35 protein-coding genes are annotated in these 47,350 nt (G+C 57.8%); 14 read left to right on the plus strand and 21 right to left on the minus strand.

Translation table 11 applies throughout. The annotated features are described in order from the left end of the window. Nucleotides 1-979: 979 nt before the first annotated feature. On the minus strand, nucleotides 980-1,654 hold the full coding sequence (locus RDK48_RS14035; protein WP_298992287.1) for a hypothetical protein: 675 nt from the start codon (nucleotides 1,652-1,654) through the stop codon (nucleotides 980-982). A 198-nt stretch (nucleotides 1,655-1,852) separates the two neighbouring features. Here RDK48_RS14035 and rfbF point away from each other — a divergent pair, with 198 nt between their 5' ends. The 4 genes from rfbF (at nucleotide 1,853) to RDK48_RS14055 (ending at nucleotide 5,333) form a co-directional block, all read left to right on the plus strand. After that, the gene (rfbF, locus tag RDK48_RS14040; RefSeq protein ID WP_298992284.1) at nucleotides 1,853-2,617 is read left to right on the plus strand and encodes a glucose-1-phosphate cytidylyltransferase; all 765 of its coding nucleotides are present in this window, start codon (nucleotides 1,853-1,855) and stop codon (nucleotides 2,615-2,617) included. Between the two features lie 124 nt (nucleotides 2,618-2,741). Further along, nucleotides 2,742-3,857, plus strand: coding sequence for a CDP-glucose 4,6-dehydratase (gene rfbG, locus RDK48_RS14045; RefSeq protein WP_298992281.1), 1,116 nt, complete (start codon nucleotides 2,742-2,744; stop codon nucleotides 3,855-3,857). Then, on the plus strand, nucleotides 3,857-4,354 hold the full coding sequence (locus tag RDK48_RS14050; RefSeq protein ID WP_227118589.1) for a dTDP-4-dehydrorhamnose 3,5-epimerase family protein: 498 nt from the start codon (nucleotides 3,857-3,859) through the stop codon (nucleotides 4,352-4,354). The genes rfbG and RDK48_RS14050 overlap by 1 nt, the downstream gene beginning before the upstream one ends. Before the next feature lies 1 nt (nucleotide 4,355). Beyond that, nucleotides 4,356-5,333 (plus strand): prenyltransferase, encoded by a 978-nt coding sequence (locus RDK48_RS14055; protein ID WP_298992279.1) that lies wholly within the window; start codon nucleotides 4,356-4,358, stop codon nucleotides 5,331-5,333. Between the two features lie 152 nt (nucleotides 5,334-5,485). On the opposite strand, the gene RDK48_RS14060 is transcribed toward RDK48_RS14055, so the two are convergent. The 11 genes from RDK48_RS14060 to RDK48_RS14110 form a co-directional block, all read right to left on the minus strand. Then, on the minus strand, nucleotides 5,486-6,835 hold the full coding sequence (locus RDK48_RS14060; RefSeq protein ID WP_298992274.1) for a sodium:alanine symporter family protein: 1,350 nt from the start codon (nucleotides 6,833-6,835) through the stop codon (nucleotides 5,486-5,488). A gap of 441 nt (nucleotides 6,836-7,276) precedes the next feature. After that, a complete protein-coding gene (locus RDK48_RS14065; RefSeq protein WP_298992271.1) occupies nucleotides 7,277-8,191 on the minus strand; it encodes a DMT family transporter in 915 nt (304 codons plus the stop codon). Nucleotides 8,192-8,339: 148 nt separating this feature from the next. Then, nucleotides 8,340-9,254, minus strand: a complete 915-nt coding sequence (locus RDK48_RS14070; protein WP_298992267.1) for a D-alanine--D-alanine ligase — start codon at nucleotides 9,252-9,254, stop codon at nucleotides 8,340-8,342. After that, complete coding sequence (locus tag RDK48_RS14075; RefSeq protein ID WP_298992264.1) at nucleotides 9,217-9,879, minus strand: HDIG domain-containing metalloprotein; 663 nt, start codon at nucleotides 9,877-9,879, stop codon at nucleotides 9,217-9,219. The genes RDK48_RS14070 and RDK48_RS14075 overlap by 38 nt, the downstream gene beginning before the upstream one ends. Nucleotides 9,880-10,085: 206 nt before the next feature. Beyond that, nucleotides 10,086-11,492 carry a lytic murein transglycosylase gene (locus RDK48_RS14080; RefSeq protein ID WP_298992261.1) on the minus strand — a complete coding sequence of 469 codons (1,407 nt, stop codon included), beginning with the start codon at nucleotides 11,490-11,492 and terminating at the stop codon, nucleotides 10,086-10,088. Nucleotides 11,493-11,496: 4 nt separating this feature from the next. Then, entirely contained in the window at nucleotides 11,497-12,189 is a 693-nt protein-coding gene (locus RDK48_RS14085; protein ID WP_192112498.1) for a helix-turn-helix domain-containing protein, read from the minus strand. A 33-nt stretch (nucleotides 12,190-12,222) separates the two neighbouring features. After that, nucleotides 12,223-13,071 (minus strand): protease modulator HflC, encoded by an 849-nt coding sequence (gene hflC, locus RDK48_RS14090; protein ID WP_298992257.1) that lies wholly within the window; start codon nucleotides 13,069-13,071, stop codon nucleotides 12,223-12,225. Next, the gene (hflK, locus tag RDK48_RS14095) at nucleotides 13,071-14,231 is read right to left on the minus strand and encodes an FtsH protease activity modulator HflK (RefSeq protein ID WP_298992254.1); all 1,161 of its coding nucleotides are present in this window, start codon (nucleotides 14,229-14,231) and stop codon (nucleotides 13,071-13,073) included. The genes hflC and hflK overlap by 1 nt, the downstream gene beginning before the upstream one ends. Nucleotides 14,232-14,711: 480 nt before the next feature. Next, complete coding sequence (locus RDK48_RS14100; RefSeq protein WP_298992251.1) at nucleotides 14,712-14,969, minus strand: hypothetical protein; 258 nt, start codon at nucleotides 14,967-14,969, stop codon at nucleotides 14,712-14,714. A gap of 72 nt (nucleotides 14,970-15,041) precedes the next feature. Next, nucleotides 15,042-15,620, minus strand: a complete 579-nt coding sequence (locus RDK48_RS14105) for a tetratricopeptide repeat protein (protein ID WP_298992247.1) — start codon at nucleotides 15,618-15,620, stop codon at nucleotides 15,042-15,044. Continuing rightward, nucleotides 15,620-16,642 carry a glycosyltransferase gene (locus RDK48_RS14110; protein WP_298992244.1) on the minus strand — a complete coding sequence of 341 codons (1,023 nt, stop codon included), beginning with the start codon at nucleotides 16,640-16,642 and terminating at the stop codon, nucleotides 15,620-15,622. Before RDK48_RS14110 ends, RDK48_RS14105 begins: the two co-directional genes overlap by 1 nt. A gap of 178 nt (nucleotides 16,643-16,820) precedes the next feature. Here RDK48_RS14110 and RDK48_RS14115 point away from each other — a divergent pair, with 178 nt between their 5' ends. The 5 genes from RDK48_RS14115 (at nucleotide 16,821) to RDK48_RS14135 (ending at nucleotide 25,905) form a co-directional block, all read left to right on the plus strand. Further along, nucleotides 16,821-17,903: a glycosyltransferase family protein gene (locus RDK48_RS14115; protein WP_298992242.1), complete on the plus strand. Its 1,083-nt coding sequence runs from the start codon at nucleotides 16,821-16,823 to the stop codon at nucleotides 17,901-17,903. A gap of 262 nt (nucleotides 17,904-18,165) precedes the next feature. After that, on the plus strand, nucleotides 18,166-19,449 hold the full coding sequence (locus tag RDK48_RS14120) for a DNA repair exonuclease (protein WP_298992239.1): 1,284 nt from the start codon (nucleotides 18,166-18,168) through the stop codon (nucleotides 19,447-19,449). After that, a complete protein-coding gene (locus RDK48_RS14125) occupies nucleotides 19,449-23,426 on the plus strand; it encodes an AAA family ATPase (protein ID WP_298992237.1) in 3,978 nt (1,325 codons plus the stop codon). Before RDK48_RS14120 ends, RDK48_RS14125 begins: the two co-directional genes overlap by 1 nt. Before the next feature lie 298 nt (nucleotides 23,427-23,724). Then, the gene (locus RDK48_RS14130) at nucleotides 23,725-24,117 is read left to right on the plus strand and encodes a hypothetical protein (RefSeq protein WP_022658030.1); all 393 of its coding nucleotides are present in this window, start codon (nucleotides 23,725-23,727) and stop codon (nucleotides 24,115-24,117) included. Between the two features lie 165 nt (nucleotides 24,118-24,282). Further along, on the plus strand, nucleotides 24,283-25,905 hold the full coding sequence (locus RDK48_RS14135; RefSeq protein ID WP_298992229.1) for an outer membrane homotrimeric porin: 1,623 nt from the start codon (nucleotides 24,283-24,285) through the stop codon (nucleotides 25,903-25,905). Between the two features lie 145 nt (nucleotides 25,906-26,050). On the opposite strand, the gene RDK48_RS14140 is transcribed toward RDK48_RS14135, so the two are convergent. The 8 genes from RDK48_RS14140 to RDK48_RS14175 form a co-directional block, all read right to left on the minus strand. Beyond that, nucleotides 26,051-26,356: a thiosulfate sulfurtransferase GlpE gene (locus RDK48_RS14140; RefSeq protein WP_298992226.1), complete on the minus strand. Its 306-nt coding sequence runs from the start codon at nucleotides 26,354-26,356 to the stop codon at nucleotides 26,051-26,053. A 107-nt stretch (nucleotides 26,357-26,463) separates the two neighbouring features. Then, complete coding sequence (gene chrA / locus RDK48_RS14145) at nucleotides 26,464-27,753, minus strand: chromate efflux transporter (protein ID WP_298992223.1); 1,290 nt, start codon at nucleotides 27,751-27,753, stop codon at nucleotides 26,464-26,466. Nucleotides 27,754-27,861: 108 nt separating this feature from the next. After that, complete coding sequence (locus tag RDK48_RS14150; protein ID WP_298992220.1) at nucleotides 27,862-29,049, minus strand: MFS transporter; 1,188 nt, start codon at nucleotides 29,047-29,049, stop codon at nucleotides 27,862-27,864. 46 nt (nucleotides 29,050-29,095) lie between these two features. Next, complete coding sequence (locus tag RDK48_RS14155) at nucleotides 29,096-29,647, minus strand: DUF2148 domain-containing protein (protein WP_298992217.1); 552 nt, start codon at nucleotides 29,645-29,647, stop codon at nucleotides 29,096-29,098. Nucleotide 29,648: 1 nt separating this feature from the next. Then, entirely contained in the window at nucleotides 29,649-30,590 is a 942-nt protein-coding gene (locus RDK48_RS14160; RefSeq protein WP_308588034.1) for a chromate resistance protein ChrB domain-containing protein, read from the minus strand. Between the two features lie 161 nt (nucleotides 30,591-30,751). Next, complete coding sequence (locus tag RDK48_RS14165) at nucleotides 30,752-32,521, minus strand: methyl-accepting chemotaxis protein (protein ID WP_298992210.1); 1,770 nt, start codon at nucleotides 32,519-32,521, stop codon at nucleotides 30,752-30,754. 522 nt (nucleotides 32,522-33,043) lie between these two features. Continuing rightward, nucleotides 33,044-35,209, minus strand: a complete 2,166-nt coding sequence (locus RDK48_RS14170) for a bifunctional (p)ppGpp synthetase/guanosine-3',5'-bis(diphosphate) 3'-pyrophosphohydrolase (RefSeq protein ID WP_298992205.1) — start codon at nucleotides 35,207-35,209, stop codon at nucleotides 33,044-33,046. Between the two features lie 235 nt (nucleotides 35,210-35,444). Then, nucleotides 35,445-37,160: a peptide-binding protein gene (locus RDK48_RS14175; protein WP_298992202.1), complete on the minus strand. Its 1,716-nt coding sequence runs from the start codon at nucleotides 37,158-37,160 to the stop codon at nucleotides 35,445-35,447. A gap of 152 nt (nucleotides 37,161-37,312) precedes the next feature. Here RDK48_RS14175 and RDK48_RS14180 point away from each other — a divergent pair, with 152 nt between their 5' ends. After that, nucleotides 37,313-40,576, plus strand: a complete 3,264-nt coding sequence (locus RDK48_RS14180) for a DEAD/DEAH box helicase (protein WP_298992199.1) — start codon at nucleotides 37,313-37,315, stop codon at nucleotides 40,574-40,576. 242 nt (nucleotides 40,577-40,818) lie between these two features. Here RDK48_RS14180 and RDK48_RS14185 read toward each other — a convergent pair whose 3' ends face one another. After that, complete coding sequence (locus RDK48_RS14185; RefSeq protein WP_298992196.1) at nucleotides 40,819-43,359, minus strand: tetratricopeptide repeat protein; 2,541 nt, start codon at nucleotides 43,357-43,359, stop codon at nucleotides 40,819-40,821. A 335-nt stretch (nucleotides 43,360-43,694) separates the two neighbouring features. Between RDK48_RS14185 and RDK48_RS14190 the strand changes: the two genes are divergently transcribed. The 4 genes from RDK48_RS14190 (at nucleotide 43,695) to RDK48_RS14205 (ending at nucleotide 47,124) form a co-directional block, all read left to right on the plus strand. Further along, nucleotides 43,695-44,321, plus strand: coding sequence for an MBL fold metallo-hydrolase (locus RDK48_RS14190; protein WP_298992193.1), 627 nt, complete (start codon nucleotides 43,695-43,697; stop codon nucleotides 44,319-44,321). Then, entirely contained in the window at nucleotides 44,318-45,004 is a 687-nt protein-coding gene (locus RDK48_RS14195) for a flavodoxin family protein (RefSeq protein ID WP_298992190.1), read from the plus strand. The genes RDK48_RS14190 and RDK48_RS14195 overlap by 4 nt, the downstream gene beginning before the upstream one ends. Nucleotides 45,005-45,104: 100 nt before the next feature. Next, nucleotides 45,105-45,872 (plus strand): ComF family protein, encoded by a 768-nt coding sequence (locus RDK48_RS14200; protein ID WP_298992187.1) that lies wholly within the window; start codon nucleotides 45,105-45,107, stop codon nucleotides 45,870-45,872. A gap of 133 nt (nucleotides 45,873-46,005) precedes the next feature. Next, nucleotides 46,006-47,124: a DUF4198 domain-containing protein gene (locus RDK48_RS14205; protein WP_298992184.1), complete on the plus strand. Its 1,119-nt coding sequence runs from the start codon at nucleotides 46,006-46,008 to the stop codon at nucleotides 47,122-47,124. Nucleotides 47,125-47,350: the final 226 nt, after the last annotated feature.

A 47,350-nucleotide genomic window follows, 5' to 3' on the forward strand; every position in this document is an offset into this window, starting at 1 on the left:
GGGGCCGGTTATGGGGCTACGCCCCCTTCTCGGCCCCCCTTGCATCCCCCCCGAAGCACCCCCTTGAGTTTTCAGCTTCCACAAACCGGCGAGGGCAACGCGGCCATAGCTGCGGGAGCTTCCCTCGCTCGCTGCGCTCGCTCAGGTGATCTCCCTCCGCGCCGCGTTAATGCCAGAGTACACTTTTGCTTTGAATGCTATTCCGCTTCAGCCAACATCCCTCAATTCTTGGACTAACTACAAAATACTTCGCTCTTTGCCCCGTGGTACTCTGCCTGCATAAAGCTTAGACAAATCCAAATAGCAAACAAAGAGACCTGCAAAATCTTCGTGTTACTTGCGGTGATGCCCGTTACCATTCAACCATGGTCAGACGGAAAATTTACTAGTCAGAAAAAAAGCCCTCCATCAGAAGCTGGTCGTGGAGTCGCCTTCCTTAATCTCGCCGGAGCGGATGCGGAGGCGATGGCTGGTGTTGGGCGAATTTGCAAAATACGCGTTTTGCGGCCTGAAAAGAAAGCGCCGGGATTTTGAGCGCAGCGTACTCAAGTACGTGAGCATCAAAATCCCGGCGCTGACGCATTCAGGGTGCAAAAGTCGGGTTTGCGTAAATCAGCCTGACAGGCTCACCCACACCACCAAGCTCTTCCGACTCTTTTGCCTTTTCTGACTTTCTTGCCTTTAACTGCCTTTCACCCACTAGCCGTCATCAGAAGCTGGTCGTGACGTCGCCTTCATTAAACTCGCCGGAGCAGCGCGGAGGCGATGGCTGGTGTTGGGCGAATTTGCAAAATACGCGTTTTGCGGTCTGAAAAGGAAGCGCCGGGATTTTGAGCGCAACGTACTCAAGTACGTGAGCATCAAAATCCCGGCGCTGACGCATTCAGGGTGCAAAAGTCGGGTTTGCGTAAATCAGCCTGACAGGCTCACCCCGCCGCCAAAACCCTCCTACTTCTCCCAATGCGCTCGCAAAATCACCCTAAATCTTCGTCACGCCATCCTTGTCAGCGCGATTCCCCGGCACAGGGGCCTTCTCTGGCGCTTCCTTGGGCGTGGGCGCTACCGGCGCAGGCTTTTCAGGAGCCACCGGAGTCTTCTGCAGCGCATACTCTCTGGCAGTGCTTTCCATCACGGCCTGCCCAACCACCAGCCACTTCTCGCCCACCTTGCGCAGGGCAAGCCAACTGGTCATGCGGGCGGGCGTAGTTGCCTGCGCCACCGCCGCATCGGCCCCAAGCTCGGTAACCTTGGCGGCCTTCAGACTCTCAGGCACCCACGGGCAGTCAGGAGTGTCAGCCTTGCCGCACTGGGCTACCAGCTCGCCCGTGCTCACGCCGCGCATATACTGCTTTTGCAAGCGCGCCTGCATATCCACAACGCTGCCCAAAAGGTCTTCCATACCGCCCAGCCCAAGCAAACGCCCCATGGAATCCAGGGCGTTGAGCGCCTGATCTTCGCGCGTCATATTTTTAATCTGGTTGGTTGCAAAGGGCTTCATGTCAATTTGCGCCAGAAAAGCCGCGCCGTCATTTTTGTTCAGGGCGTCGGCCACATCATTCAGCGCCTTCTGCGGGCCGGAAGTAACGCAGGCCGCAACCAGTGCGCCCATCAGCAGCACCAGCGGCAACAGCAAACCACGGCGAAACAACATCATAACTACCTCTCTTGCGCACAAAAAAGTTTGGGTTTGAATGCGCTTTGCTTATTCTACGCCGTGCGGGCGCAAATGCAAAGTGCATCCCGGCGGCCCAAGCCCCCTTGCGGGGCTTTTTTTCCTTGCGCCCTTCTGCTACACATGGGCCACACGCCGCGAACGGAACAAGCCATGAAACGCGGCGGCAGGAGGCTTAGAATGAAAGTCATCATCATGTGCGGCGGCAAGGGTACGCGTCTGCGCGAAGAAACCTCGGTCAAACCCAAGCCCATGGTCGAGATCGGCGGACGGCCCGTGCTCTGGCACATCATGTCCATCTATGCGCGCTTTGGCTTCAAGGATTTCATCCTGCCCCTTGGTTACAAGGGCGAGGTCATCAAGCAGTATTTCCATGATTACAACATCCGCAATACGGATTTTACGGTTGACCTCAAGAGCGGCAACATCACCACCTATCCCAATCCCATTGAGGACTGGCGCGTGACCCTGTGCGACACCGGGCAGGAAACGCAAAAGGGTGGACGCCTCAAGCGCGTTGCCAAGCACATTGACACCGACCGCTTTATGGTTACTTACGGCGACGGCGTTGCCGATATCGACCTGAACAAGCTCATCGAATTTCACAAGCAGTCGGGCAGCATCGGCACCTTTACCGGTGTGCGCATGCCCTCGCGCTTTGGCACGGTGCGCACCGATGCCAACGGCAAGATCCTTTCGTGGGAAGAAAAGCCCGTGCTGGACGAATTTATCAACTGCGGATTTTTCGTCTTCAAACGCGAATTTCTTGACTACCTCACCGAGGACGAAGCCTGCGATCTGGAAAAAGAACCCTTGCAGCGGCTGGCGGCGGAAGGGCAGCTTTCCATGTATCCGCACCCCGGCCAGTGGCAGTGCATGGACACGCTGCGCGACTCCATCAAGCTCAACGAGATGTGGGACGCGGGCAAGGCTTTCTGGATCTAAACGCCGCTTCGCAACACTTAGTTAAAGCTTCGGCTGCGGCCTGCCCGTAGCCGAAGCGTACTTCACAGGCTGCACATCCCCTTTCCGCGTCAGCCAACGCGCGAAAACCCAACGAGGAACCAACATGTTTGCCAACGCATATAAAGGACGCCGGGTCTTTGTAACCGGACACACGGGATTCAAAGGTTCATGGCTTGCGGCATGGCTGACCCAGATGGGCGCAGTGGTCGGCGGTTTTTCTGACTGCGTGCCCACCACTCCCTCGCACTACACCGCCATGGATCTTTGCGCGCACCTCGAGGCCGATGTACGCGGCGACATCCGCGACCGCGAGAGCATGATCAAGGCCATGCGCCAGTTCCGCCCCGATGTGGTCTTCCACCTTGCGGCGCAGGCACTGGTGCGCAAGTCGTATGACGACCCGGCCCTGACCTTTGAAGCCAACATGATGGGCACTCTCAACGTGCTTGAGGCTGTGCGCGCCTGCCCCGATGTGCAGGCCGTCATCATGATTACTTCCGATAAATGCTACCGCAACGATGAATGGGTCTGGGGCTACCGCGAAACCGACCACCTCGGCGGGCACGACCCCTACTCCGCCTCCAAGGGCTGCGCGGAGATCATCGCCCACTCCTATTTTGAAAGCTTTTTCAAGGAGGGCCCAGCCTGCGCCACCGTGCGCGCTGGCAACGTGATTGGCGGCGGCGACTGGGCACAGGATCGCATTGTGCCCGACTGCGCCCGCGCATGGGCCGCCGGGCAGCCTGTGCAGATCCGCAGCCCGTGGGCCACGCGCCCCTGGCAGCTGGTACTGGAGCCTCTTTCCGGCTACCTGTGGCTTGGCGCGCGTTTGCTGCTGGGCCTCAACGAGCCTTTCAACCTGCGCGGTCAGGCCTACAACTTCGGCCCTGCGGCAGACGTCAACAACACCGTCGCCGAAGTGGTGGATGCCCTTGCCCTGCACTGGCCCGGCTTTGCCAGCGAAATGGACAAGAATGGTCAGGCTGGCATGAAAGAATGCACCCTGCTCAAGCTCTGCTGCGATAAAGCGCTGGCACATCTGGGCTGGAAGGCCACCCTCACCTTTGAGGAAACCATCCGCTACACCGCCGAATGGTACCACTGCTTCTATCGGGGCCAGAACGGCAAACAGCCCCAGAACATGCTCGACTTCACCCTTGGGCAGATCGCGGCCTACGTCAACGCGGCCGAACAGCGCAATCAGGTGTGGGTAAAGTAATGAATACGGAAGAAATGACTGCGCAGGATGTGGGCATTGCAGGCGCACTGCTGCACCCCCTGAAGGTCATTCCGACAGAAGGTGGGCCGGTGCTGCACATGCTGCGCCCCGGTTCGCCCCTGTTGCCAGACTTCAGCAAGGGCTTTGGCGAAATCTATTTTTCAGAGGTGCTGCCCGGGCACGTCAAGGCCTGGAAGCGCCACACCCGCCAAACCCAGCACTTTGCCGTGCCTTCCGGCCTGCTGAAAATCGTGATGTATGACGACAGACCAGATTCCGAGACGCGCGGCGTTTTGTGCGAACTGGCCCTTGGCAGACCGGAACACTACGGCCTGCTGCGCATCCCCGTGAATGTGTGGTACGGCTTTACGGCTATGGGTGACGCTCCGGCGCTCATCTGCAACTGCGCCGACATCCCCCACGACCCCACCGAAGGGCAGCGACTGCCCGCCGATGACCCTTCCATTCCCTACACATGGAGTGAAGGAGGCGTATAACATGCGCTGCGGCGATCTTTTGCGCGAGGCATGGATTCCCCGCCCTGCCCTCGCGCCAAAGCTTACTTTCCGCCAACAGGCAAGGGCGTGGTGGCAGGCCTGCCGCCCGCCTTTTTTCATTACGGCGGCTATTCCGGTTACTCTGGCTCTGGCACTGACCTTTCGCCTGCAAGGGAGCATCCGGCCAGGGCAGTGGGCATCCTACGCCCTGCTGCTGGCTGGCTGCTTTATGGGCCTGACCATTGCCAATCTGGCCAATGACCTCTTTGATCATATTCTTGGCGTGGACGGCGGCGACAACATCGGTGGCTCGCGCGTCATCCAGTCCGGCCTTATCAGCCCGCGCCAACTGTCCATTGTTCTGCTCCTGCTTACCCCGGCAACGCTTGCCGTGGGCGGCCTGCTGATTCTGGGGCTGGCCCCGGCCCTGCGCCCCGCACTCTGGGCATTGAGCGTGTTCGCGGTGGGTTCCGCCGTTTTTTACGTGGCGCCGCCCATCCGCTACGGGCATCGCGCCCTGGGCGAAGTTTTTGTATGCCTGAACATGGGCTTTATCATGGTGAGCGCCAGCGCCACTCTGCTGCTGGGCCGTTTTGAACCGTGCAGCCTTGCGCTGGCATTGCCCGTGGGCCTGATGGTGGCGGGGGTGCTGTACTACCAGAGCCTGCCGGAAATCGAAACTGATCTGGCGGCAGGCAAGCATACTCTTGCCAATACTCTGGGCAAGGCCGGAGCATTTTTGCTGTTCCACCTGTGGTGGCCGCTGGTGTGGCTGTTGCTGTGCAACCTGTGGGCAGCGGGGCTGGCGGGCTGGCCGGTGGTGCTGTGTCTGGCAGGCCTGCCCTTTTATCTGGCCGCCTGCCGCCGTATCCGCCTTGCCGGGGATGGCGACTGGCTGCCGCTGGACGCTCACGGGCATCTGGTGCGCAAATGCTACCTCATCAGCGGCGCGGCCCTGATACTGGGCGTGCTGCTGTAAACGCGCACGGCTGCAATCAACTGAAAAAAGGGCATTCCTGGTTGCCGGTTTATACCAGCAATCGGGAATGCCCTTAAAAATGCATACACACCTGTTCAAGCCGGAGATTCTCCGGCTTTTTTTGCGCCTTTAGTTACGATGCGGACAGTCAATCATTGAAAATATTTCTTTGTTTCCGCTATGACTATAGGGCTGAGCACCAACAGTGCCACAAGGTTGGGAAAGGCCATACAGGCATTAGTGATATCGGCCATATACCAGATAGGCCTAATGGACAGATACGGGGCAACAGCTACGCACAAAATATACAGTATTTTGTAGCTCATTACGTATTTTACCCCGTCCGTCAGATACACAACGCACCGTTCTCCGTAGTAATTCCAGCCAATGATTGTTGTAAAAGAAAAGAATACCAGTCCGATGGAGACTACGTACATCCCCATGTCGCCGGACATGCCAGCATTGAATGCGGCGTTGGAGAGGATACCGCCGTCAAGCGTAGAACTTTCCAGCAAACCAGAGGTGATAATAACCAGCCCCGTCATGGTGCAGATGACAATGGTCGTGAAAAACACGCCGGTCATGGCAATCAGGCCTTGCCGCACGCCGGAATCAGACTTGGCTGCGGCCACCACAATGGGGGCGCTGCCAAGCCCGGCTTCGTTGGTATACACACCTCGGGCAATGCCGGTGCGCATGGCGGTCATTACAGAAACAATGACAGCGCCGGTAGCGCCGCCAGCCACGGCAGTCGGCTCAAAAGCAGACTTCACAACCAGAACAAAAGCTCCAGGAAGCGCCGCCGACTGGTTGAACAGCACATAGGCCGAAGCTGCAACGTAAAAGGCCGCCATCAGCGGCACAACGAATTCAGCCACGCTGGAAATGGACTTGATGCCGCCAAGAACAACGGCTGCGGTGGCAATTGTCACAACAGCGCCCACCAGTGAGATCGGCATATTGAAGGCATTGCTGACAGATTCCGTGATCGCATTGACCTGCGGGAATGTGCCGCAGCCCATCAGTGCTGTAACCGCGCCAAAAAATGCAAACAGCTTGGCAAGCCATTTCCACTTAATACCCATGCCCTGCTCAATGTAATACATGGGGCCGCCAGCTACTTCACCATTCTCGTCTATGGAGCGGTATTTGATGGCCAACACGCCTTCAGCGTACTTTGTGGCCATGCCAAGAACAGCCGAGACCCACATCCAGAAGAGCGCGCCCGGCCCGCCCACACGCAGGGCGGTTGCCACGCCAACAATGCTGCCTGTGCCAATGGTTGCGGCCAGCGCCGTGCAGAGGGAAGCAAATGCGGAAACATCGCCCACACTGCCTTCCTCTTTTTCAAAAATATAACGAATGGCTTTGGGGAGATGGATAAACTGAAGAAATCCCAACCGGAGAGTATAATAAAGCCCGGTAATCAGGAGAAGGATCATGGTTGGGGGGCCCCAGACAATTTCCTGAATTTGTTGCAGCACGCCAATAAGACTTTCCATACACACTCTAATTTTCTTAAAATATTTGTTGAGTTGAAGAAAATTTGCTACAAGATGCCACATCCCGCGCACATGCCACCGCAAGGCATGTCCCGGCCATTACGAGCAGCATCTCACCACCATAGCAATGTGTATCACCGCTATAGAATAGGCCGGGCTGTTGTGATATGCGACTTTTTGTCATTCCGCAACTCCCGTTTTAATCTACTGCGATATCCAAACTCAAACAGCCTGGCTTTACCCTGCCAGGATATTCACGCTTGACGAGCTTTCATTCCGCAACTTTTGGGTAAAATGCATATAGCGTCCACAATTCACCAGCAAGTTGCATACGTCATCTAGCGCATGCTGCAACAAAAAGTGGGAATACGGCGACCGCATCCCCACGCATAAAAAAGCTACCAAGCCTGTCAGTCAACGAGGCGCGATAACGCCCTCCTGTCACTTGCTCAGTTGCTCCGCCTTTTTCATCAGGCTGAAATTGCGCATTTCAGAAATGCCCAATCCAAGCAGCGTCAGGGCTGTTCCGAGCGCAGCCATCCAGGTAATCTGCTCATGCAGCACCAGAACAGCAGTAATCACCGTGACAACGGGAATAAGGTAGATGTACACGCAGCTTTTGACAGCCCCAAGCCTTTGAATGGCAAACGTCCAGGCCACAAAACACAGGGCGGATGCCCCCAGCCCCAGAAACAGCAGGTTGAGGCTGTTAACCGGATTTTCCAGCCGTTCCAATCCCAGATGAAATTCCATAAATGGCAGGCAAGGCAGCATGAACAGCAGGCCGTAGAAAAAGCAGCGCCTCGTGACCAGCAGGCTGTTATAGCCAAAGACCAAGAGCTTGCGCGTCAAAATGGAATACCCTGCCCAGGAAAGCCCGGCCAGCACGGCAAGTATATCCCCCAGGGGGTTGAGACGCAGTTGCGTGCTCCCGCTAAAGCTGATGAGGCCAATGCCCAGCATGGCAGCTACAAAGCCCAAAAAAAAGTTCAGCCCCGGACGCTCGGCCCGTAGCAGCCAGAAGGCCAGCAAGCCTGCAAAAAATGGCGATATGGCAACAATCACGCCCACATTTGAGGCAAACGTATAAGTAAGAGCGATATTTTCAAGCAGAAAATACAGGGTCACGCCGCACAGCCCAGCTAAGGCGAACAGCACTTCCTGCCGTTTGTCCGTAATACGCAGCAAGCGCGGACAGGCAAGCCACAAGGCCACATAGCCCAGCAAAAAACGGAAAAAAAGAATCTCCACAGGCGTAAAAGCCCGCAACAGAACCTTTGTGGAAATAAATGTAATGCCCCACACGACAATGCAGAACAGTGCCGCCATGTGACCTGCGACAGATTTACTGAGCATTGGAATCACCAATTCAGAGCTTGTCCCGAAACAGGCAGGCAGCGCGAAACGGGGAGGGAATAAACAGAAAGGATACCGCGCCGCAGCTAAAGGCCGCTATCCGGCGCGAGGCCGGGGCCGCCCGACAGTCAGGCGGCCCCGGCAAAGATCAGTTGCGACGCTGGTCGTCCATGCCCAACTCAATGAGCCTCTCAAGCAACTGGCCAAAGTCGAGCCCCACGGTGCGAGCCTCGCGCGGCACAAGGCTGGTGGCCGTCATGCCCGGCAGGGTGTTTACCTCAAGTATGGTCAGGCTGTCGTCCGGGCCAAGAATAAAATCAGCCCGACTGTAGCCGCTCAGGCCAAGAGCCTTGTGCGCCGCAAGGGCAAGCTCCTGCACACGGGCGGTCAGCGCTTCGCTAATTGGCGCAGGGCATATCTCGCGCGCTCCGTCCTTGGCGTACTTGCTTTCATAGTCAAAAAAATCGCCAGCCACAGGCTCAATAAGAATGGGCGGCAGTGCTTCCTCGCCCAGAATGCCGCAGGTCACTTCCCGCCCTGCGAGCACAGGTTCCATGATGACCTCGTCGCCAGCGGCAAAAATGGATGCCAGCACTGCGTCAAGCTCGGCCCGGTTGCTGGCGCGGCCCATGCGCAGCGAAGACCCGCCCGTATTGCTTTTGACAAAGAGCGGATAGAGCAAGCGCGGCTGCCAGCTTGACTCAGGGGCGCAAGGCAAAAATTCCCAGTCTGCCGTGGGCAGGCCCGCCTGCCGAAATATCTGCTTGGCAGCACTTTTGTTGAGCGCCAGGAAAGACCCCGCAGGGCCGGAACCTTGATAGGGGCAGCCCACCCGCTCAAGCATGGCCTGCACAAGGCCGTCTTCGCCGGGTGCGCCGTGCAGGTTGATGAGGGCAAAATCGTGCGCGGCTGCTGTCTCAAGCAGGCAGTCAAAGCCCGAAAGCAGGTCAAAAAACGTTACCGAATGGCCGCGTTGCGCAAGCGCCTCCTGCATGGCGCGCGCCCCGTTGAGCGAAACTTCGCGCTCAGTGGACCACCCGCCCGCAATCAAAAGAATTTTCATGTAAGGCCCATCCCAGCTGCGCCTCAAGGGCGCTTTCAATATTTTTTCCCTGTCTGTAGGCAACGCCAATGCCCTCGCGCGCAGCCTCGGTACGGCCATAGCGCTCAAGCAGATCTTCGTAGCGTTCTTCAAGCGTTACGCAGGCATCGTGCCTGATGCGCTTGTCGGCATAGATCACAAAAAAAGGCAGTGAACAGATTTCCGGCCCATGGGGCAAGGCCCACGGCCACCACACGTGCATCATCACGCCCTGCGCAATGGCATAGTTACCCGTTTCAGCCACGGTCCAGGCTGCGCCCACCTGTGCATGGCTGCCGCCGTGCTTGACGCAGTAGGTCTTGGCAATGTCGTGCAAAAGGCCGCCAGCGCGGACCTCGGGGACACATACGGCAAAGCCCCTGTCTGCCGCCCGCTGAGCCAGCGTGGCTGCCACATGCGCCACCAGCAGAGAATGCCGCCGAATATTCGGCAGCATGCCGTATTTGTCCCACAGGGCCAAGCATGCGGCTTCACTGGGTACGGGCCGCAGAGCGCCCACGCTGCAAAGCGATGGCAAGGGAGGCAGATCGGCCAGAGGCCGGTTGCTTTCTTTCAGAGGGGGCTGCGCGCCGGAATTAGTGTTCATCCTCAAAGTATGCCACCGCAATAAAGGGATGGCAAGATTGTCATTGGTGGCCTTCAGTTGGCGGCAGATACACCCCGGATTCCATCCATGCTTTTCCGGCGCGGAGCGCTGCCGATCATTGATGCCTGCCTGGACGGGTTTTGCGCGCAAAAAATCCCGCTGCCCAGAGGACAACGGGATGGTGGTACATGGATAAATTAAAACCGTCAGTTTGCAGGCTTAACTGGCTTTGGAGCCTTGTTTACCGGTTTGGCTGCCTTGACCGGAGTGGCTTTACCAGCTTTTGCCGGGGCAGGCTTGCCCGCAGCGGCCGGGGCTGCCTTGGCCGAGGCCTCGGGCGAGGGCGCGCCGTTGATCATGTCTGACAGGGCCAGAATGGTGTTCGCATAGATGGCGGCATGATTGTAAGCCATGAGTAGCTGATGCTGCCGTGTGCGCGGCAGGCCCGACTTCCAGCCATGCTTGGCCAGATAGTTGGAAAGACTTGCCACAGCATCGGGGATGGTGAACAGATCAACCTTGCCATCGCCATCGCCGTCCGCGCCGTACATGGCGATATTGGAGGGCATGAACTGGCACAGGCCCACAGCACCGTAGATGGAACTCGGCAGATGGTGCGGATCGATATTATCACGCAGCATATGCTCCACCAGGGCCTTAACTTCCTTGTAGGCCCAATCCGCCCGTTTGGGCATGATTTCGGCAAACCAGTCGAGATGCTCCTGATAGCCGGGCATGCGCGGCAGCCAGTCAGGGATATCAGAAGGCTGACGCGTTACCGACATGCTGGCAAGCGTGTAAAAGGCGTTTTCCGGCACATCGGCCAGCACCTTGCCAAGGCGGGTTTCCACAAACAGCAGGGATACCGCTATGGATGAAGGCACGCCAAAACGGGCCTCTGCCTGATCAAAGGCGCGCTTGTTCTGCGCCACAAACTGGCGGCACAACTGCACGTTGGCATCGGTCAGCACGCCCTTGTAATACAGGGCCGCAGGCGCGGTGGAAGGCGGTTTGGGGAAAAATTTGCGGTTATACAGCTCGCGCATTTTTCTGCCCATGGGCGACTGCGTGGGCGTGGCGCTGAGCGTAGCCAGCAGGGCGTCCACCCGTGGGCCGGAAAGCCCGTCAGCCGCAAGCCGATCAGCCAAAGGCCGCCATGCCGGAGCTATGGCAGCGGGGCCTGCCGCTGGCTGCGGCTGGCTTTGCTGATACGACGGGGTATACGTTGGCGCAGGCGAGGGCGCATATGTTGGAGCTGGCGCGGCATAGGCTGGAGCCTGACTTTGCGGCTCTCCATAGCTTGGGGCTGCCGTAGTACCCGCACCGTTGCTGCCCCCCGCATACCCACCGGAATAACCGCCGGAATAATTGGGGGTCGCGTAACCCTGCCCCGTGTTTGGCGAAGCGGCAGGGGGTGCCCCAGCCGTGCTGTAGGAAGGCTGGCTTGCAGCAGGAGAGGACGGCAAATCATACGATGTAATACCGTCCCCACCGCGTGAGGCCGCTGTCTGCGCGCCGCTACAGGCGCACAGCAGCAGACAGCCCGCAAGACCGCACACCGACCAGGCTCTTCGGCAAAACGAATGAACGGCAAAAGCCGGTTGCAGCATCATTTTTCTACACTTCCTGCAACACCCACGCCACGCGGCCAAGCATGCGCTTGGCGAGCAGGCCCGCAGCCAACTGGGTTTCGGGGAAGCTTGCCGCCTCGGAGCGCAGCACATAGCCATCCTGGGTGCTGTTCAAAAACACCCTGCGCAGCACTACGCCCTCGTTGGGGGCAAAAATGGCATAGATGCGGCCAGACACCACATCCGTATCCATTGTATCCACACCTACGTGCGCCCCTTCCGAGATAAGTGGGGCCATGTTGGCGCCGCGCACCCGCAGCACCTGAAGGCCGTCACGGGTGAGCGAAAGCGGCAGCGATATCTTGCCCGCCAGGGCCAGGGCAGGACGTGGGGCATCATCATTGTAGACGCACTTGGCGTCGTACACGGAATGGATGCCGCCACGGGCCATGGCATCGCCATAGTGGGCAGCTGTCTCTGCAAGGGAGGCCGGTGCGTCTTCAGGCACATAACCCTGCTCGGTGCGCAAGTACATGGGGCCTACACCCTGCTTGAGCCAGTCAGGATTCAGCCCAAACTTCTCGAAGAGCTTCATGAACCAGTCACCGGGCACGGAATTGCGCCGTTTCGCATCGGAAATACTGGACTGACGAATGTCCAGAACCTCGGCCAGCTCAACCTGTGTACGGCTGTTGGTGGCCAGCTTGATGCGTTCATATATTTCTGCAAAACCGGGCATAACTCTTTGACTCCTGGCGTGGAAAACCACGCATCAATGTTGCTGATTGAGCAGTGGCGTTTCGTTGGAAAGCACCATCTTGCTGTTCTCTTTTAGTGATTTACGCATGGCGTCAAGCCAGCGTTGGTACGCATAGAACTGAGGGGCCTTGTTATAGGCCTGGGCGTAAACTGCCGCAGCCTTGGCATCGCCCAATCCTCGTTCAATCTGCGCTGCGCGCACCGCGTCTGCCAGAATAACCGCGCGCTGGCGGTCGGCATCGGAACGAATACGCGTCGACTCCTCTTCACCTTCCGAACGGTACTGCTTTGCCTGCCGTTCACGTTCGGCCCGCATGCGTCCAAAAATCGCACGCTGGTTTTCAGGTGGCAGGTCTGTACGCTTGATGCGTACATCCAGCACCTCGACTCCGTAGCCATGCATGAGGTCGGAAACCTTGTTGGTCACTTCCTTCATGATGGCCGCCCTGTGGGAGGACACGACCTCTGTAAGGGTATACGCACCCACAAGCGCCCGCAGTTGTGAATAAACAACGTCGTCCAACCGCGCCTGCGCTCCGGGAATGGAACGCATGGTACGGTAAAACTGCAGGGGATCAATGATCTTCCAGCGCGCATAGTTATCAAGAACTATGGCCTTTTTATCTACGGTAAAGGCCTCTCTTGAGCGCGCTTCATAGTCCAGAACGCGGGCATCGAAATAGACCACGTTCTGGATGAAAGGAATTTTAAAATGCAGACCAGGCCCGTACACGCGTGAAAGCGGTTCGCCCAGCTGCAGAACCAGAGCCTTCTGGGTCTGGTGAACAGTAAAGAATCCCTGGGTAACAACAATAAGCAGTACCAGAGCAACAAGAATCAGCACCAGAGGATTTTTACTCATTATTTCTTCTCCAGCATCTTGGGCGAAGCAGGAGCGCCGAGACCAGGCAAGGTGAGATAAGGCAGCGCGCGGCCAGCAGCCGGATTGTCCATAAGTATCTTTTCGCTCGAGTTGGAAAGGATCTCTTCCACGGCTTCATAATAAAGGCGCTGTTCCGTGACCTTGGGGGCCTTGTCGTGCTCGATGCGCAGGGCCTCAAAACGGGAGGCATCGCCCTCTGCGGTACGCATGCGCGTTGCGCTGTAGGAAGCGGCCTCGTTGCCCATGGCGGCAGCCTGGCCCCTGGCCTTGGGCAACAGCTCGTTGCGGTAGGCTTCGGCCTCGTTGATGATGCGGCTCTTGTCCTCGCGGGCGCTTGCCACATCCTTGAACGCGTCAATAACTTCCTGCGGGGGGTGCACATCCTGCAACTGCACGGCCAGCACCTGTATACCCGCGCCGTAGCGGTCAAGCACGGTTTGCAGCAGCTGGGTGGCCTCGCTCTGAATTTTCAGCTTGCCATCGGTAATGGCAGAGTCGATCTGGCTGTTGCCGATGACCTCGCGCATGGCCGCCTCTGCGGCATTGCGCACCAGTGCGCCGGGTGCGGTGACATTAAAAAGGTATTCCACGGGGTCGCTGATCTTGTACTGCACACTGAACTGCACGTTGACGATGTTTTCATCACCCGTGAGCATGGAGGCTTCCTCCGGAATAGTGCGCAACTGCCCCTGCTGGAACGTGACCGCCTGCCCAACGGAGCGAAAGCCCACCTCGCTACGCAAAACCTGGGTCACCTGCGGTTTATATACTGATTCAATGGGAATAGGCCACGCGTAGTGCGGGCCGGGCCCTTCGGTGCGGTCATACTTGCCAAAGCGCAGCACAATGCCCTGCTCATCGGGATTAACAATATAAATACCCGAAAGAAGCCACAGAACCACAATGGCAAAACCCACCAGACCAGCCGCCCTCCCGTTGGGAAAGCGCATGCGGGCTATTTTGGAAAAAGGGTTTTCACCACCAGGGCCACGACCATTGTTAAAAGGAGTGCGCTTGGCGCGCGGGGTTTCTTCTTCCTGCCCCATATCGTCAGAATCCATATCCTGAGGAGGTCGGGGCGGAGGGTTAGACCCCTGCTTCTGCCTTTTTTCCTGAAGTTTGTCCCAGTCCCAATTCATAACGCAAACATGTCCTTTAAAGAATGCGTGATGTTATTGCCGAACAAAAAGTATCGGTCAGTAACTCACTAATATTATGGAGAAATGAGGAAGTTAAACATGGCACTACAGTGACGAGAACAATAAGGCTTTTCATCCCTTCTAATCGGGCATCTTGTACAATGTAGGCACATTCTGAAACAAAGTCAATATAACATGGCAAATTACTATGTTTTACAAGCAATACGGTAAAAATTACAGCTAATTGCAATTTAAAACAAAGGGAAGAACCGTTCCCGATTAGTGATCTTCAGATACGACGGGGTGCAACAAGCAAAAAAGACACTTCTGCATCTCCTTTTTAGACTACGCGCGACACGTCAGCCCTCCAACAGAATGACCGCTGAAAGGACAAGATCAAAAAAGGTGAGAGATTGTACACAAAAAATGGGCCGCCCGCTACTGGTGCGTGGCAATCCAACTTTTCAAAATAAAAACAGCCTAATAGGCCAAGGAAACAGCAGCAGATTTATCCGCGTTCACGCTGGGGCTGCGCAGGTTGGCTCCCGCCAGCGGCACAACCCGCACAGAATTGACCACATCCGCCCGCACATCAAAACCTGGGGTATAGGCAAACTGGCCGCTTTCTCCCATGCTTTCGCCGCGCCAAAGGGTAACGGCAAAGAACAGCGCGCAGCCAAAGAGCGCCGCGCTCAATGCCATATAGGGAACTGACCTTACACGATTGTGACCGTTCATGACGACTCCCTGCGGCAGCTTTTGCCGCCGCCAAGTTTTCGTCAGAACGATGCAAAAAATACGCCGAAAGCCTTACTGACGCAGGCGGGTACACTCCTCCACAAGGCGCGTCAGTTCCTCATCGTCCGGCAGTTCCTTGAGGCCGGCCCGCGCATGCCCGATGGCGCGCACATATTCGCCCGCATCCATCATGGCCCGGGCCATCATGCCAAAGATCGCCTTTTCGTCCTTGTAGTGTTTGAGGGCCTCGGCAAAACATGCATCAGCCTCTGACGGCTTACCCTCTGCCAAAAACTTTTTGCCGTCGCTGAAACCGTGGTCAAGGTTCAGCTTGCGCTGCAAGGCCGCCTGATATTCCTCTTCCTTTTCCTGTCCCTTCATGGAGCGGTAAAGCTGCGAAAGAAGCTGGAGCAGATCTTTTTCCGCACCGGGAGTATAGACAAAGGCGGGCGCTCCAGCGGCTTTCAGCTCCGGATCAACAGCCAGATCCGCTACTGCGGCCCGAAAATCCCCCCGCAGATCAAGCGGGGCGCTCTGGCCGCCCAGTTCCTTGAGGGCCGAAATGGTTAGAAAGAGCGCGCGCTCCGTATCACGGCGCGCGCAACAGGCCTTGGCGCGGCCCAGGTCTTCTCTGACTTTACGTGCGTTCATCACAGCCCCTTATCAATTTTTGTTGCCTGCGCGTGCTTTTCAAGCACCTGCCGCATGGCGTCCGCCGTAGGCGCATCCAGTTTGTAGGACATGACATAATCCCGAAAACGGGCGTTCAGCCCTGCAGCCACCTGCGCAAGATCGCGCTGAAAATCCTTGTATTCCTTACGCTCTGCCAGCCGCACCCGGCCCTGCCCGTCCACATCGTCTACAACATAGCGCTGTAGTGGTGCAAGAGAGCGCAGGCCGGAAAGGTAGAGGATTTTATTCATGAACAGCTTGCCCATGCACAGGTTATCCCTGACGACCAGCTCGCGGTGCAGCCTGCGCTTGTCTATGCCGCGTGCGGCATAGGTTTCGCGCGCGTCATCGTCTTCCCTGATATTTTCAAAATACTCGGGCCCGAGGTAATAGTACTGCGGCAGGCCCGCCGCCTGCATGCGCAGGCCGTAATCACCGTCTTCGCCGCCGTAGAGGCCGTATTCCTCATTCCAGAAACCCAGCTTTTCAGAAACAGCCTGCGGCACAAGCACGGCCTGACCGGGCAGATTGCCCACGCACAGCCCAAGCTCACCGTGCGGAGTTTGCAGGCTGCCGGGAGTTTTGCGCAGCATTTCGCGGTTAAACGCGCCGCCAAGATTGGAGAGCGGCTGCCCGTGGCTCCACAGGGCCAGCAGGTCGCGCAGCCAGTGTTTGCGCACAATGGCTGTGTCGTTATCCAGCTTCATGTACAACGGCGCGGACACAAGCTGCCAGCCCACGTTGGCTGCGCAGGCCACGCCCATATTGCGCGGCAGCAAAAAAAGATTGTCGATCAGGCGCTCTGCCCGCAAGGCCAGCAGCTTTTTTACAAGCTCCGGCTCGCTGCCGTTGTCCACCACCGTGATATGGAACGGCACCTCGCGCGAGGTGGCTGCCAGGGCGCGGATGGCGCGCTCCGTGGCCGCAGGCCTGTTAAAAACCGGGATGGTCACGTTGCAGAGCGGCCCCTGCGGGCTCGCCCCGGTGCTGGGCTCGTGCATGTATGCTCCGCTGGCGCTGCTGCGCCCCGCAATCAGATGTGACAAACAGCAATGAATGCGTGATGGTAGATAACAGGCCTCTGTGCGTCAAGACGAGCAATTGACGCTGCTGCCCTGCATTGGTAGGCTTGCCGCCGCAAACCCGCCGCCTATTCTGCGGCAGGGATAAAGGAGAACCATGGCGCGCGTACTTTACGGCATTCACGGCACAGGTCACGGGCACGCCATGCGCGGCCTGACCATAGCCCGCCGCCTTTCACGGCACGAATTTCTTTTTGTGGCGGACGACGACGCCCCAAAAATTCTTGAGCCGGAATTTCCCGTGCGCCGACTGCCCAACCTGGGCACGGTGTTCAAGGACTACAAGGTGGACATGGCCGCCACCATCAGCCGGGCCCTGCCCCTGCTGTGGCACAGGCAGCGCTACATTGATCAGGTGTCGCGCCTCATTGATGAATTCCAGCCCGATGTCTGCATGACAGATCTGGAATATTTTGTGCCGCGCGCCGCCGAAAAAGCCGGGCTGCCCTGCCTGACCCTCGACCATCAACACATCATCACCTGCTGCCAGCACAACCTGCCGCCCAACATGTGGTGGGATACCTTTGTGCAGGGCCTCACCCCGCGCTATCTCTTCCGTCCCACGGCGGAAAACCTCATCATATCTTTCTACTCGCCCCCAGTACTGCCGCAGTACAAGGCGCGCGTGGCCCCGCCCATCCTGCGCGACAGCGTGCTTGCGCTCAACCCGCGTGATGACGGCCACGTGCTTGTGTACCAGAGCAACTCCACCCACCGTAAACTGGTGGACTTTCTGCGCGCCGCCACGCGCAAAACCTGCTACGTCTTCGGCTATGACCGCACCGAAGGGCAGGAGGACAACGTTATCTTCATGCGCAAGAGCGAAGAAGGCTTTCTGCGGCTGCTGGAAGGCTGCTCCTACGTTATCCAGGGCGGCGGGCATACCCTCATGGGCGAGGCCCTGCACCTGGGCAAACCCATACTCACCCTGCCCCTCAAGGCCATGGTGGAGCAACGCTTCAACGCGCTCTATATTGAACGCCTGAACTACGGCATGCAGGCCGACATGCACACGCTGGAACCGGAACTGCTCCAGCGCTTTGAGGCAAACCTGCCTGCCTACAAGGCGGCCATAGCCGCAGGAAACTTCTGCGGCAATGAAATGGTTTTCGGCCTTGTGGATCACTTTATCCGCAACGGCTCCCTGCCTGTGCACGGCAACCCCGCCGTGCAGGAATAACTCCGGCAAGCCGCTTTTTCAGCGCAACTCCAGGGCCAGACCTCCGGCACATCGGCGGTCTGGCTTTTTTCTGCCCTCCTCCGCCCTGCTCCATCGGTTTTTCCATCTATCTGTACTTGCAGCATAATATTTCTGGCATACTGTTGTACCAGCGCCGTCACACCTGAAGCAATGGCGTAATTGGCCGTTGCGCTTGTCATTTATTTTGAAAAAGTCTAGATTTCAGCAATATTTCCCACAAATCCACAAAAGAGGCTTTTACATGGACGGCATCCGCTATATTCACGCCGCCGATCTGCATCTGGACACGCCGTTTCAGGGACTTTCCCGCACGGCTGCGCAGGGTGGGCATCTGGCGCGTCTGCTGCAAGAGGCCACTTTCAAGGCCATGGACCGCCTCTTCCGGCTTTGCGAATCAGACAAGCCGGATTTTCTCATATTGGCTGGCGACGTGTATAATGAGGAAAACCATAGCGTTAAAGCTCAGCTTAAACTGTGCGACGGCTGCCGCCGCCTGCGTGATGCCGGAGTGCGCGTTTTTCTGGCGCACGGCAACCACGATCCCCTTTCCTCAAGGCTGGCGGCTGTGCAGTGGCCGGACAACGTCACTGTTTTCGGGCCGGATGCCGAAAGCCACACAGTTGAAAAAGACGGCAAGGTCGTGGCCGTTGTGCACGGCATCAGCCACGCCAAGATCAAGGAAGGCCGCAACCTGGCCCGCCTGTTTCGGCGCGACCAGCACCACGACTGCTTTCAGCTTGGCGTTCTGCACTGCACGGTCGAAGGCCAGAACAAGGCCGACCGCTACGCCCCCTGCTCGCTGGACGACCTCAAAAATACCGGGCTTGACGCCTGGGCGCTGGGCCATGTGCACGAGCGGGCCACACTTTGCACCACCCCTTTTATCGCATACAGCGGCAACGCTCAGGGCCTGCACGTCAATGAGCCGGGGCCACGCGGCTGCCTGCGGGTGACGGCAAGCCCGCAACCGGGCGGCGGCTATGCCTGCAACGAGGATTTTGTGCGTCTGGGCCCTGTGCAGTGGGCCAGGGTGCAGGTTGAGCTTGACGATGTGGCCCACCTCAACGAGGTGGAAAACAGAATGACCCGCGCGCTGGAACAGGCCGCCGAAGCCACTGACCCCGGCTGCGAGGCCCTGATGGCCCGCATCGTTTTGCACGGGCGCACCCAGCTTGACGCCGCCCTGCGCGATGCCCCCAATCAGGAAGACCTTGCCGAACGGCTGGCGCACCTGCAAACAGGCACTCCCAGCGTGTGGATCAAGGACATTGTGGCCGAAACAAGCCCCGCCATTGACCGTGCCCAGTATCTGCAACGGGAAGACCTGCTTGGCGAAACCCTGCGGCTGGCCGAGCGCATGGCGCAAAGCAGCGACACCCTGCACGATGTGGCAACTCCGGCGCTGAAACAGGTCTATGACCACGGGCAGCTCCGCCATATTCTCACCCAACCCGACGATGCGCGTATGCGAGCCCTTTTGGAAGAGGCCGAACGCCTGTGCACGGATCTTCTGGAGGCACGCTGATGTATATCCAGTCCTTCCACATGGACGGTTTCGGTATTTTTTCTGACGTGAGTGTTGAAAATCTCTCGCCGGGGCTTTCCATTTTTCTGGGTGAAAACGAAGCGGGCAAGTCCACTTGCCTGGAATTTCTGCGCACCATGCTCATCGGCTATCCTGACCCGCGCAACAAGGAATACAAGCGTATCCCCGGCCCCCTGCGCGGCGGGCAGCCCGGCGGCAGCATGGAACTGCGCTCGGACGAACGCGGCATTCTGCGCCTTACCCGGCGGCCCGGCAGCAACGGCGGCGTACTCACCCTCACCGATCCGGAAGGCAAACCGCTGGAACCAGACATGCTGCGCCAGATGCTCTCCGGCGTGAGCCGCGATGTGTACCGCAACGTGTTCGGTTTCAGCCTCACAGAGCTTGAAGACCTCAACAGCCTTACTGACGAAGGCGTGCGCAACGCCCTGTACGGCGCAAGTTTCGGGCCGGGGCTGCGTTCGCCCGGCGAGGCGCTCAAGCTGCTGGACAAACAGGCCGATGAAATTTTCAAGAGCGGCGGCAGCAAGCCCGCCCTCAACGCCGCCCTGCGCCAGCTTGCCGAACTGCGGCAACGCAAGATCGAACTGGAACAGGAATGCGCCGGGTACGACAGCATGGCAATGGACCTTGCCGAAAAGCGCGATGATCTGGCAAACCTGCGCCACCGCAAACTCCAGCTTGAAGAAGAACGCCGCATCCTTGAACGCCGCCTTGGCGTGTGGTTGCAGTGGAACGAATGGCGCATGGCGGGCGCGCGCCTTGAACGGCTTGACCCCATAAGCGCCACCTTTCCCGAAAACGGCAGGGAGCGCCTTGCCCGCGCTCAGGAGGCCCGCGAGGGCTGCGAGCGCCAATGGGCCGCGCAGATGGAAAAGCTCACCCGGCTGCGCCAGAGGCGTGACGAACTTGAGATCAACTATCCCCTGCTGGAGGCCCTGCCCGCCCTGCGCCGCATGGCAGAGCGCAAAAGCGGCTTCAGGCAGGCATTGAGCGCCCTGCCCGCACAGGAAGAAGCCCTCCTGCGCGCGCAGGAAGACCTCACCCGCGAACTTTCGCGCCTGGGGCCGGACTGGTCGTGCGACCGCATCCGGGCCACTGACCGCTCCCTCTTTGCCCGCGAGGACATTGAACGCCAGGGGCGGGAAATGCGCGCCGCAGCCTCGGCCCATCAGGCCGCCGTGGACAGCCTCACCCAGAGCAACCGCGAAGTGGAAAGCGCAGAGCGCGAGGTGGCCTCCAACACTGCCGCCCTTGATCTGCTGCCCGCGCCGCCCGCAGCGCTGGATGACGATGCCCGCGACAACCTGCGTCAGGCCCTTGCCCGGCAGGAAGAAGCCCGCCGCCAGCGTCCCCTGCGCCAACGCGCGGTGAACGAAGCAAAAACAACATTTTCCAGAGCTTTCAATCCCCTGCGGCTGGTGGTCAACGGCGCAAGTGACGGCGCTCAGGCAGAAGCCCTGCTTGATTCGCTCCTTTCGCGGCAGGAAGAAGCCCTCGCCCTTGCTGCCGATGTGCAGGAAAAAATGCATCAGGCTGACGATGCAGCGCAGGACGTGCGCCAGGCGGAGGAACAGGTTGCCGCAGTCAAGGGTCGCGTGGAAGCCCTGCGCGAAGAACAGCGCCATATAAACGGCCCCACCCGCGAGGATCTTGACGGGCAAAGCCTTGCCCTGCGCAAACTGCGCGCCCTTTCCGCCACCTTGGGCACGGAGCGTGAGCGGCTTGAAGAACTCAGCGCCCGCATCGGCAATGAGCCGCCTGTCACAAGAGTGAAAAATTTGCCCCTGCTGGTTCTGGGCCTTGCTTTCTTTCTTGGCGGCGCGGGCATGCTGCTGGCTTACTGGCGCATGGGCATCACGAGCATTGGCCTCACGGCCGACATTGAGCTGCCCGTGAGCCTGTGGTCCGGCTATCTGCTGCTGCTCTGCGGCGTTGGCTTTATGGCTGGCGGCGTACCACACACTGGCGCGGAGGCAAAACGCCGCCAGATGGAACATCTGCAACTTCAGGGCAGACGCGATTCGTGCGCGGCCCACGTGGCGGAACTGGACGAGCAGGCCAGCCAGCTTTGCGCGGCGGCTGGCGTACAGAGCATGGATCTGGTGACGCTTGAGGCCAGGGAAGTGCTGCTTGAACACGAACGCGAGCAATGCTTTGAAGAAGAACGCGCCCGCAAGGACATGGACGAACTGAAGCACGCCATGGATCTTGCCCGCACGGAAGTGAGCAAAAGGCAGGCTGCGCGCTCCGAGGTAGAAGGCATTGTGCAGCAGACCCGCCGCCGCTGGCACGAATTCATGCTGGCCCTGCACGTGGCCAATGTGCCCTCGCCCGAGGGTGCGGCTGCCTTTTTTGCCAGGGTGGAATCAGCACGGCTCGCCTTTGGCGGCGTTGCCGCCGCCGATGCGGAGCTGCAAACCCTGGATGACGACTTGCGTCAGACAGAAGCCCGCATGCGTCTGGTGCCTGCCGTGGCTGAACGCCTGCCCGCCAACGCGGATTCAGATTCACTGGCGGAGGCTGTGCGGCAGGTGCTTGAATCCTGCCGCGAGGCCGATGCCGCCCGCGAACTGCGCATCAAGGCCGAGGCCGCGCTGCAAAATTCACAGAGCGAACTTAACCGCGCCCGCACCCGCCAGGCAGAAGCCAGCGCGGAACAGCGTCAGGCGCAGGAGCGGCTCAACGAAGCGCGTTCGCAATGGACGGCCTGCTTGCATGATCTTGGCCTCGGCACCGACCTTGACCCGGAAACAGTGCGGGAAGCCCTGAAATACATGGAAAACTGCCTGGCTGCCGAGGCTTCGGTGCAGCGCGCCCAATCGCAGCTCAATCAGGGCCGTACAGAGCTGGCTGCCCTGCGCGACCCGCTGCAAGCCCTGCTGGCGGAGCTTGGCCTGCCGCCGCATCAGGATGCGGACAACCACCCCGACTGGCTGCTCAGCCTTGATGCCGCGCTGGAAGCGGCGGAAGCCATGTCGCAGGCGCAGAGCCGCCGCCGCAACCTCGATAATGAAGTGACGGAAATGGAGGACGAGGCCCGCGCTGCGGAAGCCGCCCTTGAAAGCGCCCGGAGCGCAGAGCGCTCCCTGCTTGCCATGGCGGGCGCGCACGATGCAGAAGAGTTTTTGCGTCAGGCCGCCCTGCACGAAGAACTGCGCGCCCTTACCCAGCGCCGTCAGGATCTGGAAGACGCCCTGCGGCTGGCTGCGGACAAAACACCCCTGAAGGAATTTCTCGATTCCTTCGAGCATGAGGATCAGGAAAGTCAGGAGCGCCGTAGTGCGACCATCAGCGAAGAACTGACTGGCATTCAGGAGCAGGAAGAAAATCTGGTCAAACGCGTTGCGGAACTGCGCAGCAAGGTGGACGCCCTTTCGCGCACCGAGGAGCTTTCACAGCTATTGCAGCAGGAGGCGGCCCTTGTGGAAGACATGGAGCGCATGGCCTTTGCCTGGAGCCGCGTGGCCCTTGCCCGCAGCATCCTTGAAACAGCCAAGCGCACCTTTGAGCGGGAGCGCCAGCCAGAGGTCATCCGCCTTGCCTCAAGCATCTTCACCCGCATTACGGGCCAGCGCTGGCGCGGCATCAACGCCTCGCTGGAAGACGCCAGCCTCGCCATCCTGCCCGTGCAGGGCGAACCCATAGCGCCGGAAAATCTGAGCCGTGGCGCGCGCGAGCAGGCCTATCTGGCCCTGCGGCTGGCCTACATAAAAAATCATGCCCTGCATGCCGCGCCCCTGCCTGTGATCATGGACGAAGTGCTGGTCAACTTTGACCCGCAAAGGGCTGAGCGCACGGCACGCGCCTTTGTGGAACTGACCGGCGGCAGCCAGGGCAAAGCCCATCAGCTGCTCTACTTTACCTGCCAGCCGCACATGGCGGAACTGCTACGCAAGGCAGAACCCCAGGCCGCGCTGTTCCATGTGCAAGACGGCAGCATCAAGGCCGCATAAGCGCTAACAAATCCTCCTTCTGCACAGCGGGCGGGTGTTCCTTGGGAGCATCCGCCCCTATTTATTGGCAAACCCCTCAGCTCAACTCCGCACCGTCATATTCGCAGCCTAAAATCGATTAGCAATCTTTCTTTTCCAATTGAACATGTTAGGAAAAATACAATTTTTTGTACAATTTTTAATAATAAAATCAGCATAATATGATTTGAATTTGAAAAGTAATTTCATTTTTATTGACACGCCGCTCTGCCTGTGACAGTGTACCGCCATGCACATTCAGCAAAGCGGAGATAAAAATATGGATCAGCAGCCGGTGTTTACCGATCATACGGGTTTAAGCCACCGTTTCAGCCACGACAACCTCCACATTTCCGTTTCTTCCCGCTTCGATCCTCCCCAGGCAACTGCGCTTATTGAGCTTCTTCAGTGCAATCAGGCCAACTGCAAACGCATTTTCATTGACGTACGGCACGTAGCCAACCCACATCCTTCCGCCGTTGACGCCCTCAAGACCTCGCTCCTGCTGGGCGGTCTCAGCACAGAACGTATCGTATTCAAGGGCAAGAGCGGCTTTGACATGGCCGTTACCGGCAATCGCGTTCTCATCGAGCAAAAGAAAAAGCACGTCTGCAAGGGCAACTGCGCCAACTGCAAGTGCGGCCACCACAAGAACCACCACGCGGAAAACTGATCGCCCCCTCGCTTGCGGCAGAGAGAGGCGTTTAGGCAAAGGACATCCCTGACGCCAGGGCAAGAGCCTGCCCGTCAGGGATGACTTCTGGAAGCATAACGCGCGCGTTGCAAAAGCCTGTGGCATCTGCGGCCGCTGCGCAAACCCTTTACGGAGGAGAAAGGAATGAGTTCACGAGAAAGGAATGGTCTGAACCGCTTCAAAAAAGTGTGCATGGTCACACTGCTTGCAGCAGGCATGCTGATGGGCGTGGCCGGGGGGGCCAAGGCCATTGACTTCAAGGCCAAGGGCGAATGGCTGGTTGGTTTTGGCGTGGGCGAAGGCGTCCTCACCAAGAACACCCGAGACACTGACGGAGCCAAGTCCAAAACCAATACCGATGATCAGTTTGGCGCTTCCCAGCGCATTCGCCTCCAGTTGGACGCCGTGGCCTCCGAGGCCCTGTCCGGCACGGTGTACTTTGAAATCGGCGATCAGCAGTGGGGCAAATCGGGCGATGGCGCAGCTCTTGGCGCTGACGGGAACAACCAGGTCAAGGTTAAAAACGCCTACATCGACTGGGTGATCCCCCAGACTGACGCCCGCGTGCGCATGGGCCTCCAGGCAGCCGCAATGCCCAACGTGGCTGGCGGCTCCGCCATTATGGACTGCGATGTCGCGGCCCTGACCGCCAACTACAAGTTCAACGAAAACGTGGGTCTCACCTTTATGTGGGCGCGCCCGGTCAACGACAACTTTAATGGCGCGTTTGTTGACGGCAATAGCCGCTCCAGCACGGAAAAGACCAACTACCTCGACAACCTTGATCTGTTCATGCTCTCCGCGCCCCTGACCTTTGACGGCGTCAACGTCACCCCCTGGGCCATGTACGGCATGCGCGGCAAAAACTCCCTGCGCGGCCTGGATGACGAAACCTACGGTTCGCCCTGGGAAACCAGCGACGGCAAACTTGGCCTCACCATTCCCGGCACCAACCCCGGCTTCAACTACGCCAACGGCCTGAACCCCCTCAACTCCTCCAGCACCAACAAGCAATACGGCTCCATGTTCTGGGCGGGTCTGCCGGTGGCCATCACCATGTTCGACCCCCTGAACATCGAATTCGACATCAACTACGGCTACTCCGAAGCCATGGGCCGCTACGATGTGCTCAAGCGCGGCGTGGAAAGCGTGCGCGCCAGCACCGAGCGTCAGGGCTGGCTGGCAAAAGCCCTTGTTGAATACAAGCTGGACTGGGGCGTTCCCGGCATCTTTGGCTGGTACGCCAGCGGTGACGACGGCAACGTGAAAAACGGCTCCGAGCGCATGCCTTCCATTGCTGGCGCGGGCAACTTCACCTCCTTTGTCGGCGACGGCAACCTTTCGTGGAGCCCGGTTGCCAATGGTTGCGACTGGAGCATGAGCTATGCCGGCACCTGGGGCATCGGCGCACAGCTGAAAGACATGAGCTTTATTGAAAACATTTCCCACACCTTCCGCCTGGCATACTGGGGCGGCACCAACGCCACCTCCATGGTCAAGTACATGAAGGATGCCTCCTCCTGGCAGGCTGGCTACGGCGGCGACGGTCCCTATCTGACCACCAACGACGGCCTGCTGGAATTCAACCTCGTCAATACGTGGCAGGCCTACGAAAACCTGAGTGTGAATCTGGAACTCGGCTACGTTGCCAACATGATCGACAAGGACACATGGAAAAAGGCCGGTTACAATAACGGCGCTGGCAACGGCAGCTTTGACAAGCAGGACGCCTGGAAAGCCCAGGTTGTCTTCCAGTACAGCTTCTAAGCCTCTCTGCCTTTTGTAAGCGCCGTTTCCTTCCCGGCGCGCAGGCTTCGCCGCTTCCCTTCGCAGGGAAGCGGCGTTTCCTTTGCGGCAGCACTATGCCGCGCAGGCCAAATTCGCTACGAGGGGACTTTTGCGGGGTGCTCAGCTACTTATGGGCTTCATCCCATGCGGCAAGCCCGCCCTCCACATACTGCACCTCAAAACCTTTCTGCCCCAAAGCCGCCTGAACTGACTTGCTTACAGAGCCGCCACGCACGCAATAGATGGCTACTGGCTTGTCCCTGGGCAACTGCGCCGCCCACACGTCCACCTGCTCCGGGTCATGCCATGCAGCGCCGGGGATTGTGCGTGGGTCAGCCTCATAATCAGCCCGCCTGCGCACATCGCAGACTGTCGCGGTATTGGCGGCCAGCATGCCCTGGAGTTCTTGCGGTGTAATGGTTGCGTTCATACCTTCCCCCACGTGTCAGACGTTAAGGATAAAAATCCTGTGCAGGCAGGACGGCATCGCCTTGCCAGCCCCAGGCCAATGAAGAACCGCCCTGCACTCACTAGGTATCAGACCATCTGCCAGACCAGCCCGGCAAGCCCGCTCAAGCCTACCAGCGCATGCATGGAGAGCTTAAAGCGCACCAGAGCCACCAGCGACACCAGCGCAACAGTCACGGCAAATAAATCAAATCCCGTAGCCGGGAAAAATGTGTTCCAGGCAAAGAATACGCCGATCTTGAGCACCACGCCGACCACCGCGCCGGATATGCCCGTAAGTGCGGCATTGAGTTTTTTGTTGGCCGTAATGGCCTCAATGTAGGGCGCACCGGCAAAGATGAACATGAAACTCGGCAAAAACGTGGTGAAGGTGGTGAGCAGGCCGCCCAGAATGCCCGCCGTCATGGGCGTCAGGCCGCCGGGCTGGTTCCAGGCGGTGATGAAGCCCACAAACTGCGTTACCATAATCAGCGGGCCGGGGGTCGTTTCCGCCAGGCCAAGGCCCAGCAGCATTTCCTTTTCCGTCAGCCAGCCAAGGTTCACTGCATGCTCTATAATATAGGCAAGCACGGCATATGCGCCGCCAAAGGTCACAAAGGGCGCTTTGCTGAAAAAAATGGATATCTGGGAAAGTATGTCGCCCATGCCTCGCCATGCGAAAACGGGCAGAATCACAGCCATCCAGATCGCGGCGAATATCCCCACCACCTTGAAAAGGTGCGTCAGCGGCGGCAGATTGGTGAAGGATTCTGGCCCCTCAATCAGGCATTCATTGGTTCCCGGCTTTTTCTGGCAAAAGATGTCTGGGCGCAGTTTGCCAAGAATGACACCCGCCACACCAGCCAACAAAACAATCGCCGGAAAGGACACGCCAAAGAACTGCCCCAGTACAAACGAGCCGCCCGCAAAAGCATACAGGGCAGGATGTTTGAGCGATTTTTTTGAAAGCCGGATAAGCGCTTCAATAACAATGGCCACAACGGCGGCGGCGATTCCGTGAAAAATTCCGGCCACAAAGGGAACCTGCCCCTGGGCGGCAGCCAGCCATGAAAGGAACAACATCAGAATAACCGAGGGGAACAAAAAACACAGACCGGCAATGGTTCCGCCCCAGTAGCCGTTGAGCCGCCAGCCTATGTACACAGCCAGTTGATGCGCTTCCGGCCCCGGCAACAGCATACAGAAATTGAGCGCCCGCAGAAAAACCTTTTCGCTGATCCACTCCCTGCCATCCACCAGATTCTTGTGCATCATGGCGATCTGCCCGGCAGGCCCGCCAAAATTGATGAAGCCGAGCTTGAACCAGTAAAGGAATGCTTCCCGCAAGGTAACCTGAGGCTTTGCGTTGCTTTCATTCATGGAATTTTCCTTGCTCGCAAGATAGTTACATAGCTAAATGGCCTGCCAGTTCACCATAAACGAATGCATAAAGACTTCAGAATACCGTACTATTTGTACTCTTGCAGATCAATCATGTGATGGAACATTCCGTAAAAAAACAGGAATCGACAAAAAGATAAAAACTGCCAGCAAGGGAAAGCTCACTTGATACCCTCCCCAGCCAATGAGCAGGCCCGCACAAATGGGGCCGGACGCGTGCCCGACATCAAAAATTGTTCCAAAAGCTCCCATTGCAGCCCCAAAACGGCGGTCGCGGCACATATCTGCCACCAGGGCTGCGGAAGAAGACGTAACGAGCGCTTCGCCCATGCCAAATACAAGGCAAGCCGCCAGCAAAGACAAAAATGCATGCAAAAAGGGAATCGCGCCAAGCGCGCCGCCGCACAAGATCAAACCAACCACTATCAAGCCGCGCCTGCCGCGCGAGTCCGACATTTTCCCAAGCAGGGGCTTGCTGAGCATGGTTACAAATATCTGCACCCCCCACAGCAGGCCAGCCTGAAACTCCGACAAGCCCACCACTGTAACAGCATATATGGGTAAAAATGCCTCTAGCGCGCCCATGCCCATATTTTGCACGCCCTCGACGGCAGAGGCCGTCACCAGCCGCCTGTCAGAGAGCACCTCGGCGGTACCCTGACGAAAGCGCTGCAAGCCCGACCCTGCCGCTGGCTCCGTTTCGGACGGGGCATCGCGGCCCAGAGTTTTAAGGCCCAGCAGCAGGGCCGCCATGCCAGAAACGGCACTAAGGGCAAAAACCATACGGAATTGCCACAGTACAGGCCCGCCGCTGGCGCTCACATCAAGTATCAGCCCGCCAATGGGCGCGCCCAGCAGGGTGCCGATTATGCCTACTGATGAAAACCACGAGAGCAGCTCGCCACGGCGTGAACCAGCCACCTCGGCCACCACGGCCATAGCCACAGGGCCATAAATTGCAGTTGCCAAGCCATGCAGAAAGCGAACAACAATCAACGCCCGGTATGAATCGATAAAAAAATAGGCAAAGGGCATGAGCCCAAACACAACAAGACCAGCCAGCATGGTGCGCCTTCTGCCCACCACGTCTGAAAGCGCGCCAGCGGGCAACTTGAATAGAATACCAGTAACCGTGGAAATGCCGACAGCCAGCCCTACGGCCTCCGGCCCTGCCCCCAAAAAGAGAGCGAAGAGCGGCAGCATAGGGTTTCTGACCAGTGCATAGGAAAAACGGGCAAGAAAACCCACTGTGCACAGGCTAGTGAAATCTCGCATACATGCCTCAATGGGGTGGCGTCATGAACACCACCAGAATTGTTGCCTAGTGTTTGGGCGCAGAACGGTCGAAGAAAATGGATTTACCGTAAAAGCCCACGGGGATACCCATGACGACCTCGGCATCGATAAGCCCCAGATGTTTTGCCGCCGCACCCACACGCTGCTGGATACGGTTGTCCAGATTGAGCAGACTGGCAGTTTTGGCGGCAGCCACCAGAGCCGCACCCACATCCATCATACGCAGGGCGCAGAAGGGGCCGGAGTAACCCATCTCTTTTTCGTCAAGCTTCCTCTTTTTCATAAACTCCGCGCAGGTGGGGTAGCCGCATGCGCCGCAGTCATACCCGCCGCACGCACTGTTTTTCAGCCCAACCAGCACCAAGGCCTGGCATTTTTCTATATTGGCGGCATCGCGCAGCCAAAAGGCCTCGTTGGTGCTTTTTGGCGCGTAGGCCTTCATGGTCTGGGCAATCTTTTGCAGATCATCGTCCATATGAATAACGCCGATTTCCAGAAAATCCTTGCCGCCTGCCTTGGGGGCGGTGCGGGCAGAAGCGGCCATAAGCTGCGCAACATGGATTGCTGTGTCTTTCATCTCACGCTCCTGTGGGTGCGGTTGGGGTGTATGAGGCCAGCAGGGTGTCAAAAAAAGAAAGAGCCTGCTCTGTGCGAACGTGGTCATCATTATCGGCTGCAACCAACCCGTCGAGCATGCGTTTGATGCCAGGGGTTTCAACCGGGGCAGCATCCAGCTCTTCAAGGTCAATTGCCTTTATGACCTCGCGCATCCTTTGTGGGACCTGCGCAGTCAAACCAAAGGCATCAACAAGCACTTCAAAGGTAATAAGCCCGCCCACGTGCGTAAAGTCGGCATGGGCCATATCAAATGAAACAACGTCTGGCCCAGAGGGCACTGCCTCTGATTCTTGCAGAAACACGATGCGTGGGGCCGGATCAATAAAGCGCTTCACCAGCCAAAATGACGCAAGCCTGTCCACATAGGGGTTGGCGCGGGTCACCCATGTTTTTTGACGGTAACGATGGGCATCAACTACAGGAACCACAGGCCGGGGGGCATCGAGGCTGCTCCGTGCTTCCTCCAGCATTTTTTGCAAACTCGCTCCTTTGCCACTGGGGAAAAAATCGATGGACTGTATGGCCTCAAGTCTTTTTTCAAGTTTTCGGAGCATGGCTGGCGCGTCAGGTGACACTACAGCAGCGACAACACTCCGGATTTCCTCACCCAGAACCTGGTAATCAGCATCGCGCGCCTGTGTGAAGGCTGCGGCTATCTGCGCGTCTGAAAAATGCAGCAGTTTGCCGTGCACGATAATCAGAAACTCCCCACCCTGCTCGTCAGTCTCTTTGCTCATCCATGTAAGCTGCTCCTGATGGTGGTCAGTTGCGGGTAGAACATAGATGGAGTTTTTTATTTGAACTGCGCCCAATTGATTGATTTTTCGCCATATTTTCACACGAAAGCCTTGCAGCTTTGCCGGAACGGAAAATGAAAAGAAGAGCCATTTTTTGTTATTCATATAACTTTTTTAGTTATAATCATAACATTGTCAACTAAAAAATTCACAGAGCAAATCGTGACAAGGCGAAGCAACCATGACTAGCAAAGCTTAGAGCAACTACGACAAAAAGGCCGCCCAACTGGACGGCCTTTTACTGGTCTGGATTTATGGAATTGTGCCTAGCCCTGGCGTTTCATCTCGCCAATCAGATGCTGAAGCGTTTGCGACTGCTGCGCAAGATCGGCGACTGCGCTGGAAGCCTGCTCCATGGCCTGAGCGGTTTCAGCAGAGATTGTAGCCACCTGCTCCACAGAGCGGTTGATTTCTTCACTGGCGGCAGACTGCTGCTCGCTGGCGGTGGCAATTGACTGCACCTGATCGTTAACAAGCTGCACACACTCAAGAATATTTTTCAACGATTCGCCCGACTGCACGGAGAGCTTTGTAGCGGCTTCAATGGATTCGCCAGTGAACTCCACGCTCTGAATATTTTTCTTTGTGCCTTCCTGAATTTCCTTGATGGCTCGGCCCACTTCCTGTGTTGCGGTCATGGTTTTTTCTGCCAGCTTGCGCACTTCGTCCGCCACCACGGCAAAACCACGGCCAGCATCGCCCGCACGTGCAGCCTCAATGGCGGCGTTAAGCGCAAGCAGATTGGTCTGGTCGGCAATGTCGGCAATAACGCCCATTACCTGCCCGATACTCTCGGCCTGCTTGCCAAGGGCATCCATATCCTGCTTGAGGGCCAGCGACTGCGTGTGCACGGTGCTTATGCCTTTTACAGCTTCATTGACTATCTGCGAGCCTTCAATGGCCTGTTTTCTGGCATTGCTGGAAACATCCGCAGCCTGCTGTGCGTTTCTGGCAACTTCCAGCACGGTGGCGTTCATTTCTTCCATGGCGGTTGCGGTTTCGCGCACACGCGCGGACTGCTCGTCCGCGCCACGGCTCGACTGCTCCACCTGAGCGGAAAGTTCCTCAGAAGCGGAGGTTACAATTTCTACCACGCCTTCAAGCTGGTGAGCAGCCTGAAGCATGCCCTCGGCCTTGGCGCGCTCTGCCTGGCGGCGTGCTTCTTCCGCATCGGCGGTGGCTTTTTGGGCGCGCTCGGATTCTTCCCTGGCCTGCTGGCTCTTTTGATCAGCCTCTGCAATTTTGCCCTTGAGGGTGGTCACCATCTGCTTCATCGCGCCAAAGACGCCGATCTCTGGCCGTGCAGGATTAAACTTTGCATCCAGATCCCCGCCTGCAATCTTCAGGGCAAGTTCAGAAAGCGAGGCAGGCTCGTCGCCAAGCTGGCGCAGCATGTTGCGCGAAAGGAAATAGCCCACGCCAAGGCCCACCAAAACTGACAGCAACACACCAATAATGGTTATCATTCGAGCGCGTTCATATTCCTGCATGCTTTTGGCGCTCAGTTCCTGAGCAAATTCAAGCTTCTTTTCACCAATGTCCTGCAAAAGATCAGCCAGCTTTTGCGCCAGCGCCCGCCCGGTGGTGGACGAAACTTCCTGCGCCTTTTCATTCATGGCCGGATCTGTTGTACTGCCCAGTTCAATAACCTTGTTATGTACTGTAAGCCATTCACTGAGCAGACCGTTCAGTTCTGCAAGCAGTTTGCGGGCGCTTTCGGTCATAAAATAGCGCGGCAGTTCATTGCGGTATTTATCCAGCACTACATATTCTTTTTGCAGATTATTCAGTGCAAAACGATTACCCTCTTCCGTAGTGCTGATAATAAGATTCTTTTCTTCGCGGATGATCCGCAAAACTTCGATATTGGTCATTCGGAGCAAATTCAGCCCCTTCATGTGCATGGAGCTCAACTCTTCAACGTCAGTCGCCAGATTGTTCAGGCGGCTGATGCCAAACATGCCAATAAGCACCGTAAACAGGCACAGGAGCAGGCTCAAGCCTGCCAACTTCTGCATTGTCGTAATTTTTTGCATAGTTGTATCCTACCCAAGCTTATATGAAGAGGTTACACACATTGGGCGTGCTTAGACTATATTTCATAAAACGTACAATATGCAAATTTATTTAGGGCATTTTTTGACCTCATGAATTTATTTATTCCATAGCTAGCTAGTAATATATTTCTATCTTATTATAAAAATAATAATATAAATGATAATTAAACATAATTTTTCACTAAAACAAGAGAGTTTATTTCAACTTCAAAAGCAATAAAAACAAAATAAACTTAATAACACTCAAAACACATAATATATAAACAGTATTTTTTAAACACTACATATTTAGTAAATACAGCTTACCTGCTTGTTCAAATTATCACATATATATATTTATATATCATAATTATGTATCCATGATGAATGATTACGTATCGTTGTGTTGTTCGTATATACAATCAATGTCCGCAAAATACCACCCCCTAGCGACCAGCCGCAAACAAAAGCCGACTGCCTCGTGAGAAGCAGTCGGCTTTTTACAGCGCGTTTAATTGCGGATTACGTGGCGTCAGCCTCAGTATCGCGCACCACTTCAAAAATGGGCGGCAATACGCGGATGGCCTCAATAAGCTGGTAGAGCTGGGTGGCATCGAGCACCTCTACGGTAATGCGCAGCCTGGCACGTCCATCCACCTGATTGTCCATGTTCAGGCCAATAATGTTGACGCCGTTGCGCGCCATGACCTCGGCAACCTTGGCCAGAACGCCCTGTTCGTTCTTGGCAATAATGAATATGCCTGCTGCGTAGGGCTTTTCTTCCATGCCGTCCCAATGCACGGAAATAAGGCGCTCCGGCTCCATATTGGCAACATTGGGGCAGTCGGCACGGTGTACGCTGATGCCAAGACCACGGCTGATGTAGCCGATAATGGGATCGCCCGGCACCGGGTTGCAGCACTTGGCAAAGCGCATGAGCACGCCGTCCACGCCGGAAATGCCCACGCCCTCACCCTTGCGGGAGGCGGCTTCCTTGCTTTCCTTCACCGTGGGGGTGGCAGGTTCCGCAGTTGTGGCGGCCTCGGGGTGCAGCACGGCATACAGCTTGTTGAGCACCTTGCGCGGTGTGGTGTGTGCGTAGCCAACGGCGGCAACCAAATCATCCACGCTGTCAAAATTCATTTCCTGGGCCACAATGGCCAGGTGCCCGTCCTTGGTGGCCTTGCCCACGTTCAGACTGACCTTGCGGCCTTCTTTTTCCAGCAGTTCGCGACCAAGAGTCACGGCGTGGGTGCGTTCTTCCGTGCGCAGATAGTGTTGAATACGGCTGCGCGCCTTGGCGGTTTTGACAATTTTGAGCCAGTCGCGGTTGGGATTGCGCGCCGGGTCGGTGAGGATTTCCACCACATCGCCGTTTTTCAGCTCCGTGCCAAGGGGCATGAGGCGGCCATTGATCTTTGCGCCACTGCAATGCTGCCCCACCTTGGTGTGGATCACAAAGGCAAAGTCCAGCGGCGTAGCGCCCTCGGGCAGTTCCTTGACATCGCCCGCCGGGGTGTAGATGTAGACCTCGTCCTTGAACAGATCCATTTTCAGCGAATGCATGAACTCGCGGGAATCTGTTTCTTCACTCTGGCGCTCAAAAATTTCGCGCAGCCATGCAAACTGCTCAAGGTCTTTACTGTTGACGCGGCCTTTTTCCTTGTACAGCCAGTGGGCGGCAACGCCGTGTTCGGCCTGCCTGTGCATTTCCTCGGTGCGTATCTGGATTTCAATACGCTCGCCTTCCGGCCCGATGACCGTGGTGTGCAGGCTCTGGTAGCCGTTGGTCTTGGGCATGGAAATATAATCTTTAAAGCGCCCGTGCACAGGCCGCCACTGGGAGTGCACAAGCCCCAACGTGGCGTAACAGTCCTTGATATCCTGCACCAGCACGCGAAAGGCCATGATGTCGTGCATTTCGTCCAGAGTCATGGACTGGGCCTGCATCTTTTTATAGATGCTGTGCTTGTGCTTGATGCGCCCGTAAACCTGCCCGGTGATGCCGTTTGATTCCAGCAGATCCTGAATCAGGCCCACAACCTTGCCGATGATCTGCTTTTCCACAACCTGATGGTTGTCCAGCCAGTGATCGATCTGGTTGTAAATGTCTGGGCGCATGTATTTGAAGCTCAGGTCTTCCAGATCGCGCTTCATCACGTACAAACCAAGGCGATTGGCCAAGGGCGCGTAGATATCCATGGTTTCCTGGGCAATGCGCTTCTGCTTGTGACTTTTCTGAAAGTCCAGCGTGCGCATATTGTGCAGGCGGTCGGCCAGCTTGACCATGAGAACCCGCATGTCGTGGCTCATGGCCAGGATCATCTTGCGGATATTCTCCGCCTGGGCTTCTTCCTTGTTCTCAAAGGTGATCTGGCTGATCTTGGTAACGCCGTCGACAATGTCGGCCACTTCCTCGCCAAAATTTTCGTCCAGCTCTTCGATGGTGGCCTTGGTGTCTTCTACTGTGTCGTGCAGCAGGCCGGCGGCAATGGTGGGTTCGTCAAAACCCATGCCCGCCAGAATGCTGGCAACCGCCAGAGGGTGGGAAAGGTACGGCTCGCCCGAAAGGCGGGTTTGCCCCGCATGAGCGGTGGCGGCAAACACATACGCCTTCTGGATCAGCTCCAGATCCGCGTTCGGGTTGCCAGCCGAAACCTTATCGAGAATTTCCTGAATACGAATCATGCGTAACGTCCACCCACAGCGTAAAAAAATATCTTCAACCAGTTCTGGAACTATGTTCCGACTAAAGCGGCCTTGTCAACGCCGAGGGCTGCCGAATTGTAGGCCAAAGCGCACAAACGCAACGGCCCCGGCTGGACAACCAGCCAGGGCCTGTTCAAATCCGCTTGGTCTGAATATGCGCCTGCAAGCCAGCAGGCAAGGGCAAAAAAGCTGCCGCGTGCCCGGTGCGCAGTGCTTATGGCTCCATCTGCGTGTGCTGCAACGCCTTGGGAATCCACCACTTCTCAAAATTATACATTATGCCCGCCAGCGCGGGTTCTATGCCCTGAAACCGCCGCTGCACCACAGGCAGGGCATAGGGCACAAACAGAAAACAGTAGGGCTGCTCCGCATCAAATATTTCCTGAATGCGGTAGTACAGTTCTGCGCGCTTTTTCTGATCGGGTGTGGACTGTGCTTCTTCAAGCAGCTTGTCCACCTCGGGATTGCGGTAGTGGGTAAAATTCAGCCCGCCCTCAAAGGTCTGCGATGAATGCCATACAGAAAACAGATCCGGATCCTGGGGGATTGTCCAACCCAGCAGCACGGCGTCAAACCGCCCCTTGTTGACAAATTCGCGGATAAAGGCCGCCCACTCCACGGTACGGATACGCACGTCAATGCCCACCTCGCGCAGTTGCGACTGCATGACGGTAGCCGCAAGAATGCGCTGCTCGTTGCCCTGATTGGTCAGAATGGTAAAGGCCAGCGGCTGGCCGTCACGGTCAAGCAGGCCATCGCCGTTGTGGTCGGCAAAGCCCGCCTCGGCCAGCAGGGCCCGCGCGGCGGCAATGTTTCTGGGCATGGGCTTGAGGCCGGGATGGTACGGCCACGAGCCGGGCTTGAACGGCCCAAAAGCCGGAACCCCCTGCCCCAGCAAGACTCCCTTGATGATGCCCTCGCGGTCGATTGCCATGGAAATGGCCCGCCGCACCCGCACATCCTTGAAAAACGGATGCTCCAGATTAAAGCCGAGGAAAATATACACCGAGGCGATGTAGCGGAATTTATGGAATCGGCTCTGCCATTCAGGGCCGGAGGTCTGCCGCAGATATTGCAGAGGCGAAAGATCCATCACGTCCAGCCTGCCCGCACGGGTTTCCATAAACATGGTAGCGTTGTCGGGAATGATCCTGTACACCACTTCGTCAATACGCGGCTTGCCCGCAAAATAGGTGGGCGATGCCTCCAGCACTATGCGGCTCCCCGGCTCCCACGACTTGAGCCGATACGGCCCGGCCCCCATGGGCTTGCGCGCAAAAGGCGTGGAGCGGATGTTTTGCCCTTCCAGAATATGTTTGGGCAAGATAGGGTTCATCCAGGTGGATACCGCCCGCGCAAAAAACTGGTCATAGCGCACTTCAAACGTGTAGCGGTCAATGACCCGCAGTTCCTTGATACGCAAAAAATCCTCGGCATAAGGGCTGCCGGTGGCAGGGTCTGCCGCCAGCTTGCAGGTAAAGGCCACATCTTCAGCGGTCAGCTCCTGCCCGTCCTCCCACAAAATGCCTTTGCGCAGGGTAAAACGCATGCGTTTGCCGCCGTCTTCCATGCTCCAAGATTCTGCTGCCCATGGCTCAGGCTGCAAATCCTTGTTGTAACGCAACGGCGCCGTGTAGATGAGGTCTGCCACCTCATGCGAGGCGGAGTCTGATGTGAGGTAGGGAATAAGATTTGAAGCCTCGCCAATGGTGCCAAAAAATATGCTGCCGCCCGAAGCCGGGGGGCCAGCCGGGCTGACTGCCGCACCCGAGGGGGCAAGGCCGGTTTCTTCCGGCAGATCACCCGCAGAATTGGCGCAAAAAGCCGATGATGCACAAATGCACAGTAAAGCACATGAAATTGTGACCCAACGAATCCACTTTTTGCCGTAAAATCGTGTGGCCCGTTGGGCCGATATTGATTCCAACATATTGATTGCGCGCTCAAAATTTATTTTTTTCATAAAAGTCACACTTCATATTGCTTTCGCCCCCCAACCTGTGCTATTTATCGCAAACGTCATAACATCGCTCCGTTTCTGGAATTTTCCAGAAATTTCACCGGAGTATTTTTGGGGAACCCATGAGTCGATCTGAACAGAGCGTCGTTCGCGAAATGTGCCAGACTTTCCTGCACGATAGTGTGCCGGAATACATCCGCGACGCTGCCTACTATATCCTGTCCGAAGGTGAGGTGCAAAAAATAAATATCCAGGAGGGCGAAACCTGGGACGTCCAAGGCGTCATCCAGGGCGAAGACCTGCAGGTCTTCACGCCGAGCCTGAGCCTCACCATTACGGACCGCAGCACCCGCCACCAGTGCAACTGCTCTGATGCGTTCTCAGGCATCTGCCGCCATGTGGCAGCACTTGCTTTGCGCCTTGTGGAAGAACTGCGCAAGGAACAGGGCGACCCGGAAGAAACCCCACCCCCCAGCACCGACTGGAAACAGAGCTTCCGCAACTTTTTTTCTACCGACATGGAACCGGAACCAGGCCGCCACTATCTCATATTCCGCTTTGAACCGGAACAGGGCCGTCTGCTGGTTTCCTTTTTCCGTGGGCGGCAGAATAAATCCGGGCTTTCCAGCGTACACAACGAGGTAACCCTGGATCAGATCATCCAGAACCCCGACTGGTGCGAATTTTCACCACAATTGCCGCATGTGGCCCGCCAGATCGGCCAGCACCTCGACTATTACGGCCACCGGGTTGAAATCCCCCAGGGACTGACCTCATGGTTTTTCTGGTCTGTGCGCAAGGAATACTATCTGCTGTGGAAGGACACTGACAAACCCTGCCGCATCGAGAGCACGCCTTTTGCGCTCAAGCTCAAGCCCATTCTGGACGACTCGGGCTTTCGTTTTGAAGTGCTGCTCAAGCGCGAGGGCCGCCCCCCGTTGCCCATCCGCGCGGGCCGCAGCAATCCCAGCGACCGCAACCCGACCGAGAGCACCGCGCCGGAAGACGCGCCCATCACCTTTCACGGGCAAATGCCCCTGTGGGTCTGCTACCAGCACAATTTCTATCCGGTGCAGACGGGCCTCTATCCTTCGCTGGTGCGCAACCTTATTTACGAACGCCCGGTTGTACCGCACGAAGAAATTTCCGAATTTCTCGACCGCGTGTGGACGCGCCTGCCAGCCTCGGAACTCTACGAACCACAGCAGTTCCTCAAACTCATGGAACCGGTATTCCAGCCTGCCACATATAATCCCAAGCTCTTCCTTGATGAAGAAGGCAGCCTGCTGACGCTGGAAATCGACAACGTCTATGAAACGCGCCACGGCGAATTTACTCTCAACGGGCCCAACCCCGACTTCCAGACCGGCAGCTACGCCTATGACGGGCAGACCTATCTGGTGCGCCGCCATCAGGACGAGGAAGCCCAGTTGATGAACGAACTGAGTGGCATGGACTTTCAGGCCCGCTCAAGCAAACTGTGGTTCCTTGAGCCGGAAGAAGCCATTGCCTTCCTGCTCGACTCGTACCCCAAGCTGATTGAAAACTACCGCGTCTACGGCGAAAAGGCCCTCTCGCGCTACAAGGTGCGCACGGCTTCTTCCAACATCACGGCGCAGGTGGTCAGCAATGAAAAGGAAAAATGGTTCTCGCTGGACATCAACGTGGAATACGAAGGCCAGAGCCTGCCCCTGGAAAAGATATGGAAGGCCTGGACCCGAGGCAAGCGCTATGTGCAGTTGAAAGACGGCTCCTATACCAGCCTGCCCGAAGCATGGCTTGAAAAGCTCTCGCATAAGCTCACGGCTCTGGGGCTCGACCCTTCAAAGCCCCCGCAGCAGAAATTCAAGCAGTTTGAGGCCCCGGTGCTCGACAGCCTGCTGGAAGACCTGCCCGGCGCCGCCACAGATTCCTTCTGGAACAACCTGCGCGAAAAAATCCGCTCGTTCCGCGAGGTGCGGCCCATCGCGCCGCCCAAGGGGCTCAACGCCAACCTGCGCAGCTATCAGGTGCAAGGCCTTTCGTACCTCAACTTCCTTTCGGAATACGGGTTCGGCGGTATTCTTGCCGACGAAATGGGCCTTGGCAAAACCGTGCAGACCCTGGCCTTTATCCAGCACATGATTGACGTGCACCATGACGGGCCAAACCTTATTGTGGTGCCCACCTCGGTGCTGCCCAACTGGGAGCGCGAAGCGGAAAAGTTCGTTCCCGGCCTCAAACGGCTGACCATTTACGGCACCCGCCGCGAGGGCATGTTCAAGCATATTTCCAGCTCGGATCTCATCATCACCACCTACGCACTGCTCCGGCGCGATCTGGAGGAGATGGAAAAATACGAGTTCAACACCGTTATTCTTGACGAAGCCCAGAACATCAAGAATCCCAACACCATCACAGCCCGCGCCGTGCGCCGCATCAATGCCCGCATGCGCCTGTGCCTCTCGGGTACGCCCATCGAAAACAACCTTTTCGAGCTGTGGTCGCTGTTCGAGTTCCTCATGCCGGGCTTTCTGGGTTCGCAGCACGCCTTCCAGCGGGGCATCGTCAAGCCCATCAAGGACGGCGACGCTGAAACGCTGGACTATCTGCGCACCCGTGTGCGCCCCTTCATTCTGCGCCGTACCAAGGCCGAAGTGGCCAAGGATCTGCCGCCCAAGGTGGAAAGCGTCACCTGTTGCGCGCTGGAAGAAGCGCAGGCCGAGCTGTACGCAGCCCTTGCCCGCAAGCTGCGCGCCCAGGTGCTGGCAGACGTGGATCAGAAAGGCCTTGCCAAAAGCCAGATGTCCATTCTCGATGCCCTGCTCAAGCTGCGTCAGATCTGCTGCCACCCGCGCCTGCTCAAGCTCGACATGCCCGGCTTCTCCAACAACCTGCCTTCGGGCAAGTTCGATGCCTTCAAGGACATGATCGTGGAAATTGTGGAAGGCGGCCACAAGGTGCTGGTCTTCTCACAGTTTGTGCAGATGCTGCAAATCATCAAGCAGTGGCTGGAATTCTCGCAGATTCCCTTCTGCTACCTTGATGGCGCGAGCAAAGACCGTTTCGATCAGGTAGACAAGTTCAACAATACACCTGAAATTCCGATCTTCCTTATCTCGCTCAAGGCTGGCGGTACGGGCCTCAACCTGACCTCCGCCGACTACGTTATCCACTACGACCCGTGGTGGAACCCCGCCGTGGAAAGTCAGGCCACAGACCGTACCCACCGTATCGGTCAGACCCGTCAGGTCTTTTCCTACAAGCTCATCTGCCAGAACACGGTGGAAGAGAAGATTCTCAAATTGCAGGAAGCCAAACGCGGCGTTGCGGAAGCCATCATTCCCGGTCAAGACACCTGGAAGTCGCTTACGCGTGAAGATCTGGAAATGCTCTTTGACGTGTAGCTTCAAACTTTGCCCAAATGACATAACAGCAAGGCCCTCTGGCGACAGGGGGCCTTGCTTGCGTTTTGGCATTCTGCTTCGGGCATGAAAAAACCGCCCCAAGGGGCGGTTCAATAATCTGTGAAGCAGGCTCTGCCGGACAGGCGCGCCCCGCCGGAAGACAGCATGCAACTATCTGAAACAAAAAATTTTAGAGTGCTGGCTCCCCGCAACACGTCCCGCTGCAACCTGCCTCTGGAAAGCTAGGAAAGTACTGCCTTGGCTTCGGCCACACGGGCCTCTTCTTCCCTCCCAAGCTTGCGCAGGGCACGGGCAAGGGTTTCCCAGGCCTCGGGCTTATCGTGCAGGCCGGCGCTTTTGCGGGCCAGCAGCTCCGCCATGGCCGGATCTTCATTGCTATCCAGATAGATATTCGCCAGCAGCAGCATGGAGGCCGCATCCTGCGGATTGCGCACCAACGCCTCGTGCAGCAGTTCGCGGGCCTCGCCCCCCTTGCGCTGGCGCACAGCCACACGCGCAAGGTGCCTGCGGGCAAGGCTGGGCGCGCCGGGGCGCGCATCTTCCAGGGCAGCGGCTATTTCATAAAAACGCCGTGCCTCGGCCCTTCTGCCGCCCTGTTCGCACAGTTGCCCAAGACGGATGTGGGCAAATTGGTGATCGGGCGAAACCTTGACGCACTGTCGGTAATACCGGGCTGCGGCGCGCTTTTCGCCAAGACCCTGACAGACCGTGCCCAGATTGTAGTAAATCTGTTCGGCAAGAGCTTTATCCGGCCCGTGCCGCAAGGCTTCCGTAAAATGCCGCCGGGCTTCATGCTGCCGCCCAAGGGCCGCCATACATACGCCAAGGGAATTCCAGGCCATGGCATTGGCCTCGTCAGCCAGCAGAGCAAGCTTGTATTCTTCCACCGCGCCAAAAACATCGCCTAGGCTGTACCGCCTGTCGGCGCTGATGTTCAGCGCAAGGGAATTGCACACGCCCACCTTGGGGTCTGGCAGCAGCAGGGCGTATTCCAGAGCCTTCAGGGCGCAGTCGGGCATTTCTCCCCTGCGGAACTGAAGGAAGGGATACCCAGCAAGCCCCACAGAAGCCGAAATGCCACGGCTGTTTAGTTCGCCGCACACGCCCTCGTACAGAGACACAAGGGCTTGCGCTTCCACATCCGGATGGAAAAATATCAGACTGTTGCTGCCGTAGCGTCCAGCCATCGGCTGCGGCAGGCTCTGCGTCTCGCCAAGGGCATCGCGCCACACGTTGAGGGCTGTTTCAATAATTCCCTGCCGATTTGCAGCATCGTGCACGCCGTCCAGCGGAACGGCATCCGTGTTCGCTGCCTCACCCGAGTCAGAATTGCCAGGCTCCAGCCGCAACAGGCAAAGCGTAAAGCGGTTGCGCCTCTCCGCCTCCACGGCAAAACGGTTCAAAAAATCACCGTGCCCGCACAAACCGCCTGCACACTCTGCTTGGGGGGACGCGGAAGCACCACATGCAGCAGCAGCATGTTTGCCACCTTCGGCGGATTCTGCCCTCTGGTTCTGCTCCTGCACGGCCACCGCCGCATTTGGAATGGCAGGGCGCGCGGCGGAAAAATCCTGTTCGTCCAGATCTGGGCTCAGAACGGGCGTTTCACCCAGCAGGGTGAGCCTGTCCCCCACCTCGGGGCGGCAGGTAACATCAACCAGATGCAGGGCCTCGGCAACGGAATCCGTATCCCGCGTATGCAGCACCACCAGTTCGCCCTTGTAATGGGGCGAACCGCTTTCTGCCTGTCCCCACAGGGCAAACCGCATGCCCTCGCGGGCCTTGGCCTGACGCCCAAGGCTAAGCCGCACGCGGCCCAGCGGCAGGGATTCCAGCACCATGCCGCCTTCTTGCAGGATGCGCGCAAAGGGCATGATGCGGCTTTCCACAGCCTGAGCGCCGTCAGCCTCCTGCCCGGCCACATCTGCGGCGAGGCGGGCGCGATCCATGCACAGGCGAGCTTGATCGTGCATTTCAAGGTGCATTTCTGTACCGCGCATATCCTGCGGGTACAGGGCATGCCCTGCGCACAAACGCGGGCGCACCGGCTTTTTCAGCAGCGGATAGGGCATGCGCACCGCTTCCATGCGCGTCAGGGCTGCGCGGGCCAACTTATGGCAAGCGCCGCGCCCGCTGGCGGGAAAGAGCAAGGCAATTTCCCAGCGCCCCACGCGCGCTGCCAGAACATCCGACGGCAGGGCTTCGCGGCAGGCGTCTGCCAGAGCCTTGAGATATTTTTCTGCAAAAGCATGCCCGCCGCGCCGCACCACAGAATCCCCGTTGGCAAGCCTCAGCAGCACAATCCCCATGCACAGCCAGTGCAGGGGAGCGGGGCCGCTTTCTTCCGCGCCCGGCTCTTCCAGATAGGCCCGCAAACGCTCCGCGGCATTTTCCATATGCGCAAACAGGGCCTCTTCTGTGGCAAGCCCGGTAACGGAATCCGTGCGCATGGCCTTGGCTCTGGCAAGATTTTCCAGACACAGGGCCGTTATGGCAGGCAGAAAAGGCAAAAGGGGCCGGGCCTCGCGCGCCTTGACGCCGTGCAGCATGGCAACGCCAAGCAGATGGTCGTCGCGACGCAAGGGCAGCAGCAGCCTGCGTTCCCGCGACAGCAATTGCGGCTCTTCGGGCGCGCGGCTGGTAGGAAAATACAGGGCGTGCCCTGAAAAGGACAGGAATGAAGACAACTGTTCACACAACAGGCCTTCCATTTCCATGAGGTCTTCACGCGCGAGTTCGAGCTGCGGGCAGTTTTTTTGCATCTTCAAATTGTAGTGTGGCAAAGGCTGCTTGTCTAGAAAATTTCAAGACAGAGAACCCCCGTTGGCCTGACCACCAAAGGATGGCTTTTCCGTTCAGCCCCATCCCGGAGCTGCCCGCCGAGGCCAAACCATGCCCGCAACTTGATTTTGCCCCATTGTGCGGCTAATTTTATGGAAATTGAACGCTGTGGCGGGCAAAAATTTTGCCGCGGCCGCCTTGTTAACGCGCCAGGCGCTTGCCTGTGAACACCATCCACGATAGCATATCCAAAGTCGATAATTTTGCGCGCAGCAAACCACTGCGCGCCTGATATCGACAAGCCAAAGGAACTTTTATGCCAGTTGCCACGTTTCCCCTCGGCCCTTTGCAGACCAACAGCTACCTTATCCACAGCGGCACTCAGGCCGTTGCGGTGGACGTGGGCGGCGACCCGGAACCCATGCTGGAGTATCTGGCTAAGCACGGTCTGAAACTGGCTGCCATCTGCATTACCCATCGGCACTTCGACCACGTTTACGGCGTGGCGGATTTGCAGAAGGCTACAGGAGCACCTGTTTACATCAGCGCCGATGATGACTGCCTGGAGGGGACGGAATCCGCGCAGGGCGGCCTGTGGGGCTTTCCCACTGTGACTCCGTATCAGTCGCAGCCCATAGCTCTGGGCAAGACCTCGTTCGGCGGAATGGAATGCGAAGTGCTTGCCACCCCTGGGCACACCCCGGGCGGAGTTTCGCTGTTTTTCCCTACTGAACAACTTGTTTTTACAGGAGATGCGCTCTTTTACCGCTCTATTGGCCGCACGGACTTTCCCGGCGGCGATCACGACGGCCTGCTGCGCTCAGTGACGGAAGTACTTTTCAAACTGCCGGAAGACGCCGTTGTGTACCCTGGTCACGGTCCCTCCACCACCATTGGCGATGAAAAAAAGAGCAACCCTTTTTGCGGTGAATTTCAGCTATGAACAACGTGCTTGTGCTCCAGTGCAGTCCTCATGTGGGAGGCGTTTCTGATTCGGTGGCAAACCTTTTTACAAAAGGCATGGCCGAAGCCGGAATTGAAGCGCGCACTGTAGCCTTGCGCGACTATGCATATTCGCCCTGTACGGGGTGCGGCGGCTGCTCCAGGCCGCCGCACAAATGCATTCTGGCCAATCGGCCCCTGCCCGGTCAGAATGATGCCTGCGCCCAGATGGACCAGGCTGAAGAAATTTTTCAAATGATCAACGAAGCACAGATGATCATGATTTCTTCTCCCATTTATTTCTATTTTCTACCAGCGCACTTCAAGGCGCTTATCGACAGAACCCAACGATTCTGGATGTTACAAGGCGGCGAAGACCGCGGTTCCCTGCCCCTTTCCCGCGCAAAGCCCGTGCTTGTAGCCATGACCGCAGGGCGTCGGCGCGGCAATCTGTTGTTTTCAGGCTCTCTGCTCTCGCTCAAATACTTTCTGGCCCCCCTTGGGGCTGCCGTTCGGGAAACCCGACTGCTGCGCGGGCTTGAATCAACCAAGGATCTGCACGAACGCCCCGCAGTAATTGCCGCCCTGCATGCCTGGGGGCACGACTGGGGCCACAGGCTCGCCACAGAAAATGCCAGCTATGAGCTGACCCAGCCCCTGCCCGAAGCTGCGGACAAACCATAGACCGCGCCTTTTGTACCCCGTTCCTCACCCCATGCCACATGACAAGCCCCAGCCGCACGCACCTGCACGCCGTGGCTGGCTGGGTTCTGTGGTGGCCCGCATGCAAAAAACACTGGGGCTGAACCAAGACCGCTGTTTGCACTGTCTGCGTCCCTTTTCCCCTGCGTTTGCGGCGCATCTCAATGCCGCGACAGCGCCGGAATCCCTCCTTTGCCCCCAATGCTGCGACCTGCTCACCCCATACGCCGGGCCCAGATGCCCGCGTTGCGGAATTCCGCCTTCTGATCCACAGGCAGGCAACAGCATCTGCGGCGCATGTCTACAAAATCCACCGCCGTGGAGCGGCGCTGCTTTCTACGGCCTCTATCAGGGGGCCCTGCGGCACACCCTGCTGCGGCTCAAGTTTGACGGGCATCTGTACCTTGCCCCCCTGTTGGGAAATTTTCTGCTTGAATCGGTGACCTGCCTGCCCCGGCCAGATGTCATTGTGGCAGTGCCGCAGCATCCCGCCCATCTGCGCCGCCGGGGATACAATCAGGCCCACGAACTGGCGCGGGCACTGCACGGCCTGTCAGGCCTGCCTGTGTCTTCAAGGCTGCTTTCCCGCCCCGTGCCCGGTCAGGAGCAGGCGCACCTGGGGGCAAAAGACCGGCGCAGCAACGTGCGTCACAGCTTTGCCGCCTCGCCGGAGGCAAGGGGGTTGCGCGTATGGATTGTGGACGATGTTATGACCACTGGCAGCACCATGAATGCCGCAGCCAGCGCCCTGCTCGCAGGTGGAGCCGCGCGGGTGGATGCGGTATTTGCCGCCAGAACGCCGCTCAACACAGCCGCCGAAATTTCGGATCTCCCAAGCCATGCGGGGTAAGTGTGCACGCAGCACATGACAAGCTCATGCTCTTGGGCTATACACAGGTCACATACACTAGCGCCCCGCCTCTACGTGCGGAAACAGAGCCAATCCCTCTGCATATCGCAGGCTTGGGCGCACAGGAGATTTCATGCCCAGCGCACACCGTTCCTGTCATCTGGGGTTATTTGAACATAAAAGTGCAGTTGTCGCCGCGTGTTGGGCTGTTTTGTCCTTCCTTTTTTTTGCGCCATCCGCACAGGCGCAGGTGACGTTGCTGGTGCCAAGCCAACCCAGCATTGAAGCACCAGCCCCCCGACAAAAGCAGGACGCCCCCGCCAAACGCGAAGATAAAAAAGACGAGAAGCGCCAGCAGGACGCCAAAACAGCATCCGGCAAGACAGACCAGCCCGCTGATGCCGCCGGCAAGCAGCCGGAACAGGCCCCCTCTGGGCCCACTGCCGAAGGCAAACCCGCTCCCAGCGGCGAGGCCGCCCCAGCAGACGCCCCGGCCAAGCCGGAACAGGCCGCTGCCCCCGCGCCAGCGCCCGCTGACACGCAGATAGATGAAGAAGTAGACGTACTTATCACCATGATGCGCCCCTTCCTGTACGAAGGGTTGGTCATGGACATGCCGCAGATGTTTGCGGTGCTGCGTTACGACAGCACCACACCGATAAAAGACGGCGTGGCGCAGCCCGAACGGCGCGACCTGCTGGGCGACATGGAAGAAATCCGCTACCTGAACCAGAAAGCATGGGGGGCCAACGTCGCCCTGACCAAGCCCGGTCTCTACCAGTTCATCATTGAAGGCCGTCCCTGGTGGGATGCCGCGCACGGACGCTTTTTGCAGCATTACGTCAAAACAACGCTGCCGGTGTACGGCGTTGAGCGCGGCTGGAGCCTGCCCGTAGGCCAGCGTTTTGAAATCGTTCCGCTTTCCCGCCCCTTTGGTCTTACTGCGCCCGCCATGTTTTCCGGCGTGGTGCTCATGGACGGCAAGCCCCTTGCCGCCGCTTCTGTACGCATGGCGCGCATAAATACCGAAAAACGCCCCGTGCCGACCTCATGGCATGAGGATATTGCCGCCCGCACCAACAACAAGGGGGAATTCTCCTTTGTATTAAGCCAACCCGGCTGGTGGTGTTGCATGGCCAGCATTCCCGGTGATCCCCTCAAGGGGCCTGACGGCCAGCCCAAGCCCCTGCAACTGGGGACGCTGTTCTGGTTGTATGTGGACAGTCTTTCCAGCGAGGCGCGGAAGCGCTAGCTTGTTGAAAATTGAGAGTCCCCGGTTACGGTAGCGTGACCGGGGATTTTTGCGTTTTATGCCTGCGTGGTGCGCGGTTTCGCCTAGGCGGGCCGATGGTAATCCTTTTTGCTTCCCTGCGGCACGGGATTCCGCCCTCCGGCGGAGTTTGGGACGCCTGCGCGGCGTGCGGCAAGGCGGGGCCGGTTATGGGGCTACGCCCCCTTCTCGGCCCCCCTTGCATCCC

The organism is uncultured Desulfovibrio sp. (assembly GCF_902477725.1).
Taxonomy (GTDB): Bacteria; Desulfobacterota; Desulfovibrionia; order Desulfovibrionales; family Desulfovibrionaceae; genus Desulfovibrio.

What these genes read in the sequence shown, in the direction of transcription:
- RDK48_RS14035 (WP_298992287.1), bottom strand. Translation starts at nt 1,654, where the DNA reads ATGATGTTGTTTCGCCGTGGTTTGCTGTTGCCGCTGGTGCTGCTGATG.
- rfbF (WP_298992284.1), top strand. Translation starts at nt 1,853, where the DNA reads ATGAAAGTCATCATCATGTGCGGCGGCAAGGGTACGCGTCTGCGCGAA.
- rfbG (WP_298992281.1), top strand. Translation starts at nt 2,742, where the DNA reads ATGTTTGCCAACGCATATAAAGGACGCCGGGTCTTTGTAACCGGACAC.
- RDK48_RS14050 (WP_227118589.1), top strand. Translation starts at nt 3,857, where the DNA reads ATGAATACGGAAGAAATGACTGCGCAGGATGTGGGCATTGCAGGCGCA.
- RDK48_RS14055 (WP_298992279.1), top strand. Translation starts at nt 4,356, where the DNA reads ATGCGCTGCGGCGATCTTTTGCGCGAGGCATGGATTCCCCGCCCTGCC.
- RDK48_RS14060 (WP_298992274.1), bottom strand. Translation starts at nt 6,835, where the DNA reads ATGGAAAGTCTTATTGGCGTGCTGCAACAAATTCAGGAAATTGTCTGG.
- RDK48_RS14065 (WP_298992271.1), bottom strand. Translation starts at nt 8,191, where the DNA reads ATGCTCAGTAAATCTGTCGCAGGTCACATGGCGGCACTGTTCTGCATT.
- RDK48_RS14070 (WP_298992267.1), bottom strand. Translation starts at nt 9,254, where the DNA reads ATGAAAATTCTTTTGATTGCGGGCGGGTGGTCCACTGAGCGCGAAGTT.
- RDK48_RS14075 (WP_298992264.1), bottom strand. Translation starts at nt 9,879, where the DNA reads ATGAACACTAATTCCGGCGCGCAGCCCCCTCTGAAAGAAAGCAACCGG.
- RDK48_RS14080 (WP_298992261.1), bottom strand. Translation starts at nt 11,492, where the DNA reads ATGATGCTGCAACCGGCTTTTGCCGTTCATTCGTTTTGCCGAAGAGCC.
- RDK48_RS14085 (WP_192112498.1), bottom strand. Translation starts at nt 12,189, where the DNA reads ATGCCCGGTTTTGCAGAAATATATGAACGCATCAAGCTGGCCACCAAC.
- hflC (WP_298992257.1), bottom strand. Translation starts at nt 13,071, where the DNA reads ATGAGTAAAAATCCTCTGGTGCTGATTCTTGTTGCTCTGGTACTGCTT.
- hflK (WP_298992254.1), bottom strand. Translation starts at nt 14,231, where the DNA reads ATGAATTGGGACTGGGACAAACTTCAGGAAAAAAGGCAGAAGCAGGGG.
- RDK48_RS14100 (WP_298992251.1), bottom strand. Translation starts at nt 14,969, where the DNA reads ATGAACGGTCACAATCGTGTAAGGTCAGTTCCCTATATGGCATTGAGC.
- RDK48_RS14105 (WP_298992247.1), bottom strand. Translation starts at nt 15,620, where the DNA reads ATGAACGCACGTAAAGTCAGAGAAGACCTGGGCCGCGCCAAGGCCTGT.
- RDK48_RS14110 (WP_298992244.1), bottom strand. Translation starts at nt 16,642, where the DNA reads ATGCACGAGCCCAGCACCGGGGCGAGCCCGCAGGGGCCGCTCTGCAAC.
- RDK48_RS14115 (WP_298992242.1), top strand. Translation starts at nt 16,821, where the DNA reads ATGGCGCGCGTACTTTACGGCATTCACGGCACAGGTCACGGGCACGCC.
- RDK48_RS14120 (WP_298992239.1), top strand. Translation starts at nt 18,166, where the DNA reads ATGGACGGCATCCGCTATATTCACGCCGCCGATCTGCATCTGGACACG.
- RDK48_RS14125 (WP_298992237.1), top strand. Translation starts at nt 19,449, where the DNA reads ATGTATATCCAGTCCTTCCACATGGACGGTTTCGGTATTTTTTCTGAC.
- RDK48_RS14130 (WP_022658030.1), top strand. Translation starts at nt 23,725, where the DNA reads ATGGATCAGCAGCCGGTGTTTACCGATCATACGGGTTTAAGCCACCGT.
- RDK48_RS14135 (WP_298992229.1), top strand. Translation starts at nt 24,283, where the DNA reads ATGAGTTCACGAGAAAGGAATGGTCTGAACCGCTTCAAAAAAGTGTGC.
- RDK48_RS14140 (WP_298992226.1), bottom strand. Translation starts at nt 26,356, where the DNA reads ATGAACGCAACCATTACACCGCAAGAACTCCAGGGCATGCTGGCCGCC.
- chrA (WP_298992223.1), bottom strand. Translation starts at nt 27,753, where the DNA reads ATGAATGAAAGCAACGCAAAGCCTCAGGTTACCTTGCGGGAAGCATTC.
- RDK48_RS14150 (WP_298992220.1), bottom strand. Translation starts at nt 29,049, where the DNA reads ATGCGAGATTTCACTAGCCTGTGCACAGTGGGTTTTCTTGCCCGTTTT.
- RDK48_RS14155 (WP_298992217.1), bottom strand. Translation starts at nt 29,647, where the DNA reads ATGAAAGACACAGCAATCCATGTTGCGCAGCTTATGGCCGCTTCTGCC.
- RDK48_RS14160 (WP_308588034.1), bottom strand. Translation starts at nt 30,590, where the DNA reads ATGAATAACAAAAAATGGCTCTTCTTTTCATTTTCCGTTCCGGCAAAG.
- RDK48_RS14165 (WP_298992210.1), bottom strand. Translation starts at nt 32,521, where the DNA reads ATGCAAAAAATTACGACAATGCAGAAGTTGGCAGGCTTGAGCCTGCTC.
- RDK48_RS14170 (WP_298992205.1), bottom strand. Translation starts at nt 35,209, where the DNA reads ATGATTCGTATTCAGGAAATTCTCGATAAGGTTTCGGCTGGCAACCCG.
- RDK48_RS14175 (WP_298992202.1), bottom strand. Translation starts at nt 37,160, where the DNA reads ATGTTGGAATCAATATCGGCCCAACGGGCCACACGATTTTACGGCAAA.
- RDK48_RS14180 (WP_298992199.1), top strand. Translation starts at nt 37,313, where the DNA reads ATGAGTCGATCTGAACAGAGCGTCGTTCGCGAAATGTGCCAGACTTTC.
- RDK48_RS14185 (WP_298992196.1), bottom strand. Translation starts at nt 43,359, where the DNA reads ATGCAAAAAAACTGCCCGCAGCTCGAACTCGCGCGTGAAGACCTCATG.
- RDK48_RS14190 (WP_298992193.1), top strand. Translation starts at nt 43,695, where the DNA reads ATGCCAGTTGCCACGTTTCCCCTCGGCCCTTTGCAGACCAACAGCTAC.
- RDK48_RS14195 (WP_298992190.1), top strand. Translation starts at nt 44,318, where the DNA reads ATGAACAACGTGCTTGTGCTCCAGTGCAGTCCTCATGTGGGAGGCGTT.
- RDK48_RS14200 (WP_298992187.1), top strand. Translation starts at nt 45,105, where the DNA reads ATGCAAAAAACACTGGGGCTGAACCAAGACCGCTGTTTGCACTGTCTG.
- RDK48_RS14205 (WP_298992184.1), top strand. Translation starts at nt 46,006, where the DNA reads ATGCCCAGCGCACACCGTTCCTGTCATCTGGGGTTATTTGAACATAAA.